This is a genomic window from Streptomyces sp. LZ34, from assembly GCF_053890475.1.
Genome location: NZ_CM132680.1, coordinates 10,546,236 through 10,603,906 on the forward strand (window position 1 = coordinate 10,546,236; position 57,671 = coordinate 10,603,906).

Below are 57,671 nucleotides of genomic sequence, written 5' to 3' on the forward strand. Positions count from 1 at the left end.
TGGATGGACCCGTTGGGGCCTCACCGATCCCCTACCCCGGCTCTGCCCCTCATGCGGCACCGAGATGGATCCGCTGCTGACCATCGCCTCGGGCGAATGGAACTCCAACTATCCCGACTGGATTCCCGACGAGGACCGAGCCCGCTCTCTGTCATCCACCACCCATCCCGAACCGCACAACCCGACCATGCTCGACCTCGCCCGAGGCTACGATCTGCAGCTGCACGTCTGCCCGGTATCCCCGGACCATCCGCACATCGAGCTGATCCAGTGAGCCGTTCCCCAGTCAGCGGCTGCGCCGCCGTCTGCCGGACTTCGGCGGCGGCCGCCAGCTCCAGTTCCAGCAGGTGATGCTCCGGCGTCGGCGATCTCCAGCCGACCCGCCAGGTACTCCGTGACCTCCACCGATACCTCGCACGGGTCCAGTAGGAACCGCGCGAGGTGAATGCCCGTCAGTTCAGGCGTCCGCCGCTGGCCGCGGAGGTCGACGAACGCGGACGCACCGCGGTCGCGATCGACGAGCCGCACCTGCTGGACCACCAAGAGTTGATGAGGACGATGACCACCAGGCCGCCCACCATGAACACGCTCGGGTTGCGACCCCTTCAGGGGCGATGAGGACGAGCTGCGGAGATGTCCGGCATCTGGCGCCCCGTGCACTGTTGCGACCCCTCCGGGAGTGATGAGGACCTAATACTGCAACGGTGTTTGTTCTGAGTGCTGGGCAGTTTTCACGTCTTCTGGTGAGCGGAATGTACTGTCGCTCTGTCTCTGGAAGGTGATCAGGTGCGGCAGCCCGGTGGGGCGCCGGCCGCAGCGGGCGGCGAATGGGGCGGTCGCGGGTTGGAGCCCCGCAGTGCACGACCTCCGCACCGTCGCTCCGAGGAGCAGGGGCGGATCACCTGCCACCGCTGCCTCATCGTATGAGAATGCCTCATTCGATGAGGTCGGACAGCAGGTCGGTCAGCACTGTTTCCTCCTCAACGCGTACCCCGAGTGCGGTGAGGGCCGGGGCCAGCAAGGGGTCCCAGGGGGAGTCGGCGGGGGTGCCCGTGAGCGGTCCGGCGAGCGGGGCGGCCTTGGCGGCGTTGCGGTAGTCGGCGGCGGTGAAGCGCCAGGGCTTCCAGGGGACGCGGCGTAGCAGACCTGTCGCGATGCGCAGGCCGCCCCAGTCGAAGTCACCGTGGTACAGAAGGTCGGCTCCTTGGTCGTGGAGTCGGCGCAGCAGGGTGACGGCCGCGGCCGAGGGCTGGCCTTGGAGGCAGATCAGGGGAGGGCATGCGGGCCCGTAGGCGTCGGCTGCCGCGGACAGCACGGCAGGGTTCTCGCAGACCCGGATGACCGTGGCCGAGGTCACCGGCGGACGGCGGCTGAGCTGGCGCAGGGTGAGCACGGTGGGTTCGCCGGCATCGGCCATCCAGTCGAGGGCGGGTGTTCCCCGCAGGTTCAAGGTGAGGACGGTGGAGGACAGGTCGTCCTTGAGAAGTCCGGCTGCCGCCCATGCTTCGCGGCGCCATTCGGCCCCGGAACCGTCGGGGAAGCCGGTCATCGCACGGGCACCGGACAGGACGAGGGTGGCGAGCGGCGTGCCGTCGTCCAGGGCGTGTGCGGCGCCCAGCACCTGGGCCGCGAAAGCGGGCAGGGACATGGCGGGCTCGGCGGGGAGTCCGCTCAGGGCCGTCACGGTGTTCCGGATCAGTGCGGCGGCTGCCTCGGGGTCGCGCTCCAGGCGGCGTACGAGCCCGTCGCGGCGCAGTCGGTCGCGCCATTCGGCCAGATCCGGTCCGAGCATGTCCAGCGGGCTGTAGACCTCGTCCCACATGCGTGCCTGACGGGCCTGGGTTTCGCTGGTCATCTCCACGGGGCCGGTGAGGGCGAGCACGGCGGGCTCCAGCCCCTGGGGACTGATACCGGAGTGGCGCAGCACACCGTCCACGGCATCAAACCGTACGGTCAGTGTCCGTCCGGCCCCCGGCGCGCGTCCCAGCATCCGCTCCACGGCTTCGCGTTGCGCGGGGCTGGGGTCCGTGAGGCCGACCGGGCCGGTCAGCGGCTCGCCGCGGGCCAGTCGTCGGCGTGCGCGGTCCAGCAGCCAGCTCAGCTCGGGCCGGCCGAGCAACCGGCAGAGGCGGGCCCGGTCGACACCGTCGAGGTCAGCGGGCATGTGTTCCCAGGGCTGTTGAGGCACCGGCGCTGGATCGGGGACGGCCGCGTGGCTCGCCGGTCCCTTCCCCGCCTGGGCACCTGAGGTCATGGCCACAGCGACTCCTGGCCGTGGCCGCCTCTCCGCCCGCTGCTGGCGGCGCCGGAAGGATCTTCCTCCGGGGCAGCGGCACCCGGCTGCGGGAGGCTCGCCGGCTCTCGTCCCCGCACTCGCTCGCTGCCGTCCCACTCCCAGCGGGTGACCAGGACCGCGGCGAGCTCGTCCATGCGCGACAGCTGCGCGATGGCGATCCCGGGGACCTGCGGGTAGCAGGCCCACTCTCGTTCGCTGGTCATCACCACATCGAGGTCGAAGGCGTGCAGCAGACCGAGGCATTTGGCGCGCGAGTCGTCATCTACCCCCGCGAACGCCTCGTCGAGCGTGACCAGACGCGGCGCGTGCGGGCTGGCTGCCGTCGCGTAGTGAGAGGAGGCTGCCGCGAACAACGGCACGGACACGGCAAGCACTCGTTCGCCGCCCGACGCGGGGCCGGTCGCCGGGACCCAGCGGCCGTGCTGGTAGCGCTCGATGCCGAACTCGTGCCAGGAGCGGTAGTCGAGGGCCACCGTCAGGTTCTCGAGCCAGCTCCCCGAGTTGTCCTCGGTGCGCCGACGGGCGATCTGGGCCTGGAGGAACGCCCCGACCTCCTCCCGGTCGCGCGGCGACCAGGCGTCGGCGGACTGGCGCAACCGCTCCCGGGTTCCGGGGAGACCTGCCGGGGCCTTGCGCGAGGGCCGCCACACCAGCCGCAGCTTCATACCGGTGGAGGTCGGCCGTTCCTCCAGCTCGGTGTTCATCGCCCTGACCTGGCGCTCGGCAGCGCTGATCAGCTCCTGGAGGGTCCCGGCGACCTCGGTCAGCAGATGGGTCTCCAGGATCTCCCGCTCATGCACGGACAGCATGCGCGTCAGCTCGGCGACCTCGGCGGTCAGCGCCTGGGCCAGTTCGGGCACCGCCCGCGCCCGGCCCTGATAGACGATGTCCACCACCATGCCGTCCTCGACGATGCGGGCCGAGGCGGTGTGTCCGTTTCTGGACAGTGCGTTCTGGAGCTTGGTGAACTCCTCGCTGAGGTTTTTCTGCACCCGCTCCCAGGCACCTTCCGAGTCGTCGGTGCCGGAGAGCTCCGCCTCGATGGCGCGGGCCAAGGCTACGGCCGGGGTCGGTGCCCACGGGCCGCCGTCCGTGTCCGGAACGGGTGCCTCGGGCAGGGCCACGGCGAGGAGTCCGGTCGCGGTGAACCGCCGGAGTGCGGCGATGGCGCCCGCTCTGGCCGTGACCGCGTCGCCCAGATCTCTCTCCAGTTGGTCGATACGGCCTTCGGCGCGGGCGGCTGCTCTGTCCGCTTCGGCCTGTGCGCCGTGGGTCTGCCGCTTCTCGGACTCACAGGCGCGCATGGCCTCCGCCGTCTTGGCCAGGCGCCGTTGGAGATCGGCCACGGCGGCGCCGACGGTGGAGCGCAAGGTGGTGTGGCGCTCATCGGCGGCTGCCGCCGCGCGGGTCGCGTCCTCGACACGCTGTGCCAGGGTCCGGGCGCGGGAGGCGGCTTGCTCGGCCTCGGCTCGCTCCTCGGCGACTGCCCGGCCGGCGTCGGCGCGTTCCCGCAGAGCGGGCCACAGGGAGGCCAGCACCACGGCGTAGTCGGCGTGGGCCTGGCGTACGGCGGCCAGTCCTGCGGTATCGGCGGGGAGTGACAGGTCGGCCGCCGTGTCGGTGAACGCCGTTGCGGCCTCGGTGGCCTGTCGGTCCGCGGCTGCCAGTTCGGACAGGCGCTCGTCGCGCCGGGCGCGGGCGCGGCGTGCGGTGGTGGCGGCGGCCGTGGCGGCCGCGTGTGCGTCGCGGAGCGGCGCGTCGTCAGGGACGGCTGCCATCTCGGCATCCAGGGCCCGCCGGCTGCTTGCGGCCGCCGCTTGCTCCGTCCGTAGCTGTTCCGACTCCGCTTCCAGCGCGGTGATGTCGGTGCTCAGGAGGGCGATCCTGGACCTGCGTGCCTGTTCGCGGGCGCCCTCACCCACGTACTCGGCGGACGGTTTGGTCCAGCTGCCGGTCAGCGCTCCCGTACGGAACGAGCCGTCCGGGGACGCCCAGGAGTCGGCCCCCTGACCGTCCCGGCCGAGGCCGATGGACGCCAGCAGCCTTTTGACCGCCTCCTCGCTCACCACGGCTCGCGGATTGCCGTGGTCCACGGCCGGACGCAGCACATCGACGAGGGTGCGCCCTTCCGCGCCGCCGTCCGGCTCGCCCTCCGGCGCGAGCAGCACATCGTGGCCGTGCCGGTCGAGGGCCGTGCCGTCAGGGAACACCCAGGCGTCCAGCAACCCGGATGCCTCCAGCGCGGCTTCCAACCCGGCGCGCTCGGCGGGGCCGAGGTGGTCGCGGAAGTCGACCAGTCGCCACAGCGGCGCACCGGGCGACCCCTCACGAACGCCCGGGGAGCGGGTGTATGGAGGCTCCGGCCCTCGTTGGCCGCCTGCCTCGAGATCGGCGAGTTCCCGCCGGGCGGCATGCAGCCGTTCTTCCACAGCTGCCTGGGCCCCCGCCAGCGTGGCTGCCCGGTCGGCCAGTCGGGCACCGTGCTCACGGTGCGCGGCGGCCGCCCGGTCCCGGGCCGGATAGGGGTCGGCAAGCCCGGTCACCCAGTCCTGGAGTTCGTCCAGCAGCCCAGTCGGATCGGCGGGCCGAAGTACGGCGCACCCTTCGAAGTACGCCCTGACCCGCTCCACCAGATCCCGTCCCGCCTGCGACGCGGCGTCCCGTGCGTCGTCGAGCTGATGGTGTGTGTGGGTGACCTCCGACTCGGCCTCGTCCAGACGCCGGGAGGCTGCCTGCCGCTGGCCGGCCGCCAGCTCGGCCTGAGCGGCCAGGCCCTCCAGATGCGCCACGGCCCGCTGCCCCCGGGCCAAGGACTCCTCGGCCACACGCCGCACATCCGTCTCCGGCGCGCTGCCGATGGGCAGCTCGCCCATCAGCCGTGCGGCCTTGGCCGCCTGGCGTTCCCCGCGCAGCGTCTCGGCCACCCGCCGCTCGGCCACGTCCAGCCGGTTGCCCGCCGCACCGAGCCTTGCCCGCGCCCGGCCATACAGCCGATCCGCCTCGTCCCGGTCCGACTCGGTACGGCGCAGCTCCGCCGTCGCGCGTGCGGCCTCGGCAGCCGCCCGGTCCAAGGCCTGAGCACTGCGCATCTCGGGCCCCTCGCGCAGCGCGGTGTCCTGTGCCTTCAGCCGGGCAGCGGTCTCCTCCAGCACCGCGATCCGCGCCGCCGCCTCGTCCCGGCTCGTCTCGGCCCGCTGCCGCTCGGACTGCGCCTGCCCCAGGTCACGCTGGAGCTGTTCGTACCGGGCATGCTCACTTCGCGGCAGGCGCGCCCGGCGGCGGGAGGCGATCCGCGCATACCGCTGGTAATGATCGAGGAAGCCGGAGGAGGCCCGTTCGGCTTCCGCTGCCGCGCGCAGTTCGTCCTTCTCCTCGTCCAGGGAACGGAAGGCCTCGGCCACGTCCGCGATCACCGCCTGGTCCATCGGCGGCAACGCCTCGGTGAGGGCCCTGGACAGCGCGGCCTCGTTCGGGCGCTTGGACAGTTGGGGCTGACGCAACTGGATCAGCAGATCCACGAGAGCCGCGTAGCGCTGCTCACCGAGGCCGAACAGAGCCTCGTCCACGGCCCTGCGGTACGTCTTCGCCTGGTCGTACACCATGCCCCGCCCGGTGACCGCCTCGGCCAGCCGGTCCCGGGACAGCGCGGTGCCGGTGGCGTCGAGCAGGCTCAGTTCGGCGCCGATGCGCTGGTCGGTCACCGCGTACCAGTGGCGGGCGATGCCACGCCCCGAGACGGCCTTGAGCCCGCAGACCAGGGTGCGGAAGCAGGCCTGGCCGGTGGTGGGGTCCATGCGGCCGAACTCGATCCACGTGTACCCGAGCCGTTCGGAGTGGGGGTGTTCACCGCCCAGCAGCAGGTTCCACTCCATCCGCTTGTTCGGATCACCGTCGGGTTCGACCCGGCGCGCCGACAGGTCGCCGTCCAGCAGGAACGGCAGCGTGAGGGCGAGCACCTTGGACTTGCCGGTGCCGTTGTTGCCACGCAGCAGGAGCCTGCCGTCACGGAACCAGAATTCATCCACGTCGTAGTAGAAGAGGTCGACGAGCCCGATGCGCAGGGGGCGCCAACGCCCGGGCACGGGGGAGGGGAGGGCGGTCAACGTGGTGTCGCCTTTCAGCCTGCCGTCACTCATCTGCGCTCGCTTTTCCGGTCGTACGGATGACGGTCTCGCCGACCGCGTACCTGGCCAGCGCCGGAAGCGGGACCACACCGTCCGCCGTTGGAGACACCAGGCGCAGCGCCGTCAGTTTCCGCAATGCCTGCTCGACCAGTTCCTCCTCGGCCCCCGGCTCCCTGGCCGATTTCGACCAGAACCCGGCGTGCTCGGCAGCGAGCCCGCGCACGTGGGCTTCCAGCTCCGCTCTGCCGACCGGCCCGCCCGCGGCGGCGAGGTGTTCGGCGAGCAGCAAGGTGACGTGACCGTGAGTACCCTGCTCCGGCATCCGCACGTCGGTGAGGTCGTCATAGGGGTCGACCATGGCGATGCCCTCGGCGCGTACTTCTGCCACCAGCCCGGTCAACTCGTTGATGCGCGCGGTGATGAAGCTCCGCTGCCGGGTCAGATAGGCGAGCTCCTCATCGGACAGCTCGTCGTAGTACAGCACCGGGTCATCGAGCAGGCGCCGGGTCAGCTTCCAACGGATCGCACGGAACCGGAGCTCGTCGCTGTCCAGGGCGGTCTCCGCGGTGAGCGCGGCGATCCGGGACTCGAAACCCTCGGCCCGGACCATGGACGGGCCGTGGCGAGCGGCGAGCAGCCCGGCCAGAATACGGCGCTCCACGTCGTACAACACATCGCCCGCGCCGCTCACATACGCGTCCTCGTCGCCCGCCACCCTGCGCAGCACTCCGAGTCGCAGTAACAGCCGGACCACCGCCGCGAGGTCGAGGCGTTCGTCCCGCCGCTCCAGGGCGAAGGTCATTCCAGCGGCCGCGAGCTGTGGATCCGCCGCCTCCAGCACCACCTGTTCAGCGAGGCGGCCCAGCGCGATCTGGGCCTCACCGCGCTCCAGCACGGCCAAGGCCAAGCACAGCAGCACATACCGGCGGCGGGTGAAGGGAGCCCTCGAACGGGACACTTCCCGCGCGGGGTGTGTGGGGTCGGTCAGAACGCCGGGCGACTTGCGCAGCCGTGCGGACTCCGCGTCGACCTGCAGCGACCACCCGGTGTTGCGGCCGAACCACTCACGCAGCTCCTCCGCGTGGCTGCGCACCAGGCGGAACTCGTCCGCGTGCGGTCCGCGGGCCAGCAGCAGGGGCTCCTTCAGCAGGGCGCGCCCGGCACGCCGCAGCTCGTCCGCGTGCCGTCCATCCAGCACCTCGGCCCTCGGCACGACCGTCACGGCGCATCTCCGTCTCCGGTCAGGTCGACGATCTCGATCAGGTGGTCGGGTCCCCTGAACACCCCTCCAGGAGTGCGGATCTCGGCCACCGTGCCGTCCCGCAGGGCCGTCATCCTGATCTCCATCGAGCCGTCGTTACTGGTCGCGAAGGTGGTCCTGGTGTCCGGCCGCCAGGTGGCCAGAGCATCCCCGAGCAACTGGAGGAACAGCCCGAACGCGAGCGGATCCAGTTCCCTGATCCGGGACAGCCTGCGCTCGCCACCCGTTGCCAGCCGGGCGCGGGCGGCCGCGATCTCCTCCGCCTGCTTGACGGCGATCTCCGCCAGCCGCCGTCTGGCCTCGGAGCGGTCCTCCACTTTGCGGGGCTTCCCACGCCGCTCGTAGCTACCCGTGCGGCGCAGCTGCGGGCTGATCCTGAGCGGCTCGGCCTCGGCCCACGCGGTGGCCGGGGACACCGGCCGCCGCACGCGCTCTGCGAGCGTGTCCGCATCGATGGTGAGGTGGCGGGAAGAGTACAGCCCGAAGGCGGTACGCCACAGTTGGTGACGCGAGTCGTCGTCGGGGGCCTCGGCGAACCAGCGTGCGAGCGTACGGAAGTCCGCCGACCGGTCCGAACGTCCCGAACGCCGCTCGTTCAGCGCCCGTACGACGGCCAGGAGTTGCCGGATGGCCCCCAGCGCCTGCCCGCGCAACAGTCGGGCCTGCGCCTGGCGGCCTTCATCGGACACGAACCAGGAGGCCAGCCCCGACCAACGGGCGGACCACCGCTCGTACGCCCGCTCCTGCGCCTGCTCGGCTTCGTCGGGTGAGGCGTCGGCGGCCTCACGGGCGGCGGCCAGGCGCAACAGCGGCCGGACACGGCCCTGCTCCTCCAGCTCGGTGATGAGCATCGCGATCCGGCCGCCGAGAGTGATCAGATCCTGGATGAACCGCTCCAGATACTGGATCAGCTGATCCTTGTAGGCGAGGAAGGACTCGACCTCCACATCGTGCAGATCGATCGTGCGCTGCAACGACCCCATGAACGCCCGCGCATTGTCCGCGAGGGCGGCGAACCGGGTGGTCAGCGCCTCCAGCGCGAGGTGCGTCTTCGCGGGATCAGGAACGTCCTCCGCCGCGATGACCAGGAGTGCCCGCAACTGCGTGATGATGTCGTGCAGCGCCACGGCCTGGAGTGCGCCGCGCCTGCCGAGCGCCGCATCGTACGCGGCCAGTGCCTCCTCCGCGGCCTCCCCCGCCTGGGTGAGCTGGTAGATGAACCGCTTCCGGTAGAAATCCTCGACCGCGGTGACCCGGGCCGTATCCGGGTCGGCCCGCAGATTCCCCCACTCGACGAGGCTGTCCAGCGCCTTCACGATCGTCCCCGGATCCGCGGGCCGGTGCGCGGGAGGCAAGGTCGCATGGACATCTTCGGGGCGCAGATGCACCGCGAACTGTTCTTTGGCCCTCATGAACGTCCCCATGACCTGTCGGTAGAGAGCGGAGTTCGGCGCAGTGAGATGGGCGAACGGGGCGTAGGCGCCATGGGGAGCGTCGGACGGTATGCGCGTCATCGCCTCGTATTGTCCTTGATATTGCCTGCTTCGGCACCGGTTTCCGGTCACGTCTCCTGGGAGTAGTGAGCGACGCCCAGTGCGGACGGTGCCGGAGCCGTCGCGTGCGATACGTATGCGTTGCTCGGTCAAGATGTCAACTTGCCGCTCGGGAGCACAGGGGCTGATAGCCGCGGACTCCTTTACTCGGCTGATTTCACTTGACCGTGACCTCGAAGGACGGACTGGAGCACGCCGCTCAGACGCATTTGAGCTGGGGGTCAAGACATCCGATGCGGATGATCTGTCAAGCGGCGGCTTCGAGACGGGGGCTTGTGGGTGTGGGAAATGCGGTTGTTTCGTCGTAGTGGATGCCGTGGGTCAGGCAGTGGTGGAGGCACCCGAGCAGTCGGTTGAAGAGGTTGCGCTGGGCGGCGGTGTGGCGGTCTTTGGCCTCGCGTCGCCGGTCGTAGTGGGCTCGGGCGCCGGGTGAGGCGGTGAGGGCGGAGAAGGCCCAGAGGTAGCCGGCGGAGGCCAGGCGCTGGTTCTTGACCCGGCGGGCGAGGACGGCGACGCTTCTTCCGGACGCCCGGGTGACCGGTGCGGCCCCGGCGAAGGCTTTGAGGCCTTTCGCGTCGGTGAAGCGGGATCGGTCGTCGCCGATCTCGGCTAGCACTCGGGCGCCGGTGAGTGAGCCGAGCCCTGGGAAGCTGGTGATGATCTCGGCGTCCGGGTGTGTGTTAAAAGATTCCACCGCTGCTTGGGCGAGGTCGTCTGCGCTGGTGCAGGCGGCTTCCAGCTGTCGTAGCAGGGCGGTGGTCTGGTGTCCCATGGCCTGCTCGACCTGGGGGAGTTGTCGCATCTGCGGGGCGTGGAGAGCGGTGTGGAGGCGGTCGGCTTCGGTGTCGATGCCGCGCTTGCGACCGGCCTTGGCAAGGAGCGTGCGCAGCTGGGCGCGGGTGAGCATGGCTGCTTGGGCGGGGGTGGGTGCGGCGGCCAGAAGTGTGCGGGCGATGGGGGAGCTGAGGCCGTCGCGCAGTGGTTGGACGGCCGTGAGGAAGCCGGGGAAGTAGGCGCGCAGGTGGGAGCGGAGTTTGTTGCCGGCTTGGGTGCGGTCCCAGACGGCGTCCTGCTGGGCTCGGGCCAGGACGGCGATGGCCTGGGCGAGCTCGCTGTCGTGGGGCAGGGGGCGGTGGGTTGCGGCGTCGGTGCGCAGGATGTTGGCCAGGACCATGGCGTCGAGGTGGTCTGACTTCTTACGGGTGACCGTGTGCCGGTCGCGGTAGCGGGCGGCGGCCATCGGGTTGATCGCGTAGACGGGGCGATGTGTCGCGCGGAGGCAGGCCACGAGCAGGCCGCGGGAGGTCTCGATCGCCACCGGGATCGGAGCGTCTTCGGTGTCTCCGTGCGTGGTGAGCAGGTCGAGGAGTTGGTGCAGGCCGGCGGCGTCGTCGCTGATCCGGGCCCGGGCTAACAGGGTTCCGTCCTGGTCGACCAGGGCGACGTCATGATGGTCGCTGGCCCAGTCGATCCCACAGAACACACTCATCGTGTTGTTGTGTCCTCTCGATCGAGTTATGAGTTGTTGCTGGTCATAGCCGTGCGGGGGCACGCGTCTCCCTAATGGAAGGGCTCGATGGCCCGGCATCCGATCAGTCGTTCGTGACCCCAGCTGCCCGCGGGGCCCTCGGTCTGGGCTGGAACTCACAGGTTCCAGGCGTCGTGAGAGGTGGTCCCCGCGAGGGGCTCGGACCATGAACACCAACGATCGGATCATCGGACTGGATGCGGTGTCGCCACGTGGTGGTGGCGGACGGGGCCGGGGGCCGACTCTTGACCAAGGGATCTGGTTGTCCCTGGGGTCGCATACGGCTTCCCCGGCCTCGACCGCCACCACCACGCGCACCAGGAAGTGGGGCTCGTAGTGCCCCATTAGGGGTCGCAGGTTCAAATCCTGTCGTCCCGACCAGCGTCATCGCAGGTCGGAGGCCGTTTCCGCGGGTAGCGGAGGCGGCCTTAACCGTTTCCGGGCTGGGAGCAAGGGGGAGCCCTCGTGCTCCCAACTCGCAGACGTGTCAACGATGCCCGATTCGTCCGTCACCCGATCCGGTAGACCTACAGCGCCGTACCGGGCTCCTGCGTGCCGTCGTCAACCACGGGCCCCTGTGGGTGCCGGAAACTAGGTCACCCTATGCGACCTGCGTGTATTCGTGGATGAGCCCGCCGAGTCGATTGTGTCGATGGACACGAGTGTTGTCGGCGGCGATGAGTGGTCCGGGCTCGGTGGGTCGGTCCGGCGCTTGCTGTTCGAGGGACCGGTGCGGCCTGTGTCTGTTGTAGTGCTCCGCGTACTCATTGACGACGAGGCGTAGGTGGCGCTCTCCTGTGATCAAAATGCGATCGGTGGCCTCCCGGCGGCAGGGTCCGGTCCAGCGTTCCGCGATGGCGTTCATTCGGGGCACTTGGGGCAGTGTGGGGATGACCCGTACGCCGATCGCATGGAAGACGGCGTCGAAGCTGTCCGTGAAGTACGAGCCGTGGTTCCGGATGAGGAACCTCATCGACTCCGCGCGGTCGCCCAGGCTCATGAGGTAATTCCGTGCCTGCTGGGTGATCCAGGGACCGGTCGGGTGTCGCGTGATGCCGGCGATATGTACCCGGCGGGTGCCGTGCTCGATGAAGAACAGCACGAACCAGCGCCGCAAGAAGACCGTGTCGATATGGAACAGGTCGGTTGCCACGATCGCGGAGGCCTGGGCTTTGAGGAACGCAGCCCAGGAGCGGTCCGTGCGCTGCGGGGATGGGTCGGTCCCGGACTCCTTGAGAATCTTCCAGACCGTCGAGGCGGCGATGGTGCGTCCCAGGCCGACGAGCTCGCCGTGGATGCGGCGGTAGCCCCACCCCGGGTTCTCCCGCGACAGACGCACGATCAGTTGCCGCAGCGCCTCTGGCTTCGGTGGTCGACCCGGACGACGGGAGGGGTAAGTCCACTTCCAGGCGATGAGCCGTGCGTGCCAGCGCAGGACCGACCGCGGAGATGCCAGCAAGGCCACTTGGATACGCCGCCGTTTGCTCACGAGCCGCAGCAGGGCTCCCATGACGGCTCTGTCGCTCCAGGACAACCGGGGCCGTGGCTGGGTTCGTCGCGTGATGGCGAGTTGATGGCGGAGCATCAAGATCTCTATGTCTTTCGAGGAACCCGAGCGGGCGAGCAGCGCAAGCCATCGGAACGTCTGGCAGGCGAGCAGGTAGATCAGCTGTATCACCACGACCGGCATGCTGCCTCAGAATGGCTTGCGGTTCCTGAGGTCTAGCAGATCCGAACCAGCAGGTCAGTCCGGGTGACATCATTCCCGGCACCCACAAGGTCGCCGCTCAGTTCGCCGAGCGGATCGAGAGCTGTGTCGCGCCGCTGCCCGAAGCCGACCGGAAGCGGCTGTCACAGCTGGCGACCCGGATCGTGACCGCGGACGCCCATGACCGCGGCATCGACCTGCGCACCAAGCCCCGCTGACCGGACTCCGTCAGAGGGAGCTACGCGGCACTGTCACCACGTGCTTGCCCACGACGCCGCCGCGCTCGAACGCCTCATGCGCTGCGGCGATGTCAGCGAGCGGGTACACGCTGTCGATCACCGGGCGCAGCGAGCCCGACGTGACCTGGTCGGCCACATCGCGCAGCACGGGGGTTTCGGGGTTGGCGCTGAAGGTGCGGATGCGGCGGGAGCCGTGCACGCTCGACGCGGCGATCGCGGCAATGGCCGACGGGGATAGTCCGACGGTGACCATCCGGCCGCCCTTGGCCAACCGGCTGCGGTAGCAGTGCAGTTCCGTGCCGACGGTGTCGACGATGACGTCGAACGGCCCGATCTGGTCCGAGGTGGTGGAGCCGTAGTCCAGGACCTCGTCGGCGCCGAGGTCGGTGAGGAGCTCGGCGTGCCGGTCGCGGGCCAGCGCGGTCACATGGCCCCCCATGGCGTGCGCCAACTGCACGGCGGCTGTGCCGACTCCGCCGGCCGCGCCCCGCACCAGGACCCGTTCCCCGCTCGTGAGGTGCACGCTGTCGCGCAGTGCGATCAGCGCCGTGGTGCCCGTGACGACCAGGGAGGCCGCCTCGACCGACGAGAGGTCCGCCGGGGCATGCGAGATACGGTCCGTGGAGACCACGACGTACTCGGCCGCCCCGGCGATGGAGTGCCGCTGCCGGGGATGCACCATGCCCCACACCCGGTCCCCGACCCGGTAGCCCTCGACACCGGCGCCGGTCGCGGCGACGGTGCCCGCGAAGTCCAGGCCCACACCGATCGGGAACCGGCGTCCCGACACCATCTTCAACTCCCCCGCGCGGACGATCACGTCGTGTCCGTTCACGCTGGACGCCTCGACCGACACCAGAACCTCACCCGCGCCGGGAGCGGGACGATCCACGTCATTGGTCCGCAGTACGTCCACCGTACCGAAGCTCATGATCTGAACGGCCTTCATGTCGCTGTCCTTCCGTGACCTGCTGTGGTGCATCCGATGCTGGACCCCGCATGCGGCATCACGGTCGTTCGCCTTTTCCTGGGTCTGGCAGACCCACCCTCGCGGGCCGCGCCGACGGCATACTGACGCTGTGACCGACTCCGTCCACGCCATGAGCGACGATCCCCGACGCGAACTCGCCGACTTCCTGCGCACCCGCCGAACTCGGCTGCGCCCACAGGACGTCGGCCTGGAACCCGGCCCGCGGCGGCGCGTCGCCGGACTGCGGCGGGAGGAGTTGGCCCTGTTGGCCGGGGTGAGCTCGGACTACTACCAGCGGATGGAGCAGGGACGCGACGTACGCCCCTCCGAACAGGTCCTGGACGCCCTCGCGCGCGCCCTCAACTTCTCCGCCGAGGAGACCCGGCACCTGCACAGCCTCGCCGCCGCCGCGCGCACCCCGGCCCGCCTGCCGCGTTCGTACGAGCCGGAGGAGGTACCGGACACCACGCTACGACTGCTACGCGGCATGACCTCGCCCGCTCTGGTCGTCGGCCGTTTCCTGGACGTGCTGGCCTGGAACCCGCTCGGCGGTGCCCTGTTGGGGGAGTTCACCCGGCAGCCGCAGAGGGAGCGGAACCTGCTGGCGCTGTTTCTGCACCCTGAGGCCGACCGGGCGTGCCCGAATCGGGCGGCCACCGTCGCGGAGCTGATCGGGATGCTGCGGACGCAGGTCGCCGCCGATCCGGGACATCCGCGCGCCGTGGAACTGGTCGGTGAACTCGCGGTCCGCAGCGACGAGTTCGCGGCCCTGTGGGCCCTCCATGACGTGGAGGAACCGACCCGCGGCCAAATGCGCCTCAACCACCCCCAGGTCGGCGAACTGAAGCTGGACTGGGACGCTTACCCGATACCGGGCAACCCCGGTCCCGCCCTCATGGTCTGCACCGCCGCCGAAGGCAGCCCCGACGCCGAACGGCTCCACCTGCTCGCCGGCCGAGGACTACCAGAGGCAGAAGAAGCTGGGTAGTTGCCCGTGAACGACGTGTCCAGCCCCGCTGCCGCACCGGGTGACGCCGGTGAAGCGCTGTCCGGGCTTGTGACTGTGCCTTTGCCGGAAACCTCATCCGTGAGGTCACGCCGCATGTTGGTATTCGTGGAGGATGCCGCCGAGGCGATCGTGTCGGCGTATGTCGAGGCGGGCTAACGCGTCGGGATCGTCGATCGGTGGGGGCAAGGGGTGCAGCGGACTGGCGTTTGCGATGCCTTGGTGTGGTCGGTGTCCCGTACCGCTTCAGAATTGCTGCACGCTCTCTGACCTGGGGCGATGCCTGCAGGGCCGATCCGGCACCATCGGAGCTTGTGCTTGTACGAATGGTCTACCTGATCGCCACGCGGATCTTCACGTGGCTGGTTCTGCTGTCCCGAACCTCCGTGGCCAAGGAGGCCGAGATACTGATTTTGCGGCACGAGGTCGCGGTCCCGCGTCGGCAGGTCGCCGCTCCCAAGCCCACATGGACCGACCGGGCGCTGCTCGCCGCCCTGGCCCGGCTCCTGCCGCGGGCGTTGCGCCAGCATCGCATCGTCTCCCCGCGCACCCTCCTGGCCTGGCACCAGCGTCTGATCAAGGACAAGTGGAGGCAACCCGCCTCGCCGGGACGCCCGCCTATGCCCGAGGAGCTGCGCGAGCTGATCATCCGGTTCGGCGTCGAGAACCCACGATGGGGCTTCCGGCGAGTCCACGGCGAACTCCGTCGCCTGGGACACAGCGTCAGTCAGGCCAGCGTCCGCCGGACCCTGCGTGCCGCTGGCCTCGGCCCAGCCCCGCGGCGGCATCCGGTGCGCGGCGAATGGGGCCGCCTTCCTCAAGACCCAGGCCCATGGCCTGCTTGCTACCGATCTCTTCCACGTCGACACCATCAGTCTGCGGCGGCTGTACGTTCTGTTCGTTATGGAGGTACGCACCCGCACGGTGCATATCCTGGGTGTCACCGCCCACCCCACCGCCGTCTGGGCCACGCAGCAGGCCCGACAGCTCATATGGCAACTCGGCCAGCGTGCTGGCGACTTCACCCACCTGATCCGTGACCGGGACGCGAAATTCACCGCAGCTTTCGACGCCGTCTTCGCCAGCGAGGACATCACCGTGACCAAGATCCCTCCGCGGAGCCCCAACTGCAACCCGCACGCCGAGCGGTTCGTGCGCTCGGTCCGCGAAGAATGCACCGACCGGCTCCTGATCTTTGATCGGGGCCATGCCGAGAAGATCCTCCACGACTACGCGAGGCACTTCAATGCTCATCGGCCGCACCAGGGCCGGAACCAGCTCGCGCCCCTCGACGACCCCAATGTCATCCCGCTGCCCGCAGCTCGGATCCAGCGCCGACAAGCCGTCGCGGGCCTCATCAATCAGTACCACCGAGCAGGCTGATCACCCGGCAAAGCCACAGCTCACGGGCTGTGCAGAGAATCTGAATCGATACGGCCGGTGAAGTGCCGCCCGGAGGGAGGGACATGGCGACGGCCGCCGTCTCCGCGCTCGCGGCCGCGGGTGGGGCGTTCTGCGTGCGCGTCCACGATGTCCCGCCACCCTTGATGCGGTGCGCATGGCGTCCGCGTACCTCGACTACTACGACCGCGACGTCGACCCGGTCCGCGAGGCCCGGGCCGACGCGGGGCGTGGGTCGCGCCCGTAGAGAATCCGCACACCGGCTCTCGCCCGGGCGAGGCCTGAAGGGTGTCCTTATTGCCGTACGGTGGTTGACCTGGATCTTTTCGATCGCTCAAGTATGGGCATGATCTCTGATCGTGGGTCTGCGACTGCTCTACCTGATCTTCTGCCGACTCCTGGGCTGCCTCCTTGTGCTGGGTCGATCGACCGCGGCGAACAACGCTGAGATCCTTGCTCTCCGCCATGAGGTCGCTGTGCTTCGCCGGCAGGTGGAGCGGTCGCGGCTCTCGTGGGCTGACCGTGCCGTGATCTCTGCTCTCGCCCGGTACCTGCCACCCGTCTTACGTCGCAATCGGCTGGTCACCCCGGGTACCCTGCTGACCTGGCACCGTCGTCTGGTGAGCTGGAAATGGCGACAGGCACCAGCGAGGCCCGGTCGGCCACCGTTACCGGAAGAGACAGTCGCGCTCATCCAGCGCCTGGCAAGGGAGAATCTGACCTGGGGGTACGTCAGGAGCCAGGGTGAACTGCTTCGGCTTGGCCATAGGGTTGCCGCCGCCACGATCCGGCGCGTTCTGCGCCGCTCCGGTCTACCACCCGCACCGCAGCGAGCCTCCCAGCAGACCTGGCGCTCGTTCCTCCGCGCTCAGGCCCACACCCTGCTTGCCTGTGACTTCATGCACGTGGAGACCGTCTTCCTCAAGCGCCTCTACGTCTTCTTCGTCATGGAGATTGCCACCCGGCGCGTCCATGTCCTGGGCGTCACCGCCCACCCGACCGGCGCATGGGTCACCCAACTCGCCCGCAACCTGCTCATGGCCCTCGAAGAGAGGGCGGGGTACTTCCGGTTCCTCATCCGTGACCGGGACAGCAAGTTCACCACCGCATTCGACGCCGTCTTCGCCGGCAACGGCACAGCCGTCATCCCGACACCGCCGCAAAGCCCGCGGTCAAGCGCGTTCGCCGAACGATGGATACGCACAGCCCGTGCAGAATGCACCGACCGACTCCTCATCATCGGCGAACGACACCTGCGTACGGTCCTCACCAGGTACACCGAGCACTACAACTCCGGACGAGCTCACCGCAGCCTCGACCTACGTGCTCCAGACGACGATCCGAACATCATCCCCCTACCCGCCGCCACGGTCAGGCGCAAGCAGGTACTCGGCGGACTGCTCAACGAGTACCACGCCACGCCACCCCGACCGCCTCATCATCCACAGGAAACGCCCAGCTCAGCAGCCTGATCGGAATATTGACACCCTTCAGGGGCTGGGCGGAACGTCTGGTCAGGTCGTACTCCGCGAACTCGGCCGCTGGCACCTTCACCAGCCCCGCGACGTACTCCACTGCGGCCTGCGGAACGTCCTCCAGAAGATCGGGGAACCGGCCTTCCACCTCGAAGAACTTCAGCATCAGGCAGAAGCCGAGCCTCGTCGCCCCGCCTTGTTCGCCACCAAATCCCAGTTGCCGTCCACCAGCGTCCAGCACGCAACCACGCTTTCCGGTGACCACTCCTGCCGCACAATCGCCCCTATTTTCGTCAGCCTCGGGCTTCACTCGGACAGCCCTACGAGGCGACGACAACGGGGAAACGGCATATCTGCCTATCCGAAAGCTACTCGCCGGTTACTTTTCTCCTGGGGGCAGAGGTTAGGAGTCCGGGGCCGATGTCGAGCTGTACGAGGACTGGCCCAGCGGGGAGGGCTGCGCCCGACCCAAGACGGGACCGCGCTCGCTCCTTCCTCCTGGTTCGCAGCGCACGGCTCAAAACCGGTTACGTCAGCGGTATGGCGTTGTAACAGTCTCGGCGGAGGCTCATGGCGCACCTCCGGTCTCCTCAGTAACTCGCACCCCCCACGTGACCGGGTTGACCGAACGACCGCTCCCCGGCCGGCGCGCGCCACGGGGTGCGGATGAGGAGGAATTGATGGCTGCAGAGCAGTCCCCGGCATCCCGCCGTAACTTCCTGAGATCCGTCGGCGTCGCGGGTGGCGCCGGAGTGCTGTACTCGGCGATGGGCGCACTCGGGCTCGCCCCGGTGCCAGACGTGCGGGCGGATGAGTACCGGGCGCCCCAGCGAAGCGACTTCGCGCTCACCGGGCGCGGCGGCAAGAAGGTGCTCGTGCTCGGCGGCGGCATAGCTGGCCTGGCGACGGCGTACGAGCTGGGCAAAGCCGGTTACGACTGCCAGATCCTGGAGGCGAAGGACCGCCCCGGGGGCCGCAACTGGACGGTCCGCGGCGGCACGATGCTGACCGACCTCGACGGGCGTACGCAGACGGCGTCGTTCACCAAGGGCCAGTACATGAACGCGGGCCCGGCCCGGCTGCCGCAGTCCCACGTCACTCTCGAGTACTGCCGCGAACTCGGCGTGGAACTACAGGTGTTCACCAACCAGAACGCCAACGCGTACATCTACCACGAGAGCAGTGCCGCCCTCGCGGGCAAGCCCATGCGCTGGCGCACGGCGAAGGCCGACGTCTACGGCTACCTCTCCGAGCTGCTCGCCAAGGCCACCGACCAGGGCGCCCTGGACGCACAGCTCACCGCGCAGGACAAGGAACGACTGATCGCGTTCCTGCAGAGCTTCGGCGCTATCAAGGGCAAAGCCGACGGCTACGCCTACACCGGCACCGACCGGCGAGGTTACTCCGTCGAGCCGGGCGCGGCCTTCGAGGGCGGCACGGTCCTCGGCCCGGTGCCGACGCTGTCGGACGTCATCGCCAGCGGAGTGGGGCAGCGCTTCGCCTTCGAACTCGGCTACGACCAGGCCATGCTGATGTTCCAGCCGGTGGGCGGCATGGACGCGATCCCGTACGCCCTGGCCAAGGCGATCGGCCAGAACCGCATCACCTATGGCGCCAAGGTGCTGGAGGTCAAGGACCTGCCGGACGGTGCCGAGGTCACGTACAAGGACGTCGGGGGCCGTACCCGCACCCAGCGCGCCGACTTCGTTGTCGCGGCCATGCCGCCGATGGTCATGGCCCGCCTCAAGCACAACCTGGGGACCGACATCACCGCGGCGCTGAAGGACGCCGTCCCGACCCCCGTCGGCAAGATCGGGCTCGAGTACCGCAGCCGATGGTGGGAGACGGACGAGCACATCTACGGTGGCATCACGCCGACCGACACCGACCTGGCCACCATCTGGTACCCCTCCTACGGCTACCAGGGCCGCCGCGGCACACTCATCGGCTACTACAACTTCGGTGCCGACGCCGTCGCGTACAGCGATCTGCCGCACGCCCAGCGCCTTGTACGGGCGGTGAGCCGGGGCGTGAAGATCCACGGCGACAGGTACCGCACCGAACTCGATCACTCCTTCAGCGTGGCCTGGCACCGCACGCCTCATATCGAGGCCGGCTGGGTGGGCTGGCCCTCGCAGACCGGTCCCGAGTACAAGTTGCTCAACCAGCCCGCCGGGCACGTCTACTTCGCCGGCGACTGGCTCAGCCATGTCATCGCCTGGCAGCACGGCGCGTTCACCTCGGCCCGCAAGGTCGTGACCGACATCCACGAAAGGGTGATGGCCGCATGAAGCGACGTACGAAGGTTGTGATCGGTACGGCCCTGACCGCCTCGCTCCTCACCGGCGGCACCGCGCTCGCCGAGGGCAAAGGCTGGTGGCCCGGGCCCAAAGAGGTCCGCGTCATGCTGCCCGAGGGCCAGTCCAACCCGGCCATCGCCACCGGAGTGGCGACCGGCGGTGAGGTGGCGATCTACCAGAGCAGCGGCCTCGGCCCGACCGCGCTCAACCCGTCCGCGCCGGCCGGCTCACCCGAGCTCTACACCGACCCGGCCCTCACTCAGGGCGCCACGGGAGTCACGGTCACCGAGGCCCAGGCACTGGTCGTCCTGCGCAACATCAAGACCAACCTCGAAGCGACGGGCCTGACCCTGGCCGACGTCATCACCATGAAGTGCTACCTGATGAAACCGCCCGGCGTCGAGACCGCCGACTACGCGGGATGGAACCGCGCGTACCGCCAGTACTTCGCCAACATCGACCTCACCTCGAAGGAGGTCGTCCCGGTCCCGATGGGTACCTCCGCCCCCAAGGCACCGCTGGTCGCCAACAAGGCCCGTCCCGCGCGCGCCACGATGGAGGTCGCGTCGCTGGCCGTCAAGGGCTGGATGGTGGAGGTCGAGGTCACCGCCGCGTACAAGGCGCGCTGACGGGCACAGACCCGCGGGGCAACTGCCGCGAGGGGCCGGGCCCGTAACCGGGCCCGGCCCCGAAGCGACGCTGCCCCTGCCGGGCGGCGCCCCCGGTCAGTCGTCGAGGGAGCTGCAGCACTACCTGCGCCAGAGGCTGAACTCCCGCGCCAGCGAGCGCTGGCCACAGCTGGCCCGGGTCCAGATCCGCTTCCGAGCCGGATTCGCCTATGTGGACGGCGAGCTGAAGAACGGCGGACAGCTGTCGCTGTGCCGCCTGCGCTTCGCCGGCGTGCTGCATTCCTGGGGCTTCGCTCTCTACCTCGCCAGCCGAGGCAGCTACGAGGACAACGTGCTACCCAGCGGCCTCCCCATTGGCATCCCCAGGAGTGCCTGGACTGCGCCTGCGGTCTCTACCTCGATAGCCCGGCGACCTGACCTCTCGTGTTTCGCGGTTCTGAGTGATCATGTTCCGGCGGCTGCCCAGGCTGCGAGGACGGCTCGGGTTTCTTCGGGGGTTGCCTGGTAGGGGGCTCGGGGTCGAAAACGTTCTGCGATCAGAACACGTCGGAGCTTGATCACCATGTCGTCGTAGGACGGCTCGTGTGCCGTTCGGAAACTCGTCGCTGCTGGTCAGGCGGCGTATCTGTACTCGTTGATCACGCCGCCGAGTATTCGGGTGTGCAGGAGCCGGTGAGTAGTCGGAGGGCTCATGGGCTTCGGGTGTTCGTGGGCGAGGGGAGGGAGCTGTGCCCGGGCCTGGTGTGGGCGATGACGGTTGTAGTGCTGGGCGTAGGCGTCGAGGATCTGTCGGGCATGGGTTTCGTTCCATATGAGCAGGTGGTCGAGGACCTCGCGCCGCAGGGTTCCGATGACCCGTTCGCATTGCGCGTTCATCCGGGGCGTTCGAGGCGCTGTCGGCACGACCTCGATGTCATCGGCCGCGAAGACTGCGTCGAAGGACTCGGTGTACTTCGCGTCCCGGTCGCGAATCAGGAAGCGCAGCGAGTCCACCCGCACACCCAGCTCGATGGCGCGGTTTCTCGCCTGTTGCACCGCCCAGGGCGCGGTGGGATGGGCTGTCACGCCGGCGATGTGCAGTCGGCGTGTGTCGTGCTCGAGGAACACCAGCGCGTACATGCGGCGCAGGTCGATCAGGGCGACGTATAGGAAGTCGCAGGCGATGATGGACTCGGCTTGCGCGGTCAGGAACTCGCGCCACGTCGGGCCTCCCCGGCGTGGGGCTGGATCGACGCCCGCCGCTGTGAGGATCTCCCAGACGGTCGAGGCGGCCACCTTCACTCCCAGCACGAGCAGCTCGCCGTGAAGCCGCCTGTAGTCCCAGTTCGGATTCTCCCTGGCCAGGCGCAGCACCAGAGTCCGGATGGAGCGCACGGTACGAGGCCGACCGGGTTGCTTGGGCCGTGATGAGGCGGCATGCCGGCGCTTTGTGAGGTCGCGATGCCGGCGCAGTACCGTGTCAGGACGTACGAGCAGTCGCAGACGCCGCAGGGCGGGCAACGGCAGCCGGTGCGGCAGCGCCGCCAGGAACGCCCGGTCGCTCGGGATGAACCGGGCCTTTCCCTTGCCGAGTTGGCGTTCCAGGACCGTGATCTGATGACGGAGAGCCAGGATCTCCGCATCCTTGTCCCGGTCGCTCATCGGCAGCAGACGCAGCAGGGCGAACGCATTCGTCACACCGAGGTAGGCCAGTCGCAGCAGCACGATCGATCATCATCACGTGTGGACCACCGGCTACGCGAGAGCATCTGCACGAGCGACCGTGGCCGACGACCGTGGAGCTCGGTATACCCGCTCTGACCAGGGCGGATGAAATTCTCGGCAAGCGCACCCCTGGATCACCCAGCAAGCGCGGAACTACCTCATGGACCTCGGTGACCGCGCAGAGTCGATCAGATTCCTCATCCGGACCCCGGCGCCTACTTCACCGACAGCTTCGACGCCGTCTTCCAGGCGGCCGGCATACGCGTGATACCCACCCTGCCCGCCGTGCCACGGATGAACGCCATCGCGGAACGCTGGATCGGATCATGCCGACGCGAGGCAACCGACCGCATCCTGATCACCGGAGAACGCCACCTGCGCCTTGTCGTCGGTGAGTACGCGAAGCACCACAACAGACACCGGCCGCACCGATCCCTCGGACAACGGCCACCAGACCAACTCACCAGCCTCGAGCCGCCCATCGCCAGGGACAACACTCGCATTCGTCGACGCGACCGACTCGGCGGCCTTATCCACGAATACTCGCAGGTCGCATAGGGTGACACAGATTCCGGCTCTTGCAAGATTTTCGTGATGCGGTGACGGTCGGTGAGCGTTGTCAGGTGAGTAGGGCTCGTTTGCGGAGGAGTGCGAGGCTGGCGCGGCCGTAGGTCTGGCGTTTGAGCATTTTGATCTTGTTTTCGGTGCCTTCGACCATGCCGGAGTTCCAGTCGAGGGTGAGGCCGGCGGTGACGGCGTTCCAGTCCTTGTCCAGTCCGGTCGCGAAGGCTTTGAGTGAGGGGAGGTCTTGGTTGCGGACCTGGTGCACCCAGGTGTTGAGGTGTCGGCCGTTGCGTCTGGTCATGATCTGGGCGAAGGCCTGGACGTGCTGGTGCAGGGCGTTCAGCTCGGGGCAGGCTGCCAGTGCGGTCTTAAGACGCTGCTGGTCATCGGGGTTCAGGGTGGCGGGGTGGCGCATGATCCAGCCGACGAGCCGTCGGGTTGGAGGCGGGGCAGGTTCCGGGGTGGGCAGGGCTCCGTTCGCTCGGAGGGTGCGCAGGTAGCGGGTGACCAGCCGGATGCTGCACTGCAGGCCCCGCTGGGTGAGTTCCTGGTGGAGTGCTGTGGGCGAGTGGCACCCTTCGGCCCATCGCTGGTGCAGGTAGTCGCGGTGTGGGTCCAGTTTGCTGGGGCGACGACCGGCGGCGTGAGCGAGGAGTTCTTCCACGTGTTCAGCCCGGGCGAAGGTCTGCACGGTTTTGTGGTTCAGCCGCAGCTCACGGGCGATCTCTTTCAGCGCCCAACCCTGCTCCAGCAGGGCATGGACCTCGCGGTAACGGCGGCGGGTGCGCGCCTCCAGCGCTCCTTGAGCGGACAGGGCCTGCGCAGGCAGATCTTCGAGTCCGGTCCGGTCTGCAGGTGTTCGGTCCGTGGCCGCTCGGTGCAGGCATCCGCGGTGGCGGGCGATGTCCTTCTCCACGTGTTGTCCGAGGTTGCGCCACAGGTGCCAGCGGTCCGCGACCTGCACGGCAGCCGGCGCGGCGCGGGTGGCAGCCTCGGCATAGGCACCTGCCCGGTCACGGCAGATGACCCGCACCCCAGGGTGATCCCGGAGCCACGTGGCCAGCGGCTCGGCGTCCCGGCCGGGCAGCAACTCCAGCACCCGCCGCGTTGTCCCGTCCACCAGCACCGTGTCCCACACTCCGCCCCTACGCAGAGCGAAGTCGTCGACACCCAGTACCCGGGGAACCTTCCAGTCCGGGTCCGGCAACGCCATCACCAGCGCTAACAGGGTCACCCGGCTCACCGCCATGTGCAGGACCGCCAGCAGCCTCGCCCCGGCGGACCCGGCCAGTGCCAGCCCCACCGCCTGGAGCAGCCCCAGCAGCAGCGGCGTATAGCGCCCATACCGCACGGACAGCCCGTCCACCTGCTCGGCGAACGTCTGCCGCGGACAGCCAGGCTCATCACAGAACATGCGTCGCACACCGAGATGGATCACGACGGGACGGCCACCGACCGCCACATCGGCCAGACGACGCCGATAGCGACTGTGCACCCGCGTCGACAACACCCCGCAGTCCGGACACGGCAACGCGACACCCTCCCGGGTACGCGCCCAAACCTCGACCTTCTCACCCTCAAGGCTCACCCGCTCCACCAGCACCTTCTCCAGGTACGGGAACACGATGCCCAGCAGCTCGTCACACACTCCGCACGATGACACCAAGATGACGCACTGTCACCCCATCACGAAAATCTTGCAAGAGCCCAGATTCCGGCACCCACAGGATGAGTACGTCCAGCACTACAACGGACGAAGACCCCACCGCGGACAACAACTCCACCCACCACGGCCCGACCACCCCATCGCCGATCCTTCCCACGAGCGGATCAAGCGCTGACAGCACCTCGGCGGCCTCGTCAACGAGTACGAGCGAGCGGCGTAGAAACGCAGGTCATCCCAGGTGACCGTGTTGTGGAACCCCGCAGGCCGATGGGCGGACATCAATGCGCCACGCAAGCGGCGGCACACGGTCACGCACATCTTCCACCGCCTGGCCGAAGAGCACGACGCCAACCTATCTTGGCCCAGTAGTCGGCAGAAGATCAGGCAGAGCAGTCGCAGACCGGCGACACGTGAGCATGCCCATATTCGGGCCATCGAAAAGCCCCAGATCAGCCGCTATGCGGCATTAATGACACCCTTCACGTGTAGCAGTTCGCGCATGTTGCCCCGCAAATACTCGCCGCAAATGCCGTTGGCGGCATTTGCGCGAGGGAGGTTCCGGCTATTGCGGAAGTAAGTGGGTAAGCCGCCATTCTACCTTGATAATATGCTTTCCCTTCCCGTAAGTGGATGTTGACAGTGTCACGCGGCACCGATTGTCTTGTTTTCGTGCTGGTGAACTTCTTCCCGACGCTCGACATCTGGCCTCCTTTTTGGTGCGCGCGTCGGGGCGTGACCCATAACTAGGAAGACGTGAGCCACGCCCGACTTGCGTTACTCGCCGACGATCCGGCTGGGGCGGAAAGGGGTCACCTGGTGAGAGTGCGGAGGGCAGTCAGGGGCCAGGCGAGCGCGCTTTCCACCACCATCCGGTAATGAGTGGTGCATGGGCCTCAACCTGTAAGCCGCAAATACAGGCTCGAGCCGACGCACTTCCAGTTGACGTTCTCAGTGCCCCAGTAGCTACCCCCTCCCCTGCGCCAGGAATTGGAAATGTACGTCGCCGCATACACCCACCTGCCAGCTGCACGCGTCTGCTGTTGGTCACCGCTCACAGCAGTAGCCGTCCGTGTGGAAGTGACACTCGCACTGTCGAGTCCCTGCTGGGTCGCCTGCGCAGGAAGTGCCAGAGCGCCGAGCACGAGCGTCGTGCCGAGAGCTGCTGTCGCCAGAGCATTGCGAATTCGCATGGGTACTCCTTTGGCAAGTCCGGTAGAGAGCATTTCTGAGTGCCCAGCTGGGGATCCGCCGACTGGCACGCGAACGTATACAGTTGACGGCGCCTCCAGTCAGCGTTTGCAATTCCGGCCTGGTGAGGCATGTACATGAGGGGCTGACTGCGTCCGACCCGTTCAAGGACCAGGATGGCTGTGCGACCGGTTAAGGATCGACCTGATTTGGCCTGGCCTGAAGAACGACATACCAGACACGCTCGGTGCTATGCCGCTACGGATTCACTTCACCGCTGAGGACCTGGCCCGCACTCGTGTGGCGGAGGCACCCCGTCCTTTTCTGGAGCTGAACATCGCACTGCGGCAGCTGCAGGACGGCGCCCATCCGGCCCGGTTCGGGCCCTGGAGGCGGGAATCGTTGCGACGGCTGTCGCCAAGGGCGCAGCAGCTGTTCGATCTGGTCCCGCCAACGGGCTGGTCGGTGGGCTTCCTCATTCTCCCGGCGGTTGACGGCGTCGAAGAGGTGCTGGATCAGGTCCGGGCCCTGCCCGCTTCCCGTATCCGCAAGGAGATGGAGGTCTGGGCCGGTCGCAACCATCAGCTGCCCGTGCCGGCCTGGACGCGGTCGCTCGGCAGTGACAAGAAGCTGCTGCTGGAGTTAACCGACACCGCGGCCCACGTGCACCAGCGTGTCATCGCTCCCTACCAGCAGCGCATCGACGCCCTCAGCGCCGCGGACCAGGCACTGCGCAGACGCCAGGCCGCCCACGGCGGACTCCATGCCTTGCTGTCCGGACTCAACCCCCGTCACATCACGTGGAAGCCGCCTGTTCTGGAACTCACCATGCCCAACGGAAGAGACGACGACATCCACCTCGCCGGCCGCGGCCTGCTCCTGACCCCGTCGGTCTTCGGGGCCGCATCCCCCGTACTGGGCGAACACGCCGAACCCCAGCCCTGGCTGACCTACCCCGTCCGCCTCAACGACGCCGACCTCACCCTGCCGCCCACAGACACCGCACGGGCCCTCAGCACCGTCCCCAACTCCCTGACCGCGCTCCTCGGCCACACACGGGCCATCGTGCTGTGGACCATCGCCCACCACCCCGGCTGCACCACAACCGAACTCGCCCGCCACGCCGGTATCTCTCCCGCCAGCGCCAGCCAGCACGCGACCGTTCTCCGCACCGCCGGGCTGACCACCACCACCCGCCACCACAACACCGCCCTCCACGCCACTACCCCGCTAGGCACCAACTTCCTCAACACCACCGCGTAAGCACGCTGCCCCTGATCAGTGCTGAATGTGCCCTTTGTTGTTCAAGCATGGGCAGGGTGAGCGCGACGGTGCCCTGGCGGTGAAGACGGCGAAGCCGGTGAGTTCCATCGCTCCCTCGGGCGTACCGCAATGTGGAGGCCGCCGCCGGGCAAATCTGCGGTGTGGTGGGCAGCGAGGGTGGGTGCGCGGATGGGCGCGGACACTGGGCCAGCGGCCGGCTCACCACCGACCAGGTCCTCGCAACCTTCACCTGCGCCGCCGAGCACGTCACCCGCGACCGGCGGCTGACTCCCGACGGCCTACGCCAGGCCATCGCCGCAGTCCAATGGAGCAGCTCGGTGCCCGCGACCTCGATATCCCCGGAGCCCTGCAGAGGAGGTCGTCCTCGTCCTCGGGCAGCGAGAAAGCCGCTTGGCGGATACGGCCGCTGTTCCTCTGGCGGGTCGTCAGCCGGCGCTGGTCAGCGCAGAGAGCTCCCCTTGGCGATCTGGCGTGGTCAAGGTGAGCGCGACGAGGCCGTGGGCGGTGACGACAGCAGAACCGGTAAGTTCCATGGCTCCGCCGGGGCGTTCCGCAATGTGGAGACGGCCGCAGCCAGGTCCGCGGTGTAGCAGGCGGCGCGGGGCGGGTGTGTGGTGAGCGCGGGTCTTGCCGACCACCCGTTCGTAGGCGCGCAGCTGGAGATGGCGGGGGCCGCGGGTGGTGACGAACTCGACCGTGGTGCGCGTCCATGCCGGTACCGACGTCGACCACCAGGCGCACGAGCACGGGACGCTTCCGCCTACCGGCTGATCCTCGACCGGATCACCCCCGCGTTGGCGGGGAGCACGTCAAGGGCACAACTAAGAGGTCGTAGTCCGTTTCTAGTGGTGGGCGTGGTCCGAGTTGGGTGAGGAAGCCTTGGCATCCGAGGCGGCTGCGTGTGACGTTCATGTCTGGGCCGTTGGTGGGCAGGCCGAGTAGTCGTGCCGTTCGCGGACCCTGAATGCCTGGTCGGGGTGCTGGTTGAAGGCATGCACGATCTGCAGGTAGGCGGTGCCTTGGTCGTGGGGGCCGGACCGGGATCGGATATTCGGTGTTCTGCCCGCCCCATGAGGACACAGATGGTGCGCATGACTTTGGCCACCCCCATATTGCACACCGCTCGCCTGCGACTGCGCACCTTCACCGAAGCCGACGCGGACCCCCTGTTCGCGCTGCACAGCAGCGCCTACGTGCTGCGCTATTGGGACTCCCCGCCATGGACCGAACGGGCCCGCGCCGAGCGCTTCATCGCGATGTGCCGGAAGATGGAGGATGAAGGGACCGGGGCGCGGGTGGCCATCGACCGTGCTTCTGACGGGGCCTTCGTCGGCTGGTGCGGTCTGACCGGATGGAACCCGGACTACCGCAGCGCGTCATTGGGCTACGTCCTCGACGATGCGATGTGGGGACACGGCTACGCGACGGAGGCCGCGCACGCCCTGCTGCAGTGGGCATTCGACACACTGGACCTGAATCGAGTTCAGGCCGAGACCGATACGCGCAACGTGGCGTCTGCCCGGGTTCTAGAGAAGGTCGGATTCGTGCGTGAAGGGACGTTGCGGGAGGACTGCGTCGTGAACGGCGAGGTATCCGACTCGTGGGTGTTCGGGTTGATCAGGCGAGAGTGGCGGCCGGCGGCCGTGCCGATTCCAGCCCGCGAAGAGCGGCGTTAGTCCGTTTCTGGTAGAGACCGCGTCCGGGTTGAGTGAGGAAGCCTTGACGGGTGAGGCGTCCTAGTACTCCAGTCGCAGTTCGCTATCGCTGCTGGTCAGATCCCTGTTTGGGAGTGTACTCGGATGACGCTCTGTCAGGTGGCGGGAGTTCGTGACCTCGGGTGCGGCGGGCCGTTGTGTTTGTCGTGCAAGATGATGTGCGGCCCGATGTCTGGTCGGCGGAACTGGAAGAATTGCTGGTGCGGATCGGTCACCGGTTCGGGCGGGTGGATCTGCGGTGGCGAATGCGGGCCTATGTGCACGGCCTGCTCGGGCCGGTGGGCCGCAAGAACAGCTGGCAGCTGGCCGAGCATGCCGGTCACCGCACTCCCGCCGGGCTGCAGCACCTGCTGAGCCGCGCCTGCTGGGATCCCGACGAGATCCGCGATGACCTGCAGGAATACGTCGCCGAGAGACTCGGGGACCCGGCTGGTGTACTGATCATCGACGACACCGGGTTCATCAAGAAGGGCACGGTCTCGACCGGGGTGCAGCGGCAGTACTCCGGCACCGCCGGTCGCACGGAGAACTGCCAGATCGGCGTCTTCGCCGCCTACGCCACCGTCAGAGGCCGGGCGCTGGTGGACCGGGAACTGTACCTGCCCAAGTCCTGGACCTCCGATCCAGACCGCTGCGCCCAGGCGAAAATCCCCGACGAGCGCGCGTTCGCTACCAAGGGCGACCTTGCGAAGGCCATCATCACGCGGGCACTGGCCTCGCCGCTGCCGATCGCCTGGGTGACCGCCGACTCGGCTTACGGCCAGGAGTGGCGACTGCGCCGCATGCTCGAGGAATCCGGCGTCGGCTACGTCCTGGCCGTGCCGAAGTCCCAGCATGTCCACGCCGTCGGCCGCATCGACTTCGCCATCGCCCAGGCCCCCGCCGACGCCTGGGAACGCCACTCCTGCGGGGCCGGCGCGAAGGGGCCGCGCGTCTACGACTGGGCCGCAGCCCGGCTGCCCGCCATCGACGGCTTCGACGGCGTTGAGCCCACCCGCGACCGGTGGGTGCTGGCCCGCCGCAGTCTGGCCCGCCCGGACGAGATCGCCTACTACCTCGCCTATGCGCCGGCCGGCACTCCCGTCGCCGAACTGGTGCGGATCGCCGGGACACGCTGGGCGATCGAGGAGGCATTCCAGGCCGCGAAGAACGAGTGCGGCCTGGATCAATACGAGGTCCGCCGGTATCCGGGCTGGTACCGGCACATCACCCTGGCCATGCTCGCCCACGCTTTCCTCGCCGCGATGGCCGCCGCCGCGGGGACCAGAAAGGGGGCGGCAGAAACGGTTCTGACGCCCTCGCACCGCTCACCGTGGCGGAAATCCGGCGACTCCTGGCAACTGGCCGCCCCACGCCGACGTGGCACACCGGCCACGCACTGAACTGGTCCCGCTGGCGCCGCCGTCACCAGGCCACCGCCCGCCGCTGCCACTACCACCGCCGCACCCGAGGTCACGAACTCCCACCACCTGACAGAGCGTCATCCGAGTACACTCCCAAACAGGGATCTGACCAGCAGCGATAGCGAACTGCGACTGGAGTACTAGGCCCTTCCCCGCAGGGGCCAGGCCCCGGATGAGTGCTGGAAAGTCCCCGGTGAATGGCCGTGGCCGGACCTGTGAACGCCAGGAGCCGAAGAGCGCCGCTTCGCCGTTGTGCTGGGCGACCCTGAGGCTCAGCTGCGTCTCAGCCAGCGGACCGAGGACGGCGATTCGGGTGCGGGATAAGTCTGCGGACGTGAAGTGGATGCGGATCACTGCGCTTCCCTCGGTCTTCGTTTCAGCCTCAGCGAAAACGTGTGGTCTCAGAAGTGTGCAGGGACGCAACCCTCTCTGGCACAAGCGTTCCGTCTGGCCGGTCCTACTTGAAATTTCGGGCCCAGACCGAATCAAGCCGCGGAGCACCCCGGCTGACGCCCACGCTCGAACAGCCACATCAGTGGTTACACCACCATCTGAAACGGACTCTAGGCAACGAGGAGATTGTCATGGGTAAGATGAACGTCGCACTTATGCTCGGCGGCGCCCTATTACTGGCTGGCACAACCTTGTCGGGGACGGCGACGGCTGCTCCGTCGGCGTGCGGTGGCGTTTCGAGCGCTGAGGGACACGCGGTGATCACCACCTGCGCGTCCTGGCAGATCACCGGCACCGTCTACGACGACAAGGCCGACGGCAGGTGCCCGCGAGTGAGGGCTTACGACAACAACGACAAGTACTACTACTCCGACTGGGCCGGACCTAAGGGAGACAGCAGCCCGGTCGACATTCGGCCGGACAGCGGTGCGTACCTCAAGGGCTACTACATGGCGTACATCGAGTGCTGACCATCTATGGGGCCGGTTTCCGCATCGGGTGAGGCGACAAGCATTGATGTGGCTGGCGGTTCCGGGCCGATCATTCAGCCCCTGAACCGCCCGTACCCTGACCCGGGCTTTGGCCCGGCGGACCATCCGCCAGTGCCTGGAACGACACCCCCAGAGCAGTACACGGCGCCGGGCTGAGCGTCCGGCTTCAGCCGACCACCGCAGGTCGGGCAGATCCGCCCGAGCCGTCGACCGCCGACTCCGGCCGACCCACGAGGCTACGGCTCACCACACCGCCTTCGGGAGGGATCTGGAACAGGCACTGACCTTGTCGTTTATCTGACGAGGTCGAAACGTGCCTCGAACTGGGTCGCTCACCTGGGCATTCGTGGGACGCGCGGGTGGCCTCGGTCTGATCATGTGCTCCGACCAAGGACACACCTGATCAGGCCGAGGCCGTGGAGACGAGTGTGCTGCAACAAGAGGATCAGCAGGAGGCGTTCGCGATGCTGTCACGCCTCCGTGGCGACTTCTACGCCTGTCTGAACGGGCGTGGGGACGCCCTGTTCGAGCTCGCCGATGCTCTGCTGTGTACGGACGGGCCGGTCAAAACGCTGGTCGACCTGGCGCTTGCGCCGGAACATCGCTGTGATCACGGTGCCTTGTACGGCGGCTTGAACAAGGGGCGCGTGGACGTCGCCCGGCTTCGGCGGACGATCGCCGGGCTGCCGCTGCCGAAGGCTGCGGACGGCTGCCTGGTCCTGGCGGTCGACGTCTCGCCGTGGCTGCAGCCGGACGCCGCGACGTGCCCGGGCCGCTCCTTCTACCAGCGTGTGGAAGAGGACCTGACCACCTGAGAGGACGGAATGTGAGCCTCTGCCCGATTCGTCATTGAGTCGGGATCAGGTCTTCTGGTCAGCGCCGCGGCGTGAGATCACTGATGGTGCAGGGCGAACAAGCCGGGCTCGGTCTCGACGACGAGTCCGTTGCCGACCAGGCGCTTGAGCTTGGAGCGCATGCCCTCGATGTGCTTGGCCTCGCCGCCGAGGTCGAGCGTCCGGCACAGGTCGCGGGCGCGTCGCGGCGCTTGGGCGTCGGCGAGGGCGGCGAGGATGTGCTGGTAGGCGGGGTTTTCCGGCAGCGCACGGTAGGCGGGGGGTTCGTCCGGGTCGAGTGCGAGCAGGACCTTGCGGGCGGTGGCCAGGTCTGCCAGTTCGCCCTCAAGCTCGCCCAACTGCCCGGTGAGCTGCGTAATCTGTGCGCGGACCTGGTCGGCTGCGGTGAGTACGGCCTGTTCCCGCGCAGCGATCTTCTCCAGGGTCGAGGCCGTCATCGGCGTGCTCTCCTATGCTCCGCGCCAGGTCGGTGTGGTGGTGCCGGTCAGGCGCCGGGCCATGGTGGCGGTTATGGCCCAGTAGACGCGGGATTCAGAGGAGCGCGGGTCCGACTCGTAGTCGCGCACCAGGCGGCGCTGGAGCATCAGCGTGCCGAGAGTCTGCTCGACCCTCCACCTGATCGGCTGGGGCACGAACCCCTTGTCCTGCGGGTTGCGCTCGACGATCTCGACGTCGATGCCCAGGCCCGCGCCGTGCTCGACCACGGTGTTCTTGAACCCCTGGTCCACCAGCGCCTTGGTGACCGTGGCGCTCTGTGCGGCGACCTTGGTCAACAGCGCGGTGCCGATGGCGTTGTCGTGCACGCTCGCGGCCATCACCACCACCGCGATGATCAGCCCTATGACGTCGACCGCGATCCCGCGCTTGCGGCCTGGCACGCGCTTGGCCGCATCCTTCCCCGTTGTGGACGCGGGCACGTTCACTGCCGCGTGCACGCTCTGCGAATCGAGCACCACCAGGCTCGGGTCCTCCGGCCGCCCGGTCCTCTCCCTCACCTGGCAGCGCAGGATCTCGTGGATTACCTGGTCCAACCCGTCATCGCGCCAGCGGTAGAAGTAGTACTTCACGGCCGAGGCCGGCGGGAAGTCCGCAGGCAGCAGACTCCACTGGCAGCCGGAGCGGTTCTGGTAGAGCAAGGCGTTGACAATCGCGCGCATCTCGTAGCGCCCGGCATGGCCGCTGACCGAGGGATGCGCCGCCTTCCACGCCGTGATCACCGGCTCGATCAGCCAGCGCCCACTGCTCGTCGGTGGTGTCGGTGTAGTAGCCGCGGCGCTCGCTCACCGCGCCAGTCCAGCACTCTCGCTCTTGACCTGCAGCCGGTTCCGGTCGGCGTCACCGAAACGCGCTATGACAAATCAGCGTAAAAACTGTGAATTGGCGCTAGCAGCTGCGCCTGATCCCGACTCAAAGACGAATCGAACAGAGGCTCGCATTCCGCCCTCTGAATGTCACTTATGACGCGGTGCTGAGAGCCCCAGACGTCATGTCAACGTGCTGACCGTCGAGAACGAGTGGTGGAACGTCTTGCAGTCTTGCGGTGCACGATCAGTGCCGCTCGGCAGGCTTTGATGGCTGGGTGTGTTGCGTTGTCCTTGCGACAGGCGGTGATGATGCGGCGGGTGTGGGGTCCGCCGGGGATGTCGAGGAGGACCGCGCGGGGCGGGTTATCGAGCCACAGCAGGTCGGGCAGGATTGCGACGGCGTGGCCTTGCTCGACGAGGCGGCGGTGGACGAGGAGGTCGTCGGTGGCGTAGCGGATGTCCGGTTCGAAGCCGGCATTACGGCAAAGGTCCCGGATCCACTGGCGGGAGGCGGTGCCCGGCGGTTCGACGATCCACGGGCGCTGTGCGACGAGATCCCAGACCTGAGCATGATCGGTTGCTTGGTCGGTGGGGGGCAGGGCGAAGCGTATGGGGTCCAGGCAGAGCTCCTGGTATTCGACCTCGGCGGGGCGAGGGAGGGGGTGGCCGGGGTATTCCTCGGCGATGATCAGGTCGTAGTCGTGCGCCAGCATCTTCGGCAAGGCGATCTCGGGCTCGGCTTGGACTAGCTCGACGCGGAGCCGGGGGTGTTGGGCTTGCAGGATCGTGAGCGCCTGCGGCAGCAGCGCGAGGAGGACGGTCTGGAAGGCGGCGATGCGCACCGTGGTGGTCAGTTCCGTGAGCGACTGCGCGATCTCCGCTTCTGCGGCCTCCAGTTGTCGCAGGACGATGTCCGTGTGTGCGACCAGGATTTCGGCTTGCGGGGTCAAACGGACGCGTCGTCCGATCGGTTCCAACAACTGGACTCCGGCTTCGGTCTCCAGAAGCGACAGTTGTTGGGAGATCGTGGACGGGCTGTAGTTCAGCGCGGTGGCGACGGCGGTGATGGTGCCACGGTGCTTGAGCTCGCGTAGCAGCCGCAACCGGTGCAGGTCGAACACGCCCCCTCCTGATCTTTCGGGTTTCCCGAACGTTAATGCTTGATTTTCTTCACTTTACTGCAACAGTGTGCGATGCGACGGTAGGCGCGTGACGTCGAACATTGCTGTGACCGCCGGCTCCTGGTTCTTCAACCCGGATGCCCGCGACTGGACCTGTCCGCCCGCCCCGCCCGAGGCGGCCTCCTTCCATGCGGGACTGCCCGGCTACGCGCCGACCCCCTTGCTGCAGCTGCCTTCGCTGGCTGCGGACTGGGGGGTGCGCCGGGTCGTCGTCAAGGACGAGTCCTCCCGGCTCGGGTTGCCGGCCTTCAAGGCCCTCGGCGTGTCCTACGCGATCTACCGTCTGATCCGCGCGCGCGTCGGCGACCCGCTGCTGCCCGCGAGCTTGGACGGCCTGCGCAGGGCCATCGCGTCGCTGCCGCCGCTCGAACTTGTCACCGCGACCGACGGGAACCACGGGCGCGCCGTGGCGCGCTTCGCGCGGCTGCTCGGGATCCCGGCCCACGTCTTCGTTCCGGACATGGTCAGCCCACGGGCCATCGAGGCGATTCGCGCTGAGCAGGCCGCGGTGACGGTGCTCGCCGAGGACTACGACAAGGCCGTACAGCGTGCGTCCGAAGAAGCCGGCTCTCGTGCGGGTGCGGTGCTCCTGCAGGACACGGCGTGGCCCGGCTACGAGGAGATTCCGCAATGGATCGTGGACGGGTACTCGACCTTGTTCGCCGAGCTGGACGGGCAGCTTGCCGCGCTTGGTGAGAGCGAGCCGGCGCTTGTGGTGACGCCGATGGGGGTGGGGTCTCTCGCACAAGCCGTCGTCACCCACTACCGCAGCCGCGGTACCGGAAAGCCGGCCGCGCTGCTGGGCGTGGAGCCGGACACGGCCTCTTGCGTTCAGGTCAGCCTCGTCGACGGGCGGCCTCGCAGCGTACCGACCGGCTCGACGATCATGGCCGGCCTCAATTGCGGCATGCCCTCGTCCCTGGCCTGGCCCTACCTGCGGGACGGCCTCGACGCGGTGATCGCGGTGTCCGACGAGCAGGCGGCCGATGCGGAGCGCGAGCTCGGCGCGCTCGGGGTGTCCTCGGGACCCTGCGGGGCCGCGTGCCTGGCCGCGGTGCGCGCAGTTGTGAACGAAGAGCGGCTCGAACGTCGGGGCGGGCTCGGCCTCTCCGCAGACTCCACGGTCGTGCTGCTGAGCACCGAAGGCTCCCACCACACAGAAGAAAGCGAGAACCTCCAGTGAGCACCGTTGCACAGGACGTCATCGGACTGCTGAAAGACCTTGTCGGCATCGACTCGGTCAATCCCTCCCTGTCCGCGGATGCAGCCGGGGAGGCCGAGATTGCACAGTACGTCAACGACTGGGCAGTCAAGCACGGACTCGACACGAAGATCGTCGACGGCGGTTCGGGCCGACCGAACGTTGTGGTGCGTGCTGGCACGGCAGGCGGTGACAGCCCGCGGTTGCTGCTGTGTGGGCACCTGGACACAGTCGGCTTCGGCCGCATGGTCGACCCCCTGGTCCCCCGGATCGACGGAGACCGCCTCTACGGGCGCGGCGCCTATGACATGAAGGCGGGGCTGGCCGCCGCACTCGTGGCCTGCCGGGAGATCGATCGGCAGGGACTGCCCATCGAGGTGGTGCTGGCAGCTGTGGCGGACGAAGAGCACGCCAGTCTCGGCATTCAAGAACTACTGCCCGCGCTCAAAGCTGATGCCGCGATCGTCACAGAGCCGACCGAGATGGCCATCGGCGTGGCACACAAGGGATTCGTGTGGGTGGACATCGAGGTCACCGGCGTGGCGGCGCATGGCTCCCGGCCGGAACTCGGAGTGGATGCGATCGCCAAGACCGGGCCTGTCCTGGTCGGGCTCGACGAGCTCAACCGGGCCCTGGCCGAGCGCAAGCACGACCTGCTGGGGCCTGGAACCGTACACGCCTCGCTGATCACCGGCGGCAAGGAGGTCTCGACCATCCCGGAGCGGTGCGTGCTCACCATCGAGCGCCGCACCCTTCCCGGTGAGAGCGTCGAGGACATCGAGCAGGAGGTGCATCGGCTGCTGAACGGCTGCCGTGCCGCGGATGAGCATCTCACCGCCTCGGCGCGCACCCTGCTGCACCGCCCGCCGATGGAGACAGCCGCCGATGAGCCGGTGGTCCGCGCGCTGAGCGCCGCCCATGAGCAGGTGCGTGGGCGTCCCGCGCAGACCAGCGGGATCAGCTACTGGGCTGACTCGGCATTTATTGCCTCCCTGGGCATTCCCACCGTCCTTTTCGGACCTGGTGGGGAGGGCGCTCACGCAGACGTCGAGTGGGTGAGCGTGTCCGACACCGTCGACTGCACCCGGGTGCTCATCAGAGCCGCTCGCTCGCTGGCCCGTGGCTGAGACGCCGACCGGAGAGAAGGACCCCAACATGACTCAACGGCAGACCATCGCATCACCCTCGCAAGATCAGCACCATTACCGCAGGGATCTGGGCAGCAGGCAGCTGCAGATGATCGCGATCGGCGGGGCGATCGGTGTCGGCCTGTTCCTCGGTGCCGGTGCGCGACTCCAGCAGATCGGGCCGGCCCTCATACTGTCCTATCTGGTGTGTGGCCTCGCCGCGTTCTTCGTCATGCGCGCGCTGGGCGAGCTGGCCATGTATCGCACGGACTCCGGTAGTTTCGTCAGCTACGCCAGGGAGTTCGTCGGGCCGTGGGCCGGCTTCGTTTCGGGCTGGATGTTCTGGTTCAACTGGGCGGTCGGCGGGGTGGCCGAGCTGACCGCTATCGGTATCTACGTGCACAAGTGGCTGCCAAACATGCCGCAGTGGATTACGGCCGTGGTGGCGCTTGCCGTGCTGTTCCTCGTCAACCTGGTCTCCGTTAAGTTGTTCGGGGAGCTGGAGTTCTGGTTCTCCATCATCAAGATCGTCGCCATCCTGATGTTCCTGGGCGTCGGCCTGTGGCTGGTGGTCAGCGGAGCCCATGTCGACGGGCACCAGGCGGGGCCGGCGAACCTGCTTGCCGGGCAGGGTCTGTGGGCAGGGCTGTTCCCGACCGGTATAGGCATCGCCTTGCTGAGCCTGCAGTCGGTCATCTTCGCCTACAACGGGGTGGAGATGGTCGGTATCGCGGCGGGAGAAACCAAACAACCGGAACGCTTGATCCCGCGGGCGGTCAACTCGGTGGCCTGGCGGATCGGGATCTTCTACTGCGGCTCCATCCTCCTGCTGGTGATGATCCTTCCGTGGACCATGTACGGAGCCACCGAGTCGCCTTTCGTACTGGTCTTTTCCAAGCTCGGCATCCCTGTCGCCGGAGACATCATGAACCTGGTGGTGATCACCGCGGCGCTGTCCTCGACGAACTCGGGGTTGTACTCGACAGGCCGGATCCTGCGCAGCATGTCGGAGCGCCACCACGCGCCGCGGTTCACTGCGCGGATGAGCGCGCGGGGAGTGCCCTCTGGGGCGATCATGCTGACCGCTGCCATCTACCTGCTCGGCGTCGTGCTGAACTACATCATCCCGGCCAGCGCGTTCAACATCGCCGTCAGCGTGTCCGGACTGGGCACCATCGTCACTTGGACCACATTCCTGCTCGCACACCTCGGTATGCGACGTGCGGTCGAGCGAGGGGAAATGTCCAGGCCGACCTTCCGGATGCCCTTCGCTCCGCTGAGCAACTACCTCACCATCACGTTCCTGCTGGGTGTCGTAGTGCTGCTCGCCTTCGCCGATGACCTGGCGAGCAGGGTGGCCTTCTACTCGATCCCCGCGCTGATGATCGCGATCGGCCTCGGCTGGTGGGCCGTGCGCAGACGTGCCGGCACGGAAGGCGCACCAGAGGTCCCGAGTCAATGTGAGCCGTTGGTATCTGCAGAGAAGAGAGGAAAGTAATGAGCGTTGTCGTGAAGAGGCTGGCCGAGCTCGGCTTGATTCTGCCGCCGGTCGCCAAGCCCGTTGCTGCCTACCTTCCCGCCGTTCAGAGCGGGTCCTACGTCTACACCTCGGGGCAACTTCCGCTGGTGGGCGGGAAGCTCCCGGTGAGCGGGAAAGTCGGCGCTGAGGTCACCGTGGAGCAAGCCAAGGACCTGGCCCGTGTCTGCGCGCTCAACGCCCTTGCCGCGATCGAGGAGGTCTGTGGCGATCTGGACCAGGTTCACCGCGTCGTCAAGGTTGTCGGGTTCGTCGCCTCCGCCCCGGACTTCACTGGACAACCCGCGGTGGTCAACGGTGCCAGCGAACTCCTCGGCGAGGTCTTCGGCAACATGGGACTGCACGCCCGCAGCGCCGTCGGAGTCGCCGCCCTGCCACTGGGCGCCCCAGTTGAGGTCGAAGTCCAGGTCGAGCTGGTGGGCTAATGCCATCGCGCCACTGTCGCGCACCCGCGGTCCGACAGTGGCGCGTGCACGCCCAGCCCCCTCAAATTCGTCGAGGGCACCGGCGCTCCGGTCAATCCGGTCGTCATCAAGTAAAGGAGCGGTATGTCCGGCACGCACCTCGACTCGTCCTGGCCTCGCCCCTGCCCCGGGCGTAGCACCTCCGACGCGTTCTTCACCGGCCACGTACTGCCGCTGCCAGCGCTGCTCGAAAGCCCATCGGGCGTCGAACCGTCAACAGCCTTGGAAGACCCGATGCCTGTCACAAAACCTCCCATCGCTCTGCTCGCAGTTCCCGCACAACGGGCGTGGGTCAGGACCGCTCGCCGGTTCGCCTCCGCTCTGCTGGCCTACTGGGGCCTGTCTGCCGACGAGCGAGACACCGCAGTCCTCATTGTGGGCGAACTGGCAGCCAACGCCGCTCAGCATGGACGCACTGAGATGACGCTCGGCCTGGCCCTCGGGCGCGACATGCTGTACATCACTGTGACCGACCGGGGAGACTCCCGGTCGCCGAAGCAGCCAGGCGCCGGGCACGACCCCGACGAGCACGGCCGCGGCATGCACATCGTCGAAGTCCTCGCCGCCCGGGTCGAGACCTTGCACGACGAGCGCGGTCAGCAGGTCCGGGCCGACCTGGGTATTGCCTTCCCCCAGGAAGCCAACCGCCGTCGCTCACCATCCACCGCCTGCACCAGTTGGGCCCGCTCCCACGGACAGGGGATCGCGGCGTAGCCGCGACAGTCCCCCTCGGCGGCGAGGCCAAGCACATCGAGGGCATGCGCTCCAAGCTCAAGCGCCTGGTCGGCAACGGACTCGTCGTCGAGACCGAGCCCGGCTTGTTCGCCCTGCACCATCAGTGATCTCACGCCGCGGCGCTGACCAGAAGACCTGATCCCGACTCAAAGACGAATCAGACAGAGGCTCGCATTCCGCCCTCTGAAGGGTGTCTTTATTGCCGTAGGGTAGTTGACCTGGGGCTTTGTGATTGCCTGAGTGTGGGCATGATCAGTGATTGTGGGTCTGCGACTGCTTTACCTGATCGTCTGTCGACTACTGGGCTGCTTGCTTTTGCTGGGCCGATCGACTGCCGCGAACAATGCCGAGATCCTCGTGCTTCGTCATGAGGTCGCTGCGCTTCGCCGGCAGATCGAGCGGCCGCGGCTCTCATGGGCTGATCGTGCCGTGGTCTCCGCTCTCGCGCGGCACCTGCCATCCGCCTTGCGCCGCCATCGGCTGGTCACGCCGGGCACGCTGCTGACCTGGAACCGGCGTTTGGTGCGCTGGAAGTGGCGCCAGACGGCGGTCGGACCCGGTCGGCCACCGTTGCCGGAAGAGACGGTCGCGCTCATCCGGCGCCTGGCGAGAGAGAACCCGACCTGGGGGTACGTCAGGATTCAGGGCGAGCTGCGAAGGCTTGGCCATCGGGTCGCTGCCGCCACGATCCGGCGCGTTCTGCGCCGCTCCGGTCTACCGCCTGCACCGCAGCGAGCCTCCCAGCAGACTTGGCGTTCCTTCCTGCGCTCCCGGGCCCACGCGCTGCTCGCCTGCGACTTCATGCACGTGGAGACCGTCTTCCTCAAGCGTCTCTATGTCTTCTTCGTCATGGAGATCGCCAGTCGGCGCGTCCGTGTCCTGGGTGTCACTGCCCGCCCGACCGGTGCATGGGTCACCCAACTCGCCCGCAACCTGCTCATGGCCCTCGAAGAGAGGGCGGGGTACTTCCGGTTCCTCATCCGTGACCGGGACAGCAAGTTCACCGCCGCGTTCGACGCCGTCTTTGCCGGCAATGGCACAGCCGTCGTCCTGACTCCGCCGCAAAGCCCACGGTCCAACGCGTTCGCCGAACGATGGATACGCACAGCCCGGGCCGAGTGCACCGACCGACTCCTCATTACCGGCGAACGACACCTGCGCACGATCCTCACCACGTACGCCCAGCACTACAACACCGGACGGGCCCACCGCAGCCTCGGCCTACGAGCACCCGACGACGACCCGAACGTCATTTCCCTTCCCGCTGCCACGGTCATGCGTCGACAGGTACTTGGCGGACTGCTCAACGAGTACCACACCCTGTCACCCCGGTTGCCTCATCATCCACAGGAAACGCCCAGCTCAGCAGCCTGATCGGAATATTGACACCCTTCAGGACTCTGTTGGTCGATGTGATGGTTCACCTGAAATGACCTTCGGGTGCGTTGGACACTGCTCGTTGTCGGGTCTGTTTCCTGGGGGCGAGGGGGAGATCATGTCGATGCGTCCGTTGCCTGCGCCTGCGGTGCCTGAATCCACGGCGAGGGTCGCCCGTGCTGCGTTCCCGCGTGGCTGCCTCGCCACGCGGATCAGGGACGAGTTCGGGGCGGTGTTTGAAAGCGAGCGGTTCGTGGCGGCGTTCGCGCATCGGGGCGGTCCGTCCGTGTCTCCGGGGATGCTGGCGCTGGTCAGCGTGTTGCAGTATGCAGAGCGGCTGACCGACCGGCAGGCCGCTGATGCGGTGCGCGGCCGGATCGACTGGAAGTACGCCCTTGGCCTTCAGCTGGCCGATCCTGGCTTCGATTTCTCGGTGCTCAGCGAGTTCCGCGACCGGCTGATCGCCCACGGCCTGGAGCAGCAGATCCTGGACGCTATCCTCGCGCAGTGCAGCAAGCGGGGTCTGCTGCGGGCCGGCGGGCGCGCCCGCGCCGACTCCACCCATGTCATCGCCTGCATCCGTGATCTGAACCGGCTGGAGTTCGTCACCGAGACCATGCGCTGTGCCCTGGAGGCTCTGGTGGTGGCTCCCGCCTGGCTGGCCGGCACCGACGCGGTCAGCGCGGACTGGCTCGCGCGCTACCGGCAGCGCGCTGACTCCTACCGGCCGCCCAAGGGCGAGGCCGAGCGCACCGCGTTCGCCGAGAACGTCGGGGGCGACGGCTACGAACTCCTCGACACTTTCAACGATCCCACGGCCCCCGCCCACCTCGCCGGCCTCGAAGCGGTCGTGCTCCTGCGCACCGTCTGGGCCCAGGAGTACCAGCGCGACGCCCGCGGGGTGCGCTGGCGCGGACACAAACAACGCCCCCCGGGCGCGGCACGCATCGTCTCCCCACACGATAGGGACGCGCGCTGCGGGGTGAAGAGGGGATCCGCCTGGGACGGCTACAAAACGCATCTCACCGAAAGCTGCGACGACGACCTCCCACACCTGATCACCTGCACCGCCACCACACCGGCCACGACGGACGACCACCAGCTCACCACCACCGTCCACCAGACCTTGTCCGAGCGGGGCCTGAAGCCGGCCGAACACTACGTGGACGGCGGCTACACCAGCGCGAAGATCATCCTTCAGGCTCGTGCACTGGAAGGCGCGCGGGTTCCAGGAATCCTGGGCGCCAGGGGACGGGAACCCGTACGCGAGTCCCCGAATCATAGGGCCATGCGTACGGGTTGACGGCTGCAGATCAGACATCACCAGGGGCATCCGGGTGGACGGGGCACGGCCCGAAGCCTGCGCCCTGGCTGGCCGGGTGAACGTGCCGACGGCCCGAGAGACCGCAAGCCGTCTTCGGGTCCTCGTCACAGAACTCCACGCACGTGCAGTCCTGGATCTCATCCAGCGTGGAGTCGGCGGAGTCGTCCGCGTCGCCGACCCGAGGTGAGCACCGGTGACGGTCGGCCATGAGGTCGAGGCGGGCCAGTGTCCATCCCCGCCCCTCGTGTCCGGCCTGGGTAGTGATAGCGCCGCACTTCATGCACCGCAGTCCTTCGGCCACCTGGCAGTTGTCGCTGAGCGCGGAGTTGACGACCTCGAAGTCATCCCGAGGGAGCGCCTCGGACTCGCCCACAGCGGCAGTCTCGGCGCCCCCGGTGAGGACGCAATGGGCTTGGCTAACCTATGCCCGTTCTCGGCGGGCCTTGCCGAGTCTCGCGGCCTCGCACGACCTGGTGTGTAGTACTGGCAGGGCCAGCTATGCCCTTGGTGATCGGCTGGGTGAAGAGCAGACTTAGGGCATGGGCAATAACGACTTGGGCGACTTCCTGCGGGCCCGCCGTGCTGGACTCACGCCGGATGAGATCGGTCTGCCGGTCGAGTTCGGCGCCGGTCGCCGGGTCGCCGGTCTGCGGCGCGGTGAGGTCGCGCAGCTGGCCGGGGTGAGTACCGAGTACTACACCCGTCTGGAACAAGGCCGCGCCCGGCAGCCGTCCGAACAGGTACTGCATGCCCTCTGCGACGCGCTGCGGTTCGATGACATCGAGCGGCGGCATCTGTTCGCCCTCGCGGGCACCACAGCCGGGCACAAGGACCGGGCCGAGCACTCGTCACGGCTACGACCGGCGCTGCGACAGGTGCTGGAGTCGATGGATCTGGCTTCTGCCTTTGTCAGCGACCGGAACCTCACTGTCGTCGGCGGGAACACGTTGTGGGCGTTGCTGTTTCCCGATGTGGCCGAGCTGCCGCGCCGGGAACGCAGCATGGCGCGCTGGACGCTGCTGGATCCGCGTGCTCGCCTGGTGTGGTGCGACTGGGAACGCGTCGCCCGCGACTACGTGCATGGGTTGCGGCTGGCCGCCGCCGCCCAGCCGCGAAACCAGCGCATCGCCAACCTGATCGGTGAGCTGATGATGCGCTCACCCGAGTTCCCGGCGTGGTGGTCAGAACACCGCGTCCAGGAGCGCAGCACCGGCCTCAAACACCTCCACCACCCTGTCGCCGGTGACCTGGAACTGCAGTACGAGATCTTCACCTCGGCCGCCGACCCGGGCCAATCGCTCGTCGTCTACTGCGCGCCGTCCGGCTCGCCATCTCAGGAGCGCCTGCGACTGCTGGCCAGCTGGGGCAGCGAACCCGCCACCGCGACTACCCGGGACACCGCCGCCGAGTCCTGACCACCGCCCGAACCGGGCGATCCAGCAACACAACCCAGACACGACCCCGCCATACCCGTGGGGTCGATGCCGCCGTGCCCACGCACGCCCCGCGGCCTGACACTCATCCACGAAAGGACACCCGTAGTGAGCAAGACATTCCTGATCACCGGCGTCAGCACCGGCCTCGGACTGGCCATCGCCCGACGAGCCCTGGCGGCCGGGCACCGGGTCGCGGGCACCGTGCGCACCGAGCAGCACGCGGCCGCCTTCCAGGCACTGGACCCCGACCGCGCCCGCGCCTTCATCCTCGACCTGTCCGACGCGGACCGGATCGACCCCACGGTGCGGGCCGCCGAAGCGGAACTGGGCCCGATCGAAGTGCTCGTGGCCAACGCCGGCTACGGGCTCGAAGGCACCTTCGAAGAGTCATCGATGGCCGATCTGCGCCGCCAGTTCGAGGTCAACGTATTCGGCACGGTAGCGACCGTGAAAGCGGTCCTACCCGGCATGCGGGAACGGCGCGGCGGCCACATCTTCGTCATCACCTCGATGGGCGGGCACACCACCTTCCCTGGACTGGCGTTCTACGAAGGCAGCAAACACGCCCTGGAAGGCATCACCGACACCCTCGCCCAAGAGGTCACCCAGTTCGGCGTGCGGGTCACCGCCGTAGCTCCCGGCGCGTTCAAAACCGACTGGGCAGGTAGGTCACTGGTCCGCGCACCACGCAGCATCGCCGACTACGACGCACTGTTCGACCCGATCCGGACCCGCCGCCAGGCCCTCGCGGGTCAGGGCATCGGTGACCCCGATCGCGCGGGCGACGCCATCCTCACCCTCCTAGACGCGGAGAAGCCTCCCGTGCATATCCTGCTCGGCTCGGACGCGCTACGCCTGGTCACCGCCGGGCGCCAACGCGTCCAGGACGACTTCGACGCCTGGGAGAAACTCAGCCGCTCCACCGACTCCACCGAAGGCGGAGTAACAGTCGCCTGACACTGGACAATTCACCAAGACAGCGGCCGGTAACGGCGCTGTGGCTACCGACCCTGCGCCTGCCGAAAAACCCGTCCGCCCTGGTGGGAGGTGGTGTGCGAGGGTGTAGGGAGTTTCGTTGGAAGGCGCTCGCCCTCGTGCCCTCGCGCGGCTGTCGATCGTCGGGGGATGATGGTCGACCGTGTTACTGCGACTGGGCTACCTGGCTGTGACCCACGCGTTTGCCATGCTTCGCCTGCTGCCGATGAGCGACCGCGACAAGGACGCGGAGATCCTTGCCCTGCGCCACCAGCTGATGGTGCTGGAGCGGCAACTTGGCAAGGAGAGGGTGCGGTTCACTCCAATCGACCGGGTGTTCCTGGGGGCGCTGCTGCACCGGTTGCCACGGGACGTGCTCGGCAGCATACGGCTGCTGGTGCGCCCGGACACGGTACTTCGCTGGCACCGCAGCGTGGTCGCACGCCGCCACGCGGCTGCCTCCCGGACCAAGCCTCCCGGAAGCCCCCGCACTGTCCAGTCCGTCCGGTCCCTGGTGCTGCGTCTGGCGAAGGAGAATCCCGGTTGGGGCTACCGGAGGGTGCACGGTGAACTTCTCGTCCTGGGCGTGAAGGTCGCTGCGTCCACCGTCTGGAAGATCTTGAAGGAAGCTGGGATCGACCCGGCACCCGAGCGGGCCTGCAGTACCTGGGCCGACTTCTTGCGTTCCCAGGCCGATGCCCTGCTGGCCTGCGACTTCCTGGAAACAGTCACCTTGTCCGGGGCCCGGCTGTACGTGTTGGCGGTGATCGAGCACGCCAGCCGGCGCATCCGGATCCTGGGGGCGACCGCGCACCCGACCTCCTCATGGGTGACGCAGGCCGCCAAGAACCTGGTCATGGACCTTGGGGACGCGGGCTGCCGGGTGCGGTTCCTGATCCGGGACCGGGACGGGAAGTTCCCCGCCCTGTTCGATGCCGTCCTTGCCGATGTGGGGATCGAGGTCGTCCTCAGCGGTGTCAGGATGCCGAGAATGAACTCGGTCATGGAGCGGTGGGTGCAGACCTGCCGGTGCGAACTGCTGGACCGGACCTTGATCTGGAACCATCGGCACCTGCTCCATGTGCTGCGGGAGTTCGAGCGGTTTTACAACGCTCATCGGCCCCACCAGGGCATCGCCAACGCCCGTCCTCTGCACCCGTTACCCGCGCCGATCACCGATCCGGACCAGATCGCCAGCCTCGACATACGAAGACGCGAGCGCCTCGGCGGCATCCTCCACGAATACCGACATGCCGCATGACCTGGGCGGATGAGGTTTCCGGCAAGCGCAAGATCCTGTTGCCCATTGTGGTTATGCGGTGAGGGTGTGCTCGAGTCGGGTGAGGTGGCTGGTGCGGGTGCGGTCCAGGGGGCGGTCGTTCCACCAGGCATTCAGGCGGATCAGGTTGAGTGCGACGGCGGAGTAGATGTGTTCGAGATGGGTCTTGGCCAGGCCTCGGTAGCGTGTGCGGCGTGTGCCGGTGACTGCGGTGGCCTGCCGGATGGTGCCCTCGATGCCGGCGCGTAAGGCGTAGTCGGTGTTCCAGTCCTTGGTCTTCTGCCGGGTTCGGGTGCGCCGGAGTGCCTCGGTCATCTGTCTGGGGTGGAGGGAGAGTTGGCGGCGGTTCTTCTTCGCGGTGGTGCACTGGGGTTTGAAGGGGCAGGGGATGCAGTCGAGGGCGGCGAAGCTGACCACGGTCTTGGGGATACCTTCGCTTACGACGGGGTTCCAGGTGGCGCTGGTATGTCCGGCGGGGCAGGTGGCCTTCTTGGCTTCCCAGTCGATGGTGAAGTCGGTGGCGGCGAAGCCTGCCTGGGCTTTGGCCTGGCGGGAGGTGTCCAGCAGGACCGGCGTGATCAGTGCGATTCCGTAGGTTTTGGCCGAGCCGTGGATGAGTTCGGCGGTGGCGTATCCGGAGTCGAGATAGTGCTCATCGGGCAGCAGCCCGCGTTGCTGGAGCGCGTGGTGGACTGCGGGGAGAGTCTTGCTGTCCGGCACTGTGGAGTGGGTGGTGGCGATGTTCGTGATCAGGTTCGGGTGTGTGCGTGCCGTTTCGGGGGCGGAGGTGCAGGTTTCGCTGATGTGGAGTTTGTAGCCGTTCCAGAACATGTCGCGTTTGGCGGACCAGCGGGCGTCGGTGTTTGCGGCGAGGACACACGTAGGTGGCCGGGCGGGCGGCCGTCACCGCCCTCGTCAGTCTTTTCCCGCCGCTTGACGACCTGGCGGCTGCCTCGGGTGGTGGTGCGGGTGTAGTTCTGCAGCAGTACACACCGCAGGACCTGCACCGCGGGCAGTTCGCGTAGCCAGTCCGGAGAGCTGGAGTGGTAGACCGCGCCCAGCAGGGCGAAGCCGTCCCGGGCGAAGTCCACGGCCAGTTTCTGCTGCCTGGTCCGGGAGGTGGGCAGGCGCCAGCTGTCCACCCGTGGTCCGTACCGCCTGCTCCATGAGGCCACGTCCACGCTCTGTGCGACCCAGTCCGGATCCGCGCAGGTCAGCGTTTCAAGTGCGGCGCGAACCGCTTCCCCGGCCAGTTCCAGCCGGTTCAGGGCCCGTACCGCCGCGATCACGTGGGTGGAGTCCGTGCGCTGCTTGCCTCCTGCGGCCAGCAGGCCTTGTTCAACCAGCCTGGCCACCACCAAGTCCAGTACCTTCTCTTCCAGGCCATGGGCGGCAACCCGGGTGCGGAACTGGGAGAGGACACTGAAGTCGAAGCCGGGATCCTCCAGGCCCAGTCCGAGCGCGTAGGGCCACGAGAGTTTGTCCCGGACCGCCTCGGCAGCCTGCCGGTCGGTCAGGTTCTCGGCCATCTGCAGCACCATGACCAAAGCCAAGCGGCCCGGTGACCAGCCACGCGGCCCCGTTACCGCGAACGCTTCCGCGAACTCGGCATCCGCGAACAACTCACCGAGCCGATCACGTACCGCGACCGGTAGCGGCACCTGACGGCCGGAGTACTTCGCCCGCACCGCCCGCACCGCCCGCGCCACCTCCGGCGCCGGCTCCGGCCACGACCGCGGCTCCATCGACACCGGGCCCCTCCCACTCCGTGACCGGGAACGAGAAGGGACCGGCCACCAGACCAGCCTGCCGCAACAATCAACACCCCGACCAGCACAAACAGCAAATGGGCAACAGGATCGGGCAGGGCGGTGCGGAGGCCGTCCGGGCCGATCGATCCGTGTTCTTCAGTCCCGGTAGTCGGGAGCCACGCGCTCCAAAAGGCGAAGAAGGGCGGCCCAGGCCAGATCGTAGGCATCGTCGTCCTGGTAGTCCGACTCGCCCGTCTCTCCGTTGAGCTGGCGTGCCGTGTAGTCGCATACCGTCGGATCGGGCAGGACGACGGCGCTGCCGCCCGCCTGGGCCTCGACCTGGATCTGGCAGGCCTTGTCGAGGTAGTACATGCGCAGGAACGCCTGCGCAGCGCTGCTGCCGACGGTGAGCAGGCCGTGGTTGCGCAGGATCATCACGGGGTGGGTGCCGAGGTCGTGGACGAGGCGTTTCTGCTCGTCGAGATTGAGCGCCACCCCCTCGTAGTTGTGGTAAGCGACGCGGCTGTAGAACTCCATGGAGATCTGGTTGAGCGGCAGCAGGCCCTCGGACTGCGCGGCGACGGCGCAGCCTGAGCGGGAGTGGGTGTGCAGCACGCACTGGGCGTCGGGCCGGGCTTTGTGGACGGCACTGTGGATGACGAACCCCGCAGGGTTGACGCGATGAGGCGTCGGGTCCACGGCGTTGCCGTCGAGGTCGATCTTGACCAGGTTCGAGGCGGTGATCTCCTCGAAGAGCAGGCCGTAGGGGTTGATCAGGAAGTGGTGGTCGGGGCCGCGCAGGCGCAGCGAGATGTGCGTGAAGATGAGGTCGGTCATTCGGAAGTGCGCGACGAGCCGGTAGACCGCGGCGAGTTCACGGCGGAGGAGCAGTTCCTCTTCGGCGATGGTGTCGGTCACTGAGCATCCTTGACTGCGTGGGAAGAGACGGTCGAAGCAGTGAGCTTCGCGGTGGGAGGGGAGGCCGTGTTCGTGAGTGGCCGGGCAACGGCGCCCGTCGGCTCGCGGCCTTCGAGTACGTCGGCCACGTAGGCTGCGGCCATACGAAAGGGGCGGGTGCGTGCCTGGGGCGAGTACCACGCGGCGTGGGGGTTGATGATCACGTTGTCGTGAGCCAGCAGCGGCTCGTCGGCGGGCGGCGGCTCCGTCGGGAGTACGTCGAGTGCCGCACCGGCCAGTCGCCCGCTCGCGAGCGCGGCAGCGAGGGCCTTGTGGTCGACGAGACCGCCGCGTGAGACGTTGACCAGGTACGCACCGGGCTTCATCGCGGCCAACGACTCGGCACCGATGATCCCTTCGGTGGCGGGCGTCAGCGGCAGGTGCAGGCTGACCGTGTCCGCGGTGGCGAGTAGTTCTGCGAGATCGTCGTGGCGCGTCACGGCCTGCCTGTCGAATGCGGCGGCGGGTGCCGTCGGATCGTATGCCGTGACCCGCATGCCCAGGGCCGCGGCACGTTCCGCTACCGCCTGTCCGATCCTGCCGAACCCGACGAGCCCGAGCACGCTCCCGGCGGCGGTGCGTGGCCGGGCCCTCAGCACGTCCCAGTGCCCCTGCCGCACCGAGCGGTCCAGCGCGGTCACCTGGCGCAGTTGACCGAGGACGAAGGCCACGGTGTGCTCGGCGACCTCGTCCGTGCAGTAGCCCGGGCTGGTGGTCACCCAGGCTCCGGCGGCCGTGACCGCATCGAGGGGAATGTGGTCGTAGCCGGTCGCGGTGACCGCGACGATCCGCAGGTCGGGCAGGGCTGCCACCTGCTGTGCGGTCAGAGCGGTCTTCGGGCCCGGCAGCAGGGCGACGATGCCGGGGCCGCTGGGCACACGCTCGGCCCGGCTCACTTCCACCGGCAGGCCGTCCAGTTCCTCGGCCACGTCCTTGAGATCGCCGAACGAGTCGAGAAGTACGACCCGCGGCAGCGCGCCCGCGGGTGTCCGGTCGGGGCTGTGCGAGGTCATATCCGGTCTTCTCGAGGTCGCGGGTGACTGAGGAGGGCCACCAGTGTGCGGGCGTCGCCCAGGGTTTCGAGGCGGCCGACGGCGTCGGCCACCGCCTCGGTCCGCGCGGAGGGCAGGGCGCGGGAGGCGAGCTCGTGGAACTTGGCGGTGACGGCGTGGCCGTCGAGGGGATTGGTCGCGGAGCCGAGGGGGTCGGTCACCTGCTTCTGGTGCACCGTCCCGGCCCGGGTGGTGAGGGTGACGACGGGTTCCGTGTCGCGGCCCATCGACGGATCGACCTCCAGCACGATCCGTTCCAGAACGGAACTCACGCGTGGGGAGCGCCGGTTCTCCGCGTCGTAGGCGCCGAGGCCCGCGCCGCCGAGTGCGATGCGCGCCGCGACCGCGTACGGCAGGCTCAGTTGCGCTGCGGGCAACGTCGCGACGTCGGTGCCGCCGCACATTCCGTGGATGGCGGGATCGAGCCGCACGTGGATACCGGCCACGTCGTCGGCGCTGAGGCGGTGGGTGTCGAGGATCTCGCCCACGGCGTCGATCGAGGAGTGGGTGGAGCGGCAGGAGGCGTAGGGCTTCAGCGAGCAGCGGGAGATCCGCCATTCCCGGCCCAGGCCGGCGGTGAGCGCGGCGGGGTCGGCACTGGTGGGCGCCAGCGTGCGCAGGAAGCCGCCCCAGACATCGCCGAAGACCTGAGCGGGCCCGGTGACGCCGTGCGCCGCGAGCAGGGCCGAGGTGACTCCGGCCTCGGCCGCCCGTCCCGCATGCAGCCGTTTGCTCATGGCGCCGTCGTGCACGAACGCCCAGATGCCGCCGCTGAAGCTGCCGGCCAGGGCGAGCGCGTGCGCCGTCTGTTCCACCCCGAGACCGAGGACGACGGAAGCGGCCGCGGCGGCGCCGAACGGTCCGCAGGTACCGGTGGAGTGCCAGCCTGCCTCGTTGTGCGGCCAGTAGCCGCCGCAGGCTTCCAGCACCCTGCGGGCCACGTCGTAGCCCACGACGACCGCGGTGAGCAGGTCCGCTCCGGACACCGGAGCGGGTGTGGCGGCGAGGGCCGCGAGTGCGGCGGGCACGACGACGGCGCCCGAGTGGTCGCAGCCGCCCGCGTCGTCCAGTTCGAGGGCGTGCGCGGACACGCCGTTGACCAGCGCCGCGCCACGCGGGGACAACGCGATCCCGGTGCCCCACACACAGGCGTCGGCGCCGGGCTCGGTGGCGGTGAGCATGCGGAGCAGCGCGGTGGTCTCGGTGCTGTCCGCCCCGGCCAGGGCGGCCCCGAGTGTGTCCAGGAGGTGATGCCTGGCCTTGCTGACGACGGCTGCGGGCAGGTCGTCGAACCGGGTGGTGGCGGTGAAGCGGGCCAGCGCGGCGAGAGCGTCGCTCGCGCGGAGCGGGTCCTTGGCTGCTGCCGTGACCGTCATGAAGTTCCTTGCGTGAGGCGTGCGAACACTTCGGAGGGGTGGTCGGGTTCGTTGCCCTCGTGGGTGGCCGACCACCAGTCGGCGACCTCGCCCGCCGTGGCGACCCATACGTCGTCATGGCCGCGGATGTGCGTGAGCAGCTCACGGACCAGGGCGATCCGTCCGGGGGTACCGGTGACTTCGGGTTGTAGCCGCAGGACGTAGCAGAGGCCGAAGCGGCGGTAGGCGGCGAACTCGGTGGTCCAGTTGCCCAGTACCTCGCGGTAGGAGGCGATCCGCGACTGTCCGGCGGGGAAGGCCGGGTCGAGGTTGAAGAAGAAGTAGGGGTGGTCCTCCAGCTCGTGGTGGACCGGGATCTCGACCAGCCGCCGCGAGGCTCCGGCTCCGGCCGGGTGGAGATGGGGAAGGTCGTCCCCTCGCAGGGAGGAGGACCAGGTGAAGCCCATCTGCGCGAGCGCGTCGGGCAGTCCGGGGGCCCATTCGCCTTCGGGGATGCGGAATCCTTTGGGGCGGTGCCCGACGACCTCGGCGAGGGCGTCGCTGCCGCGCTCGACGACCGCGCGCTGGCCCGCCAGGTCGAGCAGGTCGAAGTTCTCGTGCGCGTGGCCGTGGTTGGCGATCTCATGACCGGCTCGCGCGATCTCCCGGGCCAGGCCGGGATGGTTCTCGGCCTGGCGTCCGGGCACGAACCAGGTGGTGCGTACGCCCAGTTCGCCGAAGGTCCGCAGCAGCCGGTCGACGCCGCGCGTGGCGCCGTAACGTCCCACCGAGAGCGTCTTGGCCCGCCGGGCGATGTCCGGGGACGAGGCGAGCAGGGGCAGTTCGGCGTCGAAGTCGACGCTGACCACGACCGCGCAGCGGGCGCCGCCGGGCCAGCGGACTGCTGGGGACATCGGTTCAGACATCGCGGCCGGCCCCCTGCAGAGCGGTGGACACGGCCGGGCGCGACCACCACTCGGCCACCTCGCCACAGGTGGCGAACCAGACGTCGCCGCTGGAGCGCATGTGCCCGAGGAGACGTTCGAGCAGCAGCAGACGGCCGGGCTTCCCGGAGACCTTCGGATGGAACAGGGTGGTCATGCACAGCCCCTCGGCGTGGTGGCCGTCGAACTCGCGCATCCAGTTGTCGAGCGTCAACTCGTAGCTGGCGATGCGGTCCTGACCGGCCGGATAGTCCGGGTTGCGGGTGTAGGCGAGGGAGGCGTAGTCGTCCAGGTCCCAGCGGGCCGGGATCTCCACCAGCGAGGTGGCCCTGCCGTCGATCTCGTGCAGGTAGGGGCGGTCGTCGCCGCGCATCGAGCTGGAGTAGGCGAACCCCGCCTCCACCAGCAGCCGGGGCGTTTCGGGATGCCAGTCGCCGGAGGGCGTACGGAAGCCGACAGCGGGGACACCGAGCACCTCGCGGAAGATCTGCTGGCTGCGGGAGATCACCTCGGCCTGCTGCTCGGGCTCCAGGTCCCAGTAGCGCTCGTGCTGATAGCCGTGGTGGGCCATCTCGTGGCCGCGTTCCACCACCGCGCGGCAGGCCTCGGGCCAGGTCTCGACGACCCATGCCGGGGTGAAGAACGTCGCCGGGACGCCGGCCTCGTCGAGCAGGTCCAGAATCCGGGGCAGCGCCCGGTACGGCCCGTAGGCGCCCAGTGCGAAGTAGCTGGGCTTGCGCCAGATGGAGCCGTTGAGCATCGCGTCGCCCGTGGGCCCGTCGAGGTCGAAGGCGAGCGCGACCGCGCTCTGGTGGCCGGCGGGCCAGAAGCCCTCGGCGGCGTCGGAGCCGGTTGTGGTCACACGTGGTCCTGGGGGAAGAGGGAACGGTCGGAGAGGCTGCGGCGCAGCGGGGTCCCGTGTGGCGGAACCTCGCGTCGTCCGGTCAGCCCTTGCTCCCGTTCAGGGCCGGGGTGATGACGGCGTACTTCATGCCGTTCGCGGTGAGGATCCGCTCGTAAGTACCGTTCTTCGCCAGGGTGTTCATGGCCTTGAGGACGGCGCCGGACATGTTGGAGTCGCCCTTCTTCATGACGATTCCGAAAGGCGTCGACTTCAGGGGTGACAGGACCGACTCGTACTTGCTGGGGTCCTGCTTCTCGAAGTACGCCAGGTTCTCGGCGCCCTGGATCGCGAGGTCGGCACGTCCCTGTTCCAGCTGGAGACGGGCCGCGGAGCCCGAGTCGGTCGGCAGCAGTTCGATCGCGTCCTTGCCCGCGCCGGAACAGTTCTTCTTGTCGAAGTCCTCTGCCTGCTGGTAGTAGTCCGTCTTCTTGCTGACCGCCAGTGTCTTGCCGCAGGCGTCGGAGGGCTCGGTGTACTTGGCCGCGTTGCTCTGGAGGGTGTAGAAGCGGCCCTGGGAGCCGAAGTAGTCGATGAAGTCGACGGTCTTCTGACGCTCGACGGTGTCGGACAGACCCGACATGACAATGTCGACCCGGCCGGTCTGCACGGAGTTGAGCAGCTGGTCGAAGGACTGCTGGACGATCTCAACCTTCACGCCGAGCTGCTTGGCGAGTGCGTTCACGAGCTTCACGTCGACGCCGACGACCTTCTTGGTCTTCTCGTCGATGTACTCCATCGGCGGGAAGTCCGGGGACATGCCCACCCGCAGTGTGCCGGACTGGGCCACGGCGGCGGGCAGTCCGTTCTTCGAGGCCTTGTCACTGGCGGCATCGCCGGTGCCGCAGGCGGAGGCGAGCAGGACGGTGCCCACCGCGAGCAGGGGCAGGGGCTTGAGGGCGCGGGCGAATCGGGACATGGCGGCACTCCTAAGGGGGACGAGTGGAGATGAGGGCGGTGCGGGTGACGCATGGGCGACGCTGACCGGCGTTGGCCAGGGGGTGCGGGAGGGGACTACAGGACCCGTGACAGGAACGTCCTGGTGCGCGCGTGCCGCGGGGAGTCGAGCACTTCGGCGGGGCTGCCGATCTCCAGGATCCGGCCGCCGTCCATGAAGGCGACGCGGTCGGCGACTTCGCGGGCGAAGCCGATCTCGTGGGTGACGACGATCATGGTGAGCCCGCTGTCGGCCAGGTCCTTCATCACGGTGAGGACCTCTCCGACGAGTTCGGGGTCGAGCGCGGAGGTCGGCTCGTCGAAGAGCATCAGCTGGGGTTCCATCGCCAGGGCGCGGGCGATGGCGACGCGCTGCTGCTGTCCGCCGGAGAGCTGGCGGGGGTAGGCGTCGAGCTTGTCGCCGAGGCCGACGCGCTCCAGGAGCCGGGCGCCCCGTTCCTTGGCGGATTTCGGGTTCTCGCGCCTGACCTGCACCGGACCCTCGATGACGTTCTGCAGGGCGGTGCGGTGCGGGAAGAGGTTGAACCGCTGGAAGACCATGCCCATGGCGCGGCGCTGGCGGACGATCTCTCGCTCGGGCCGTTCGACGAGCCTGGCACCCTGCTGGCGATAACCGATGGTCTCGTCGCCCAGCCAGATCCGGCCGGAGTGGATCGTCTCCAGATGGTTGATGCAGCGCAGGAAGGTGCTCTTGCCCGAGCCCGAGGGGCCGAGCAGGCACAGCACCTCACCGCGTGCGACGTCGAGGTCGATGCCCCGCAGCACATGGTGGTCGCCGAAGTACTTGTGGACTGCTTCGGCGCGCACGAGAGGGGTGGCGGTCGTCGAAGTGGTCGTTGAAGCGGTCGTCGAAGTGGTCATCGCAGCACAGGCTTTCGTCCGGCGGCGGCGCGCAGCCGCCGCAGGGGAGTCGGGGGCAGCGGGCGCGAGGAGCCCTTGGCGAAGTGCCGTTCGACGTAGAACTGGGCCACGCTCAGGACCGAGACCGCGGCCAGATACCAGACGGCGCAGACGATCAGCAGCTCCATGATCCGGTTGTTGACGTAGTAGGCGTGCTGGGCCTCCAGGAGGATCTCCGTCACGCCCACCGCGGAGGCCAGCGACGTGGTCTTGAGCATGCCGATGGTCTCGTTGCCGATCGGCGGCACGATGACCCGCATGGCCTGCGGCAGAACGACCCGGTACATGGTCCTGAGACGGCCCATCCCGATGGCGTACGCGGCCTCCACCTGCCCCTCGTCCACGGAGAGGATGCCGGCCCGGACGACCTCGGAGGTGTACGCGCCCTGGTTGATGCCCAGGCCCAGGGCGGCGGCCACGAACGGTGTCATGACCTCGACGGTCCGGGCGCTGTAGATGCCGGGTATCGACACCATCGGAAAGACCAGGGCCAGGTTGAACCACAACAGCAACTGGAGATACACCGGCGTGCCACGGAACACCCACACGTAGAACCAGGCGACGCCGCTGGTGATCGGGTTCTTCGACAGCCGCATGACCGCGATGAGCACCCCGAGGACGACGCCCAGCAGCATGGCGACCAGGGTGAGCAGGAGGGTCATCCCCAGGCCCTGGATGAGGAATCCGGCGCCGAGATAATGGCGTACGACGCCCCAGTCGATCTGCGCCCCGGCAAACGAGTCGATCAGGAAGGCGGCGACCAGGAGAACGGCGACGGCGCCGGCCCAGCGCCCGGGATGCTTGCGGGACTCGGTGAGCAGCTCCTCGGCTACGAGGGGCGGATCGGTGCTGCTGGCGGCCTTGGTGGCGGATGTGCCGGGCATACGGGGCTCCTCACGGCGCGGTCCGGAGGCTGGACCGGGGACGGGGTCGGGGGGAGTATCGAGGGGAGGGGAGGAGGTCAGGCGCGCGGACCGTCGTACACGGCGGCCCAGTCGCGGTGCGCGCGGATCCGCTCGGCGAACTCGTCGATCTGCTCGACGACCCGCTCGGGGGAGGTTCCGCCGCGGCTCGAACGTGCGGCCAGGGCTGCCTCGACGTTCAGGACCGAGCGCACCTCGGGGGTGAGCCGGGGGTCGACGGCCGCGAGCTCCTCGTCACCGACGTCGGGGAGGTCGATGCCCAGGTCCTCGCAGTGCCGTACCACGGCTCCGGTGATTTCATGGGCGTCCTGGAAGGGCACGCCGCGCAGCGCGAGCCAGTCGGCCATCTCGGTGGCCAGGGTGAAGCCCGCGGTGGCCTGGGCACGCATCTCGGGGGTGTTCACCGTGAGCGTGCGGATCAGGCCCGACATGGCGGGCAGCACGGTCAGCAGCGTGTCGACGCTGTCCATGGCCGCGCGCTTGTCCTCGGCGAGATCACGGTTGTAGGCGAGCGGCAGGCCCTTCAACGCACCCAGCAGACCCGTCAGGTTGCCCAGCAGCCGACCGGCCTTGCCACGAGCCAGTTCGGCGATGTCCGGGTTCTTCTTCTGCGGCATGATCGACGACCCCGTGGCGAAGCGGTCGTCCAGCCCCACCCAGCGGAACTGCCGCGAGGCCCACAGACAGACCTCCTCCGCGAGCCGCGAGACGTCGACGGCGAGCATCGAGGCGGCGAACGCGAACTCGGCGACATGGTCCCGGGCGGCCACCGCGTCGAGCGAGTTGCGGCACACACGGTCGTAGCCCAGCTCCGTGGCGGCGAGCTCCGGATGCCGCGCCACGGCGGATCCGGCCAGTGCGGCCGCGCCGAGGGGCGACTGTGCCGCGCGCCGGTCCCAGTCCCGTATACGTTCCGCGTCCCGGTCCAGTGCGTGTGCGTGGGCGAGGAGTTGGTGGCCGAAGACGATAGGCTGGGCAGGCTGCAGGTGGGTGAAGCCCGGCGCGGGAGTGTGCGTGTGCTCGGCCGCCTGCCCGAGCAGTGCCTCGATGAGGTCGACGGTGGCCTGGACGACCGTGCGCGACTTGTCTCGCAGGTACAGGCGCAGGTCGTTGGCCGCCTGGTCGTTGCGGGAGCGGCCGGCCCTCAGCTTGCCGCCCAGCGGCCCGAGGCGTTCCGTGAGCACCCTTTCGAGGAACGTGTGCACGTCCTCGTCGTCCGGCGAGGGAGCGACCGCGCCTTCGCGGCAGTCCGCGTCGAGCTGATCGATGGCGGCGAGGACCGCGGTGAGCTCGGTCTCGTCCACAATCCCCGCACGCTGCAGTTCGCGTGCGTGCGCCCGGGAGCCGGCGAGGTCGTAGGGAGCCATGTCGAAGTAGCCGGGCTCCGAGCGGGAGAGCTTGGTGAGAGCCGGATCGGACGCCTCACGGAAGCGACCGCCCCACAGCTTGGTCGTCGTACTGGTCACAGAACACCTTTTCGTTCGCACGCCCGACAACAGACCTATGTCAGATCGTCGGACAATGTTGTTGAAGTGCGCCCCTGGGCGTCAATAGATCGTCCGACATTCGGACAATCCTGCGCTAGATTGAGTGCATGGAATCGATCAACCTCGACCGCTCCAGCATTGTCGAGCAGGTGGCGGAGGCTCTCCGGGAGCAGATGTTCGACGGGCGCTTGAAGCCTGGCACGGCCTTGCGTGAAGGCGGGCTCGTGGAGAGCCTCAACGTGTCACGGAGCACCGTGCGGGAGGCGCTGCAGCTCCTGATCGGTGAGGGGCTGGCCGTCCGGGAGCCCAACAAGGGGGTCCTGGTCCGACAGCTCAGCGAGGCCGAGGTGGAGGACATCTTCCGAGCCAGGCGCATCCTGGAGCTGTCCGGAGTGCGTGCGGTGGTGAATGCCAGCCGCAGGGACCTGGCGACCCTGAGCGGCAGGCTTGAGGAGTACGAGGCGGCCGTCAGGGAAGGGGGGGCGGTCGAGATCTCCCGGACCCATATGCAGTTCCATGTGGCCATCGTCGGACTCCTCGGCAGTCCACGCCTCACAGAGGTCGCCAGGTCGCTCCTCGCGGAGTTGCAGCTGGCTATTTCGTCCGTGGACCGTTCGAGCGACGACCTCCCGGAGATGCTGCAAGTGCACCGGAAGATCGCGGAGCTGATCAGGAAGGCCAAGGTCGAGGAG

At 68.2% G+C, this 57,671-nt stretch carries 45 protein-coding genes and 4 pseudogenes (2 of these 49 cut by a window edge); 25 read left to right on the forward strand and 24 right to left on the reverse strand.

All coding sequences use genetic code 11. The features are described 5' to 3' along the window. Window positions 1-274, forward strand: the 3' portion of a protein-coding gene (locus ACWY4P_RS45385) for a hypothetical protein (RefSeq protein ID WP_043488942.1). It extends 836 nt beyond the left edge of the window; 274 of the gene's 1,110 nt are visible here — the last part of the coding sequence; its start codon lies off the left edge, out of view; it ends in the stop codon at window positions 272-274. Between the two features lie 660 nt (window positions 275-934). On the opposite strand, the gene ACWY4P_RS45390 is transcribed toward ACWY4P_RS45385, so the two are convergent. The 7 genes from ACWY4P_RS45390 to ACWY4P_RS45420 all read right to left on the reverse strand — a co-directional run bounded on the left by ACWY4P_RS45390 (window position 935) and on the right by ACWY4P_RS45420 (window position 13,658). Further along, window positions 935-2,164: a TIGR02679 family protein gene (locus tag ACWY4P_RS45390; protein WP_456206685.1), complete on the reverse strand. Its 1,230-nt coding sequence runs from the start codon at window positions 2,162-2,164 to the stop codon at window positions 935-937. A gap of 86 nt (window positions 2,165-2,250) precedes the next feature. Continuing rightward, the gene (locus tag ACWY4P_RS45395; protein WP_456206686.1) at window positions 2,251-6,432 is read right to left on the reverse strand and encodes a TIGR02680 family protein; all 4,182 of its coding nucleotides are present in this window, start codon (window positions 6,430-6,432) and stop codon (window positions 2,251-2,253) included. Next, complete coding sequence (locus ACWY4P_RS45400; protein WP_456206687.1) at window positions 6,425-7,642, reverse strand: TIGR02678 family protein; 1,218 nt, start codon at window positions 7,640-7,642, stop codon at window positions 6,425-6,427. Before ACWY4P_RS45400 ends, ACWY4P_RS45395 begins: the two co-directional genes overlap by 8 nt. Further along, on the reverse strand, window positions 7,639-9,195 hold the full coding sequence (locus ACWY4P_RS45405) for a TIGR02677 family protein (protein WP_456206688.1): 1,557 nt from the start codon (window positions 9,193-9,195) through the stop codon (window positions 7,639-7,641). The genes ACWY4P_RS45400 and ACWY4P_RS45405 overlap by 4 nt, the downstream gene beginning before the upstream one ends. A gap of 286 nt (window positions 9,196-9,481) precedes the next feature. Continuing rightward, the gene (locus ACWY4P_RS45410) at window positions 9,482-10,723 is read right to left on the reverse strand and encodes an IS110 family RNA-guided transposase (protein ID WP_456206689.1); all 1,242 of its coding nucleotides are present in this window, start codon (window positions 10,721-10,723) and stop codon (window positions 9,482-9,484) included. Between the two features lie 640 nt (window positions 10,724-11,363). Continuing rightward, the gene (locus ACWY4P_RS45415) at window positions 11,364-12,443 is read right to left on the reverse strand and encodes an integrase core domain-containing protein (RefSeq protein ID WP_456206690.1); all 1,080 of its coding nucleotides are present in this window, start codon (window positions 12,441-12,443) and stop codon (window positions 11,364-11,366) included. Between the two features lie 255 nt (window positions 12,444-12,698). Continuing rightward, window positions 12,699-13,658, reverse strand: a complete 960-nt coding sequence (locus tag ACWY4P_RS45420) for an NADP-dependent oxidoreductase (protein WP_456206691.1) — start codon at window positions 13,656-13,658, stop codon at window positions 12,699-12,701. 151 nt (window positions 13,659-13,809) lie between these two features. Here ACWY4P_RS45420 and ACWY4P_RS45425 point away from each other — a divergent pair, with 151 nt between their 5' ends. The 5 genes and pseudogenes from ACWY4P_RS45425 (at window position 13,810) to ACWY4P_RS45445 (ending at window position 17,558) form a co-directional block, all read left to right on the forward strand. Then, window positions 13,810-14,667 carry a helix-turn-helix transcriptional regulator gene (locus ACWY4P_RS45425; protein ID WP_456213273.1) on the forward strand — a complete coding sequence of 286 codons (858 nt, stop codon included), beginning with the start codon at window positions 13,810-13,812 and terminating at the stop codon, window positions 14,665-14,667. Window positions 14,668-14,673: 6 nt separating this feature from the next. After that, entirely contained in the window at window positions 14,674-14,844 is a 171-nt protein-coding gene (locus tag ACWY4P_RS45430) for a hypothetical protein (protein ID WP_456206692.1), read from the forward strand. 461 nt (window positions 14,845-15,305) lie between these two features. After that, window positions 15,306-15,410: pseudogene (locus ACWY4P_RS45435) on the forward strand (integrase core domain-containing protein); the annotation flags it as partial. A 28-nt stretch (window positions 15,411-15,438) separates the two neighbouring features. Further along, on the forward strand, window positions 15,439-16,068 hold the full coding sequence (locus ACWY4P_RS45440; protein WP_456206693.1) for an integrase core domain-containing protein: 630 nt from the start codon (window positions 15,439-15,441) through the stop codon (window positions 16,066-16,068). A 377-nt stretch (window positions 16,069-16,445) separates the two neighbouring features. Continuing rightward, a complete protein-coding gene (locus ACWY4P_RS45445) occupies window positions 16,446-17,558 on the forward strand; it encodes an integrase core domain-containing protein (protein ID WP_456206694.1) in 1,113 nt (370 codons plus the stop codon). On the opposite strand, the gene ACWY4P_RS45450 is transcribed toward ACWY4P_RS45445, so the two are convergent. Next, window positions 17,488-17,802, reverse strand: a complete 315-nt coding sequence (locus ACWY4P_RS45450; protein ID WP_456206695.1) for a DUF4158 domain-containing protein — start codon at window positions 17,800-17,802, stop codon at window positions 17,488-17,490. The two genes, ACWY4P_RS45445 and ACWY4P_RS45450, sit on opposite strands and share 71 nt — an antisense overlap. Window positions 17,803-18,241: 439 nt before the next feature. Between ACWY4P_RS45450 and ACWY4P_RS45455 the strand changes: the two genes are divergently transcribed. Both ACWY4P_RS45455 and ACWY4P_RS45460 read left to right on the forward strand, forming a co-directional pair. Continuing rightward, on the forward strand, window positions 18,242-19,852 hold the full coding sequence (locus ACWY4P_RS45455) for a flavin monoamine oxidase family protein (protein ID WP_456206696.1): 1,611 nt from the start codon (window positions 18,242-18,244) through the stop codon (window positions 19,850-19,852). Then, window positions 19,849-20,490: a Rid family hydrolase gene (locus ACWY4P_RS45460; RefSeq protein WP_456206697.1), complete on the forward strand. Its 642-nt coding sequence runs from the start codon at window positions 19,849-19,851 to the stop codon at window positions 20,488-20,490. Before ACWY4P_RS45455 ends, ACWY4P_RS45460 begins: the two co-directional genes overlap by 4 nt. 612 nt (window positions 20,491-21,102) lie before the next feature. Here the strand turns inward: ACWY4P_RS45460 and ACWY4P_RS45465 are convergent. Then, window positions 21,103-22,194: an integrase core domain-containing protein gene (locus ACWY4P_RS45465; RefSeq protein ID WP_456206698.1), complete on the reverse strand. Its 1,092-nt coding sequence runs from the start codon at window positions 22,192-22,194 to the stop codon at window positions 21,103-21,105. 294 nt (window positions 22,195-22,488) lie between these two features. Between ACWY4P_RS45465 and ACWY4P_RS45470 the strand changes: the two genes are divergently transcribed. Continuing rightward, window positions 22,489-22,752, forward strand: coding sequence for an integrase core domain-containing protein (locus tag ACWY4P_RS45470; RefSeq protein ID WP_456206699.1), 264 nt, complete (start codon window positions 22,489-22,491; stop codon window positions 22,750-22,752). Between the two features lie 61 nt (window positions 22,753-22,813). Here ACWY4P_RS45470 and ACWY4P_RS45475 read toward each other — a convergent pair whose 3' ends face one another. After that, entirely contained in the window at window positions 22,814-24,406 is a 1,593-nt protein-coding gene (locus ACWY4P_RS45475; protein ID WP_456206408.1) for an ISL3 family transposase, read from the reverse strand. A 1,458-nt stretch (window positions 24,407-25,864) separates the two neighbouring features. On the opposite strand from ACWY4P_RS45475, the gene ACWY4P_RS45480 reads away from it, so the two are divergent. From ACWY4P_RS45480 to ACWY4P_RS45500, 5 genes and pseudogenes are all read left to right on the forward strand, one after another. After that, the gene (locus ACWY4P_RS45480) at window positions 25,865-26,875 is read left to right on the forward strand and encodes a winged helix-turn-helix domain-containing protein (protein ID WP_456206700.1); all 1,011 of its coding nucleotides are present in this window, start codon (window positions 25,865-25,867) and stop codon (window positions 26,873-26,875) included. 1,112 nt (window positions 26,876-27,987) lie between these two features. Next, on the forward strand, window positions 27,988-28,572 hold the full coding sequence (locus tag ACWY4P_RS45485; protein WP_456213274.1) for a GNAT family N-acetyltransferase: 585 nt from the start codon (window positions 27,988-27,990) through the stop codon (window positions 28,570-28,572). Between the two features lie 197 nt (window positions 28,573-28,769). Continuing rightward, window positions 28,770-29,993, forward strand: a complete 1,224-nt coding sequence (locus ACWY4P_RS45490) for an IS701 family transposase (RefSeq protein ID WP_456213275.1) — start codon at window positions 28,770-28,772, stop codon at window positions 29,991-29,993. A gap of 605 nt (window positions 29,994-30,598) precedes the next feature. Next, window positions 30,599-30,937, forward strand: a complete 339-nt coding sequence (locus ACWY4P_RS45495; RefSeq protein WP_456206701.1) for a hypothetical protein — start codon at window positions 30,599-30,601, stop codon at window positions 30,935-30,937. Between the two features lie 485 nt (window positions 30,938-31,422). Continuing rightward, window positions 31,423-31,740: pseudogene (locus tag ACWY4P_RS45500) on the forward strand (transposase); the annotation flags it as partial. Between the two features lie 110 nt (window positions 31,741-31,850). On the opposite strand, the gene ACWY4P_RS45505 reads toward ACWY4P_RS45500, so the two are convergent. The 3 genes and pseudogenes from ACWY4P_RS45505 to ACWY4P_RS45515 form a co-directional block, all read right to left on the reverse strand. Beyond that, complete coding sequence (locus ACWY4P_RS45505; RefSeq protein WP_456206702.1) at window positions 31,851-32,249, reverse strand: hypothetical protein; 399 nt, start codon at window positions 32,247-32,249, stop codon at window positions 31,851-31,853. 12 nt (window positions 32,250-32,261) lie between these two features. Next, a pseudogene (locus ACWY4P_RS45510) lies at window positions 32,262-33,096 on the reverse strand (IS5 family transposase). Between the two features lie 205 nt (window positions 33,097-33,301). Continuing rightward, entirely contained in the window at window positions 33,302-34,237 is a 936-nt protein-coding gene (locus tag ACWY4P_RS45515; protein WP_456206703.1) for a LysR family transcriptional regulator, read from the reverse strand. A gap of 88 nt (window positions 34,238-34,325) precedes the next feature. Here ACWY4P_RS45515 and ACWY4P_RS45520 point away from each other — a divergent pair, with 88 nt between their 5' ends. The 7 genes from ACWY4P_RS45520 to ACWY4P_RS45550 all read left to right on the forward strand — a co-directional run bounded on the left by ACWY4P_RS45520 (window position 34,326) and on the right by ACWY4P_RS45550 (window position 42,041). Then, window positions 34,326-35,480 carry a diaminopropionate ammonia-lyase gene (locus ACWY4P_RS45520; protein ID WP_456206704.1) on the forward strand — a complete coding sequence of 385 codons (1,155 nt, stop codon included), beginning with the start codon at window positions 34,326-34,328 and terminating at the stop codon, window positions 35,478-35,480. Then, window positions 35,477-36,625 carry an ArgE/DapE family deacylase gene (locus ACWY4P_RS45525; RefSeq protein WP_385156747.1) on the forward strand — a complete coding sequence of 383 codons (1,149 nt, stop codon included), beginning with the start codon at window positions 35,477-35,479 and terminating at the stop codon, window positions 36,623-36,625. Before ACWY4P_RS45520 ends, ACWY4P_RS45525 begins: the two co-directional genes overlap by 4 nt. Before the next feature lie 28 nt (window positions 36,626-36,653). Continuing rightward, window positions 36,654-38,123 (forward strand): amino acid permease, encoded by a 1,470-nt coding sequence (locus tag ACWY4P_RS45530; RefSeq protein WP_456206705.1) that lies wholly within the window; start codon window positions 36,654-36,656, stop codon window positions 38,121-38,123. Beyond that, complete coding sequence (locus tag ACWY4P_RS45535; RefSeq protein ID WP_456206706.1) at window positions 38,123-38,587, forward strand: RidA family protein; 465 nt, start codon at window positions 38,123-38,125, stop codon at window positions 38,585-38,587. Before ACWY4P_RS45530 ends, ACWY4P_RS45535 begins: the two co-directional genes overlap by 1 nt. Window positions 38,588-38,710: 123 nt before the next feature. Then, window positions 38,711-39,340 carry an ATP-binding protein gene (locus tag ACWY4P_RS45540; RefSeq protein ID WP_456206707.1) on the forward strand — a complete coding sequence of 210 codons (630 nt, stop codon included), beginning with the start codon at window positions 38,711-38,713 and terminating at the stop codon, window positions 39,338-39,340. A 282-nt stretch (window positions 39,341-39,622) separates the two neighbouring features. Continuing rightward, complete coding sequence (locus ACWY4P_RS45545) at window positions 39,623-40,735, forward strand: integrase core domain-containing protein (RefSeq protein WP_456206708.1); 1,113 nt, start codon at window positions 39,623-39,625, stop codon at window positions 40,733-40,735. 319 nt (window positions 40,736-41,054) lie between these two features. Further along, on the forward strand, window positions 41,055-42,041 hold the full coding sequence (locus tag ACWY4P_RS45550) for a transposase (protein WP_456206709.1): 987 nt from the start codon (window positions 41,055-41,057) through the stop codon (window positions 42,039-42,041). Window positions 42,042-42,051: 10 nt separating this feature from the next. On the opposite strand, the gene ACWY4P_RS45555 is transcribed toward ACWY4P_RS45550, so the two are convergent. Then, the gene (locus tag ACWY4P_RS45555; protein WP_456206710.1) at window positions 42,052-42,435 is read right to left on the reverse strand and encodes a hypothetical protein; all 384 of its coding nucleotides are present in this window, start codon (window positions 42,433-42,435) and stop codon (window positions 42,052-42,054) included. Between the two features lie 166 nt (window positions 42,436-42,601). Between ACWY4P_RS45555 and ACWY4P_RS45560 the strand changes: the two genes are divergently transcribed. From ACWY4P_RS45560 to ACWY4P_RS45570, 3 genes are all read left to right on the forward strand, one after another. Beyond that, window positions 42,602-43,477: a helix-turn-helix transcriptional regulator gene (locus ACWY4P_RS45560; protein ID WP_456206711.1), complete on the forward strand. Its 876-nt coding sequence runs from the start codon at window positions 42,602-42,604 to the stop codon at window positions 43,475-43,477. A gap of 126 nt (window positions 43,478-43,603) precedes the next feature. Next, a complete protein-coding gene (locus ACWY4P_RS45565) occupies window positions 43,604-44,455 on the forward strand; it encodes an oxidoreductase (RefSeq protein WP_456206712.1) in 852 nt (283 codons plus the stop codon). Window positions 44,456-44,636: 181 nt separating this feature from the next. Beyond that, entirely contained in the window at window positions 44,637-45,734 is a 1,098-nt protein-coding gene (locus ACWY4P_RS45570) for an integrase core domain-containing protein (protein WP_456206713.1), read from the forward strand. Window positions 45,735-45,785: 51 nt separating this feature from the next. Here the strand turns inward: ACWY4P_RS45570 and ACWY4P_RS45575 are convergent. The 10 genes and pseudogenes from ACWY4P_RS45575 to argH all read right to left on the reverse strand — a co-directional run bounded on the left by ACWY4P_RS45575 (window position 45,786) and on the right by argH (window position 56,958). After that, window positions 45,786-47,497: pseudogene (locus ACWY4P_RS45575) on the reverse strand (IS1182 family transposase). A gap of 162 nt (window positions 47,498-47,659) precedes the next feature. Then, window positions 47,660-48,421 (reverse strand): class II aldolase/adducin family protein, encoded by a 762-nt coding sequence (locus tag ACWY4P_RS45580; protein WP_456206714.1) that lies wholly within the window; start codon window positions 48,419-48,421, stop codon window positions 47,660-47,662. Then, window positions 48,418-49,473, reverse strand: coding sequence for a C-terminal binding protein (locus tag ACWY4P_RS45585; RefSeq protein WP_456206715.1), 1,056 nt, complete (start codon window positions 49,471-49,473; stop codon window positions 48,418-48,420). The genes ACWY4P_RS45580 and ACWY4P_RS45585 overlap by 4 nt, the downstream gene beginning before the upstream one ends. Further along, entirely contained in the window at window positions 49,470-50,888 is a 1,419-nt protein-coding gene (locus ACWY4P_RS45590; protein WP_456206716.1) for an MmgE/PrpD family protein, read from the reverse strand. Before ACWY4P_RS45590 ends, ACWY4P_RS45585 begins: the two co-directional genes overlap by 4 nt. Then, complete coding sequence (locus ACWY4P_RS45595) at window positions 50,885-51,793, reverse strand: polysaccharide deacetylase family protein (RefSeq protein ID WP_456206717.1); 909 nt, start codon at window positions 51,791-51,793, stop codon at window positions 50,885-50,887. Before ACWY4P_RS45595 ends, ACWY4P_RS45590 begins: the two co-directional genes overlap by 4 nt. Continuing rightward, a complete protein-coding gene (locus ACWY4P_RS45600) occupies window positions 51,786-52,673 on the reverse strand; it encodes a polysaccharide deacetylase family protein (RefSeq protein ID WP_456206718.1) in 888 nt (295 codons plus the stop codon). Before ACWY4P_RS45600 ends, ACWY4P_RS45595 begins: the two co-directional genes overlap by 8 nt. Before the next feature lie 82 nt (window positions 52,674-52,755). Then, window positions 52,756-53,631 (reverse strand): ABC transporter substrate-binding protein, encoded by an 876-nt coding sequence (locus ACWY4P_RS45605; RefSeq protein WP_456206719.1) that lies wholly within the window; start codon window positions 53,629-53,631, stop codon window positions 52,756-52,758. Window positions 53,632-53,726: 95 nt separating this feature from the next. After that, window positions 53,727-54,530 carry an amino acid ABC transporter ATP-binding protein gene (locus ACWY4P_RS45610; protein WP_456206720.1) on the reverse strand — a complete coding sequence of 268 codons (804 nt, stop codon included), beginning with the start codon at window positions 54,528-54,530 and terminating at the stop codon, window positions 53,727-53,729. Then, a complete protein-coding gene (locus ACWY4P_RS45615) occupies window positions 54,527-55,453 on the reverse strand; it encodes an amino acid ABC transporter permease (RefSeq protein ID WP_456206721.1) in 927 nt (308 codons plus the stop codon). The genes ACWY4P_RS45610 and ACWY4P_RS45615 overlap by 4 nt, the downstream gene beginning before the upstream one ends. Window positions 55,454-55,530: 77 nt before the next feature. After that, the gene (gene argH, locus ACWY4P_RS45620; protein WP_456206722.1) at window positions 55,531-56,958 is read right to left on the reverse strand and encodes an argininosuccinate lyase; all 1,428 of its coding nucleotides are present in this window, start codon (window positions 56,956-56,958) and stop codon (window positions 55,531-55,533) included. Between the two features lie 128 nt (window positions 56,959-57,086). On the opposite strand from argH, the gene ACWY4P_RS45625 reads away from it, so the two are divergent. Further along, a protein-coding gene (locus tag ACWY4P_RS45625; protein WP_456206723.1) for a GntR family transcriptional regulator crosses the window boundary here: on the forward strand, window positions 57,087-57,671 show its 5' portion. 63 nt of this gene lie beyond the right edge of the window; only the first 585 of its 648 coding nucleotides appear in the window; the start codon lies at window positions 57,087-57,089; its stop codon lies off the right edge, out of view.

Coding starts and splice junctions, on each gene's coding strand:
- ACWY4P_RS45390 (WP_456206685.1), bottom strand. CDS start 2,164: ATGCCCGCTGACCTCGACGGTGTCGACCGGGCCCGCCTCTGCCGGTTG.
- ACWY4P_RS45395 (WP_456206686.1), bottom strand. CDS start 6,432: ATGAGTGACGGCAGGCTGAAAGGCGACACCACGTTGACCGCCCTCCCC.
- ACWY4P_RS45405 (WP_456206688.1), bottom strand. CDS start 9,195: ATGACGCGCATACCGTCCGACGCTCCCCATGGCGCCTACGCCCCGTTC.
- ACWY4P_RS45410 (WP_456206689.1), bottom strand. CDS start 10,723: ATGAGTGTGTTCTGTGGGATCGACTGGGCCAGCGACCATCATGACGTC.
- ACWY4P_RS45420 (WP_456206691.1), bottom strand. CDS start 13,658: ATGAAGGCCGTTCAGATCATGAGCTTCGGTACGGTGGACGTACTGCGG.
- ACWY4P_RS45425 (WP_456213273.1), top strand. CDS start 13,810: ATGAGCGACGATCCCCGACGCGAACTCGCCGACTTCCTGCGCACCCGC.
- ACWY4P_RS45455 (WP_456206696.1), top strand. CDS start 18,242: ATGGCTGCAGAGCAGTCCCCGGCATCCCGCCGTAACTTCCTGAGATCC.
- ACWY4P_RS45460 (WP_456206697.1), top strand. CDS start 19,849: ATGAAGCGACGTACGAAGGTTGTGATCGGTACGGCCCTGACCGCCTCG.
- ACWY4P_RS45470 (WP_456206699.1), top strand. CDS start 22,489: ATGAACGCCATCGCGGAACGCTGGATCGGATCATGCCGACGCGAGGCA.
- ACWY4P_RS45480 (WP_456206700.1), top strand. CDS start 25,865: ATGCCGCTACGGATTCACTTCACCGCTGAGGACCTGGCCCGCACTCGT.
- ACWY4P_RS45485 (WP_456213274.1), top strand. CDS start 27,988: ATGACTTTGGCCACCCCCATATTGCACACCGCTCGCCTGCGACTGCGC.
- ACWY4P_RS45495 (WP_456206701.1), top strand. CDS start 30,599: ATGGGTAAGATGAACGTCGCACTTATGCTCGGCGGCGCCCTATTACTG.
- ACWY4P_RS45505 (WP_456206702.1), bottom strand. CDS start 32,249: ATGACGGCCTCGACCCTGGAGAAGATCGCTGCGCGGGAACAGGCCGTA.
- ACWY4P_RS45530 (WP_456206705.1), top strand. CDS start 36,654: ATGACTCAACGGCAGACCATCGCATCACCCTCGCAAGATCAGCACCAT.
- ACWY4P_RS45535 (WP_456206706.1), top strand. CDS start 38,123: ATGAGCGTTGTCGTGAAGAGGCTGGCCGAGCTCGGCTTGATTCTGCCG.
- ACWY4P_RS45540 (WP_456206707.1), top strand. CDS start 38,711: ATGTCCGGCACGCACCTCGACTCGTCCTGGCCTCGCCCCTGCCCCGGG.
- ACWY4P_RS45560 (WP_456206711.1), top strand. CDS start 42,602: ATGGGCAATAACGACTTGGGCGACTTCCTGCGGGCCCGCCGTGCTGGA.
- ACWY4P_RS45585 (WP_456206715.1), bottom strand. CDS start 49,473: ATGACCTCGCACAGCCCCGACCGGACACCCGCGGGCGCGCTGCCGCGG.
- ACWY4P_RS45590 (WP_456206716.1), bottom strand. CDS start 50,888: ATGACGGTCACGGCAGCAGCCAAGGACCCGCTCCGCGCGAGCGACGCT.
- ACWY4P_RS45595 (WP_456206717.1), bottom strand. CDS start 51,793: ATGTCTGAACCGATGTCCCCAGCAGTCCGCTGGCCCGGCGGCGCCCGC.
- ACWY4P_RS45605 (WP_456206719.1), bottom strand. CDS start 53,631: ATGTCCCGATTCGCCCGCGCCCTCAAGCCCCTGCCCCTGCTCGCGGTG.
- ACWY4P_RS45610 (WP_456206720.1), bottom strand. CDS start 54,530: ATGACCACTTCGACGACCGCTTCAACGACCACTTCGACGACCGCCACC.
- ACWY4P_RS45615 (WP_456206721.1), bottom strand. CDS start 55,453: ATGCCCGGCACATCCGCCACCAAGGCCGCCAGCAGCACCGATCCGCCC.